Here is a 55,959-nt window from a genome sequence, read left to right on the forward strand (position 1 = left end):
CACCCGCAGCCGGCCGGGCCGCTTGGTCACTGGCGCGCAGCCCTGCCGCGCCCTTGGGAATGCTCGAGGTGCTCATCCGCGCTCCCAGAAACTCGGGCCGACCGGTTCGGCGAACGGCGCGTCGGCCATCAGGTAGCCGTCCTGGTCAACGGTGATCTTCAACTGTGGCAGTGGGTGCCCGGCCGGCCCGAAGATCACCTTGGCGTCCTGCGTCACGTCGAAGGTGGACTGGTGGCACGGGCACAGCAGGTGATGGGTCTGCTGCTCGTAGAGGCCGACCGGGCAGCCGACGTGCGTGCAGATCTGCGAGTAGGCCACGATGCCGTGGTAGCCCCAGTCGAGCTCCTTCTGGCTGAGGATGTCCTTGGGGTCCAGGCGCATCAGCAGCACAGCTGCCTTCGCCTTCTCGTTCATCGGGTAAGCGGTCTTGTCGATCCCCTCGGGCAGGATGTGGAAGACCGAGCCGATGGTGACGTCGGTGGCCTTGACCGGGGTCAGCTCAGGGTCGCGGACCAGCCGGGTGCCCTTCTTCCAGACCGTGGTGTAGAGCTCGTCGCCGGGGGCGGGCCCGAGGCTGCCGACCAGCTGGACGACCAACGGGATCGCGAAGAGGCCGAGAGCGCCGCCGAGGGTGTACTTGATGAGCGGGCGACGGGCGATCTGGGCACCCTGCCCGCCCTCGAGGAGGGTGTCCACCGCGCCATGACGGTCCTCCTCGGCCGAGCGCAGCGTGTGCCGCTCCTCGACGACCTCGGTGTCCGGCATCAGCGTCTTGGCCCAGTGGATGGCTCCCATGCCGATCCCGAGCAGCGAGATCGAGAGGGTGACACCGAGCGTGACGTGGGAGATGTTGGCCTGGCCGACCAGGGGGATGAAGGAGAACTTGTCGCGCGGGATGGCGAAGTAGCAGACGACGAACAGCACCGTCGCGAGCGCGGAGATGCCGAAGAGGGTGGCGACCTGCTTCTCGGCCCGCCGCGCTGCACCTTCGTCGTGGTCGGCCATGCGGTGGACATGCGGCGGCAGACCGGGGTTGGCGAACTGCTCGGGAATGCCGCCGGTCCCGACGATGTGCCCCTGGTCGAGGGGCAGGGCGGTGCTCGTGTCGAACCGCTCGACCTGGCCGTCCGGCTCGTGCGGGCCCTGTGTGGGGTTCCCGTTGTCAGTCATCGTGGTCGATCCTGTCCCTCGGAATCGTTGCGTCGGTGCGGTCGGGTGGCCATCACGCCGCCTTGCGGCCCAGCCAGACGGCGAAGCCGATGAGGAGGCCGATGCCGAACGTCCATGCGAACAGGCCCTCGCTCACCGGACCGATCCGCCCCAGCGTGATGCCGCCGGGGTTCTTGTTCTCGTCGAGCCCCTGCAGGTAGGCGATGATGTCGGCCTTGCCCTGCTTGTCGATGTTGGTGTTGTTGAACACCGGCATCGACTGCGGGCCGGTGACCATTGCCTCGTAGATGTGCTTGCCGGACACGTCGTCCAGTGCCGGAGCGAACTTGCCGCGCGTCAGGGCGCCACCGGCGCCGGTGAAGTTGTGGCACATGGCGCAGTTGACGCGGAACAGCTCGCCGCCCTTGGCCTGGTTGCCGCCGGTCAGCTCGGACTCCTCGGGGATCGCCGGGCCAGGGCCGAGCGAGGCGATGTAGGCAGCGAGGTCGCGGATCTCGCTCTCGGAGTACTTCAGCTTCGGCGACTGGTGCGCCTGGACGTTTGGTCCGGCCAGCGGCATCCGCCCGGTGCCCACCTGGAAGTCGACGGACGCGGCACCGACGCCGACGAGCGAGGGTGCGTCGTTGGTGCCCTGGGCCTTCAGTCCGTGGCAGGTGGCGCAGTTGGCCAGGAAGAGCTTCTTGCCTTGGTTCACGTCGTCCGCGGTGGCCACCGCCGCCTGCGCCGTCTTGGGCGAGAGCAGCACGTACAGCCCACCCGTGGCCAGGAGCCCCAGCATCAGGATGACGACGATCGCCGCCGGGTGGCGGCGGCGGGCAGCGAGGGAGTTCACGATGCGGTCCTGTCGAGGGTGGGATACGGGGCAGGGGTCGTCAGAGGAGGGGGCATGGTCACTGCAGCAGGTAGATGGTCGCGAACAGGGCGATCCAGACGACGTCGACGAAGTGCCAGTAGTACGACGTCACGATGGCACCGGTCGCCTGGGTGTGCGTGTAGCGACGTGTCGTGAAGGTGCGTCCGATGATCATCAGGAAGGCGAGGAGCCCGCCGGTCACGTGCAGGGCGTGGAACCCGGTGGTCATGTAGAAGACCGAGCCGTAGGCGTCCGACGACATGGTGATGCCCTCGTGGACCATGTCGGCGTATTCCTTGACCTGCCCGGAGACGAAGACGGCCCCGAAGATGTAGGTGAGGACGTACCACTCGCGCATTCCCCACTTGCCGATCTCCAACAGCTTGCCGGTCCGCACCGGGTGGCCGTTCTCCGCGCGGAAGACGCCGAGCTGGCACCAGACCGACGAGATCACCAGGATCAGCGTGTTCCCGGCGGCGTAGGGGACGTTCAGTGCCGTCGTCTTGTCGGCCCACAGCTCGGGCGAGACTGAGCGAATCGTGAAGTACATCGCGAAGAGTCCCGCGAAGAACATCAGCTCACTGGAGAGCCACACGATCGTGCCCACCGACGTCATGTCCGGCCGTGTCGCCGGGCCCGGTCGCTGGAGTGGTCCGGGACTGGTTCCCGGCGTGCCTGAGTGAACTGCTGATGCGGTCGCCACGGGCGCCATTATGGCCCTATCCGCGCTGGGATGTCAGAGCGACCCCCCGAATGTCGGCGACCGGCCCACCGGGCCGCACCGGTAGCATCTTGGGCATGACCGCTTCGCACCCCTCGACGCCCGCTGCCGTGCCCCCGGACGGCGGCAGCCGGCCCGGCCCCAAGCAGATCAGCGTCCTGCTCTACAGCGACGACATCGCCACCCGCGACGCGGTGCGGATCGCGGTGGGCAAGCGTCCATCACGCGACATCGAGGTCAAGACCTGGCGTGAGTGCGCGACCTCGGCTGCCGTCCACGAGGCGGTGCGTGGCGCGAGCTTCGACGTGTTGATCCTGGACGGTGAGGCGGCTCCGGTCGGGGGACTGGGCCTGTGCCGCGAGCTGAAGAACGAGATCTTCGACTGTCCCCCGATCCTGGTGCTGACCGGCCGGCCGCAGGACGGCTGGCTGGCCGCGTGGTCGCAGGCCGACCAGGTCGTGCCGCACCCCTTGGACGCCTTGGCGATGTCCTCGGCCGTCGCCGAGCTCGGTCGCTCCGGCGCGGGCTCCCTGGTCAAGCCCTGACCATGGCCGGGTCGCCGGACCGCAGCACCCCCACCTCCACCCAAAGCGCCGCGACGCCCGACTGGCCGACCCTCTACACCTCGCTGCTGCAGGGCCGTGACCTGTCCACCGAGGACGCCGCCTGGGCGATGGACCAGGTGATGAGGGGCGAGGCGAGCCCCGTGCAGGTCGCCGGCTTCCTCATGGCGCTCCGGGCCAAGGGTGAGAGCGTCGCCGAGATGCGCGGCCTCGCGGACATGATGCTGCAGCACGCCACCCGCATGGCCGCGCCCGATGTCGCCCTGGACATCGTCGGCACGGGCGGCGATCGCGCGCACACGGTGAACATCTCGACGATGGCCTCGATCGTCGCCGCCGGCGCTGGGGTGCCGATCATCAAGCACGGCAACCGGGCCGCGTCGTCCTCGTCCGGGTCCGCCGATGTGCTCGAGTCCCTCGGCATCAACTTGAGGTCCACCCCTGAGGCCATCGCCCGGATCTTCGCCGACTGCGGCATCACCTTCTGTTTCGCGCAGACCTTCCACCCGTCCATGCGGCACGCGGCGGCGGCCCGCAGCGGCCTGGGCATCGGCACCGCGTTCAACTTCCTCGGGCCGCTCACCAACCCGGCGCAGCCCCGGTATGCCGCGATCGGCGTCGCCGACGCGCGGATGGCGCCGCTCATCGCCGGCGTCTTCGCCGAGCGGGAAAAGGACGCGGCCGTCTTCCGCGGCGACGATGGCCTGGACGAGCTCACCATCACCACCACCTCCACGCTGTGGTGGGTCCGCAGCGGCAACGTCAGCGAGCACCGTCTCGACCCGCGCAGACTCGGGCTGCAGCTCAACCCGATCGAGACCCTCCGGGGGCAGGACGCCGACTACAACGCCGGCGTCCTGCGCCGGGTCATCGGCGGAGAGGACCGTGGACCGGTGCGTGACGCAGTCGTGCTCAATGCGGGGGTTGCCCTCGCGCTGACCGAGCCCGACGAGACCCCGGGCGGCACGGGCCATGACGGTGACCCGAGCGCCGCGCTGCACCGTCAGGTGCGCGCCGGGATGGACCGCGCCGAGCAGTCCATCGACTCAGGTGCCGCCGGTGAGGTGGTCGCTCGCTGGGTGGCTGCCTCGACCGCCACGGACTGAGCCGTCCGGCCAAGAGCCGCCGTGTGGAGGATCCGTGGGGTGCAGACCCCATCGATCATCCCCGCTCCTGCCTGGCACCCGCGCGGTCGGGTCGTGGTCAGGCGTCGTCGAGGCCGAGGCTGAACGCCGCTTCCAGATCGCGTCCGGAGTAGGTGCGGAAGGCGATGTGCGTCTGGGTGCCGGTGACGCCCTCCACCTTGTTGAGGCGGTCGGCGATCACGTCGGCGAAGTCCTCGTGCCGGGACACCTTGGCGACCGCGATGAGGTCGACGTCCCCGGTCACGGAGTAGACCTCGCTCACGCCGTCGATCTCGGCGATGGCGGCAGCAGCCTCGGGGATGCGGTGGACGTCGCAGTTGATCAGGACGATGGCGGAGATCACGAGGCTCACCCTAGCCGCCCGGGCGCGGCCGCGTCGGCCTGCGCCGGTGCTGGGCGCCCTGGTCCCTCAGCCTGCGGAGGGCACCGCGGCGGGCGGTCGATGCGTGAGCCCGATGGAGGAGGGCTCGTCGAAGCCGACCAGGTCGCGGCGGGCCGCGGCCAGGGGTTCGAGCCGGTCGCGGGCACCACCCGCACCGTGCACCGGACAGGTCCACTCACCCTGGATGGACACCATGCGCACTCCTGGCGCCTCGAGCCAGCGAAGGACCTTCTCGGTCTCCTCGGCAGTGGCCGCGGGCACCGGGGCGGCCGGAGCCGCCACGACCTCGGCGGTCCGCCCCAGGGCCTCGATGAACGGCCGGGGGTCGGCCCCCGGCGGACTCACCGTGGTGCCGGCCAGACGGCCGTAGCGCACGCAGACCAGCTCCCACCCGCCGGGCGCGGCTCGGCGGGCGGCCACCACCTCGGCGCTGCGGGCCAGGGGCGCGATGCGCTGCGCGCGAGCCGCGGCCCGGACCAGGTGCAGCAAGCGGTCGCGCACCGCGCCCGCGTCCTCGTAGCGCTCCTGTCGGGACAGGACGCTCATCCGCTCGCGCAGCGCCCCGACGACCTCGCGGGCGTCGCCCGAGATCATCTCGGCGGCGGTCTGCGCGACGAGCGCGTAGTCCTGCACGGACTGGGCGCCGGTGCACGGCGCGCCGCATCGCCCCATCTCGGCGAGCGCGCAGGCGGGCGTGACGCCCCGAGTGCTCAACCGTGTGGTGCACTGGCGCAGGGGCACCACCTCGTGGACGGCGTCGACGGCGTCCCGCGCGGCCGCCCACGAGGAGAACGGACCGAAGTAGCGGGCGCCGTCGTCCTTGACCTGCCGGACGATGGACAGCCGGGGAAAGGGCTCGACGGTCAGCTTCACCCACGGGGCGCGTTCGGGATAGCGGGAGCGCCGGTTGTAGCGCGGTTGGTGCTCGGCGATGAGGCGCAGCTCGCGCACCTCGGCCTCCAGCGCCGTGGCACACACGATCGGGGTGATGTTCTGCGCGAGTGCGACCATCTCGGCCATCCGGCTGCGTTGCTCGCTGGCGGTGAAGTAGGTGCGCACCCTGCGGCGGATGTCCTTGGAGGTACCGACGTAGAGCGGTCGGCCATCGGCGTCCTTGAAGATGTAGACCCCCGGTGCGGAGGGCAACCCGTCGGCGAGGAACCGCTTGCGGCGCTGCGCCGGGCTCACCCGCGAGGAGTAGCTGGCCAGCTCCTCGAACGTGGTGACGCCGAGGTTGCCGACCCGCGCGAGCAGGCCGTGCAGCACGTCGACGGTTGCGCGGGCATCGTGCAGCGCGCGGTGGTCGGGCGTCGTTGCCGCGCCGAAGAGCCGGGCCAGCGAACTCAGCTTGCGGTTGGGCGCCTCGTCACGGGTGACGAGCTGCCGGGCCAGGTGCACGGTGTCGACCACGCGAAAACCCGGCCAGGGGTGTCCGGTCTGGGCGGCGGCCGCCTTGAGGAAGGAGATGTCGAAACCCGCGTTGTGGGCCACGAGGACGCTGCCTGCGGCGAACTCCAGGAACGCCGGCAGCACAGTGGCCACCCGGGGCGCGTCCGCGACCATCGCGCCCGTGATGCCGGTCAGCACCGAGATGAACGCCGGGATCGGCTCGGCCGGGTTGACCAGGGTCTGGAACTCTCCGAGGACCTCGCCACCGCGCACCTTGACCGCGCCGACCTCGGTGATGTGCGCACCGGAGGGGCTGCCACCCGTGGTCTCCAGGTCGACCACCACGAACGTGACGTCGGCGAGCGGTGTCCCGAGCTCGTCGAGCGTCGTTTGGACGCCGTGGGTGACCTGCATGGGATCGACGGTAGGCCGTGGGTCCGACAGGCCGGGGCAGGCGCGCCCGTGACGAAATCGGCCGGCTCCTGGGCCGCCGGCAGCCGATCACCGTGTGGCACGGTGGTGGTGGTGAGAATCGGGGCGAGGAGGACGCTCATGCAGCTGGTTCGGATCGACTCCGGCAGCGAAGTACCGCCCTACGAGCAGGTGCGGCTCCAGCTGGCGACGCAGATCACGCAGGGCGTCCTGCCTGTCGGCGCCAAGCTGCCCACCGTGCGGAGCCTGGCCAGCTCGCTGGGGGTCGCCGCCAATACGGTTGCGCGCGCCTACCGCGAGCTCGACGAGGCCGGTTTGGTCGAGACTCGTGGTCGCGCCGGCACCTTCGTCGGCAGCGCGGGCGACGAGAGCAGGGCGCGGATCCGCCACGCCGCACAGGAGTTCGCCCGCGTCGCCCACGCCCTCGGGCTGAGCCCCGACGAGGCGCTCGGAGTCGTCGAGGCGGCGGTGCGCGGCCAGCGGCCCCCGCAAACCTGTTGATACGCCGACCAGCCCGAGGACGTTCCCCCGCCGCGGCCAACCCCAACGCGCCACGCCGGTATGCCGTGCGCGGTGGCACAGGCGCTACGTGCCTCCGGTCGCTGCGTGGTTCGTGGCGAGCGAGCCCAGGTGTCGGAACACCGCCTCCTCGATGCAGGCGAGCGGCTCGGCCCACGAACGCTCCTCGCCGAAAACCTGTACGAGGTCGACGCAGGGGACCCGGTCACGCACCTCCGGACGCACCTGCCCGGCCACGACGAAGACCGGTGTGTCGGTCTGCTCGGCGAGGGCGGCGACCCCGCCGACGACCTTGCCGTTGAAGGACTCCGGGTCCATCAGGCCCTCCCCGGTGATGACAAGGTCCGCTTGGGCTACGGCCTCGGCGAGGCCGACTTCGGTCGCCACGGCGTCGAAGCCCGGGGCCAGCCGGGCGCCGAGCGCGGCGAGGCCACCCGCCAGACCCCCGGCGGCGCCGGAGCCGGGGAGGACGCCGACGTCGACGCCGTAGCGTGCCAGGTAGTCCGCGCGCAACGACTCCAGGCGCTGCGTGAGCTGCTCGACCTCGGCCGGCCCGGCCCCCTTCTGCGGCCCGAAGACGGCGGCGGCCTGCGTGAACAGCGTGCGGACGTCGTGGGCGACGACGACCTGCGCGTGGGCACCCGGGCCGCCCAGTGGCTGGCGCTCCTCGAGCACCTCGACGGCGCCGAGCCCACCGTCGGTGGTGGCGGAGCCGCCGACCCCGATGATGACCCGGGTGGCCCCGGCGTCGAGCGCGGCGGCCACCAGCTCGCCCACTCCTCGGGTGGTGGCCGCCAGCGCATCGTTGGCTCCGGCTCCGCCGGCCAGCTGGAGGCCGGCGGCGGTGGCCATCTCGATGACCGCGGTCGTGCCGTCGAGTCGCCAGGCCGCCTCGACGGGTTCCCCGTCCGGGCCGGACACCACGGTCGTGCGGTCAGGGCCGCCCAGTGCCTCGAGCGTGCCCTCGCCGCCGTCGGCCATGGGCAGCAGCCGGCAGTCCCAGCCGGCACGCCGGGCTCCAGCGGCCACGGCGGCGGCCACCTCCGTCGCCGTGGCCGAACCGCGGAACTTGTCCGGCGCCGCCAACACGTGCAGTCGACTCATCACAGCCTCCAGGAAGAGTGGTTGCGCCGATCGTAGGGGGCGGTGTCAGACCTCGGTCCTAGCGTCTGGACCAGCGCCGACACACCGCGAGGTGTCGCGACGCCGAGACGACCGAGGTCCACCGACCCAACCAGAGAAGGAGCCCGACATGCTGGTCGACTGCCAGACCTGCCCCGTGAGGGACGTCCGCTGCGGTGAGTGCATGGTGACGGCGCTGCTGGAGCCCGTGTCGGCGGAGCTGCCGCTCGACTCCGCCGAGCTGGCCGCGGTCTCGACGTTCGTCGACGTGGGGCTCGTGTCCGCCGCCGAGGCGTCCGGGCTGAGCGCCCGCCGCGAGCCGTGGGACCGGTTCCGGGCGGTGGGGTGACTCACCTCCGCCGAGGCGGTCGCGCGCCTGCACGAAGCCGTTCAGCGTCGTCTCCTGCAGCGGACGCCTAGCATGACGCCGTGACTGTGGCCAGGCGTGCTGCGACCGCGCTGGTCGCGCTCTGCCTGGCCCCGATGCTCCTGCTGGTTCCCGGCACAGGGGATGGCACGGCCAGCGGGCCGGCCCAGCACCAGCCCCGACCGGGTCGGTCCGCGCCGAACCCGGTGGCTCCCTCACTCCTGAGCCACGCCGGCTCCATTCCCTCCGTGGCTGCGCCGACTCCGCAGGCAACCGCCGGCCGCGCCGCCTCCACGGTTCGTGGCAGCTGGTCGAGCGCGTTGGTGGAGCTGCCCGTGGCAGGCGGCTCCGCAGAGCTCGAAGGCCGGGTGCGTTCCCTGCTGCAGCGCCGGGAAGCCGCCATCCGGGCGCAGGATCGTGCCGCCTGGCTGGCGGCCGTCGGTCCGACATCGCCCCGGGGCATGCCCGGTGCAGCCCGCCAGGGCATCGCAGACCAGCAGGCCGCAGTCTTCGACCGGATCGTGCAGCTGCCGCTCACCCTCTTCCGTTACGACTCGGCCAGGCTGCTCCCACCCCGTGCCACCGGGCGAGGGTCCGGCCCGGCCGCGTCGACCGGGTCGACGGGATCCACCGGTTCGAGCGGGTCGACCGCCGCCGGGAGGGTCGTCGAGGTGCGAGGGACGTATGCGCTCGGCCGCTTCGGGGGACCGCGCACCTTCCGGGAGCGGTTCGTGCTCGGCCGCCCGGTCGGTGGTGCCGGGGGCCCGGCGCTCCTGCCCCTGCCGGACGGAAGCCGTTCGCCCCGCGTCTCGGTGCCGTGGGACCTGCCCGGCATGCGGGTGGTCCGCGGCCGTTCCAGCCTGGTGGTGGGCAACGCCGCGCTCAGCCGGTTGCGAGGCTACGCGCGGCTCGCGGACCGGGCGGTGCAGCTCGTGGACCGCCAGTGGGGCACCGATTGGAGCCGCGCACCGGTGCTCATCGTCCCGGCCACCGCCGAGGAGTATGCCGGGCTGACCGGGCAGACGACGTCGGCCGCCACGACCAGCCAGGTCGCAGCAGTGACGACCGGTCCGCTCGATGCCGACGGCCGGGCGAGCGCTGACCAGGTCGTGGTGCGTTCGGCCACCTGGTCGGAGCTGACAGCGCAGGGCCGGGCCGCGGTGGTGACCCACGAGGTCACACACGTGGCCACCAGGGCCAGCACCACTGCGCCCGTCCCGCTCTGGTTGTCGGAGGGGCTGGCCGACTACCTCGCCTACCGCGCGGTCGCGTTGCCGCCTGAGGCGATCGCCGCCGACCTGCTGGACAGGGTCCGGTCCGGTGTCGGACCCATCGGAGTGCCACCCGACTCCGCGTTCGGCGCGGGCGTCCGCGACCTCGCCGCGAGCTACCAGGCCGCGTGGCTGCTGTGTCGCCACATCGCGACGACGCACGGCGAGGCGGCACTGCTGCGGCTCTACCGCACCGTCGCGGCCGGCACCCCCGTGCGGCGCGCGGTGCCCGAGATGCTGGGCGTCGACGAGGACCAGCTGACTGCGGCGTGGCTCACCGACCTGCACCGGCTGTCCCACTAATTGCTGGGGTTCGGCGTCGCCGACGACGCCGAACCCCAGCAACTGAGCGCAGCAGTCAGCGTGAGCGCTTGCCCTTCTCCCGCAGCCGGACCGTGGTGGAGCGCCCGTCCGGCAGGGTCTGCCGCTCGACCTCGAAGAGCCCGATCGCCGTCACCAGGTCGACCAGCTTCGAGTAGCGCCAGTTGCGTGGGTCGAAGTCGGGCGCCTGCTTGGCGATGTGCGAACCGACGGAGCCGAGATCGGCCCAGCCCTCGTCGTCCGAGGCCGCCTCGACCCCGGAACGGACGAGCGTGACGAGTCGGGCGTCCGCCTTGAGCTCCTTGCTCGTGGGCTTGGCGCCCGCCGCGTGCTCCTGCGACTCGGGCTCGACGTCGGCGGCGGACGCGGAGCGAAGGACGTCCATGTAGACAAACCGGTCGCAGGCCGACACGAAGGCCTGCGGCGTCTTGCGCTCGCCGAAGCCGTAGACCGTCACCCCCGACTCCCGCAGCCGCGAGGCCAGCCGGGTGAAGTCGCTGTCCGACGACACGAGGCAGAACCCGTCGAAGCGGTCGGTGTAGAGCAGGTCCATCGCGTCGATGATCATCGCGCTGTCGGTCGCGTTCTTGCCCTTGGTGTAGCCGAACTGCTGGATCGGCTGGATCGCGTGGACGTTCGCCGCGTCCTTCCAGCCCTTGAGGTTCGGCGTCGTCCAGTCGCCGTAGACGCGCTTCACCGACGCCACGCCATACTTCGCGATCTCGTCCACCAGGGCACTGGCCACGCTCGGCTGCGCGTTGTCGGCGTCGATCAGCACCGCGAGCTTGGGGGAGTCGCTGGGGGTGGGCACGGTCGCCTCCGGGGAGCTGGGACGCGGTGGCCGGGGGGCACACCGGTGCAGGCAGCGTAGCGATCGCCGATCGCTGGGCCGGAACCGGTCACACGGCAAAACCCGTGGCGGCACTGCCGTCGAGCGCCCTACCGTTGTGGTCATGAAGGTCTTCGTGCACGCTGCCGCGACCGTTCGAGCCGCCCGCTCGTCGGTCGCCGCCTGCTGACCTTCTCCACCTGTCACCTCGGCGAACCGGATCGGATCGCCGAGGTCGCCACGGGATCAGTGGTGTCCGCGAGGTCCGCTCCTCGCCCCAAGCAAAGGCCACCACCATGGACACAGATCAGATCCGTATGACGTTCGTCGACTTCTACCGCGAACGCGGACATCAGCCGCTCCCGGGCAGCACCCTTGTCCCGCCTCCGGGAGACCCGGTGCTGTTCACCACGTCGGGAATGCACCCGCTGACGCCCTACCTGGAGGGCCGCCCGCACCCGCAGGGGCCCAGGCTCGTCAATGTGCAGCGGTGCCTGCGCACCACCGACCTCGAGGAAGTTGGCGACTCCCGCCACCTGACGGTCTTCGAGATGATGGGGTCGTGGTCGCTGGACGACTACTCCGGGCCGCAGAGCGTGCGGTGGGGCCACGAGCTGCTTTGCGAGCGCTTCGGGCTCGACCCCGCTCTGCTGCACGTCACGGTGTTCGGCGGTGACGGGCTGGTCGGCCCCGACACCGAGTCGTGGCGGGTCTGGGAGGAGCTCGGCGTGCCCGTCGAGCCGACCCGTGAGGACAACTGGTGGTCGAGCGGGGCCACCGGACCGTGCGGGCCGGACACGGAGGTGTTCGTCTGGACCGGCAACGGCCCGCCGCGTGGTACCCCGACGACGGACGACCGGTGGGTCGAGGTCTGGAACCACGTCCTGATGCGCTACCGCCGCCGCGGCGACGGACAGCTCGAGTCGCTGGAGCGACCGAGCGTCGACACCGGCATGGGGCTCGAACGGCTCGCGATGGTGCTGCAGGGCCGCGAATCCGTATACGAGACCGACCTGCTCGAGCCGTGGGTCAGCACGGTGCAGGGGCTGTGGCCGGTCGGTTCCTCGTTGCGTCTGGTCTGTGACCACCTGCGCTCGGCGGTCGTGGTGGTCGGCGACGGAGTCAGGCCGTCCTCCTCGGGCCGCGGCTACGTGCTGCGCCGCCTGTTGCGTCGCGTCCTGACCCGGCTGTGGCGGCAGGACCGGTCGCACACCTTGTCGGACTTGCCCGAAACGCTGATCGAGGTGACGCTGCAGCACTTCGGCCAACCGGTCGAGGGCCAGCAGGTCGACGCGCGCGTCGTGCGCCGGCTGCTGATGGACGAGCAGGACCGGTTCGACCGCCTCCTGCGACGCGGTCGGTCGGTGGTGTCGCGATATCGCTCACGCGGTGAGCTGACCGAGCGAGACCTGTTCGAGCTGCACGACACCCACGGGCTGCCGCGCGACCTGGTGCTCGGGGTGCTGTCGGAGTCGGAGGCGGAGCACGAGTCGGGTCGTGAGCAGCTGCCTGGGCAGGACCACCGTCAGGGCTTGGGACCGGCGTAGAGCTGCTCCACGTCCTTCGCGAAGTCCTTCATGACGACCGAGCGCTTGAGCTTCAGCGAGGGCGTGAGGTAGCCGTTCTCCTCGGTGAAGTCGCCGGCGAGGATACGGAAGGTGCGGATCGACTCCGCCCTGCTGACCGCCTTGTTGGCCTCGTCGACCGCCTGCTGGACCTGTTCGTGGACGGCCTCCTGGGTCCGGGCCAGGTCGAACGGGACGTCCTCGAGACCATGGTTCTTCGACCAGGTCGGCCACATCTCCTCGTCCAGCGTGATCAGCGCGGCGATGAACGGCTTCTGGTCGCCCACCACCATGCACTGGGAGATGAGGGGGTGGGCCCGCAGACCGTCCTCGAGGGCGGCGGGCGCGACGTTCTTGCCGCCGGCGGTGACCAGTAGCTCCTTCTTGCGTCCGGTGATCCGCAGGAAGCCGTCCTCGTCGAGGCTTCCGAGGTCACCGGTGTGGAACCAGCCGTCCTGCATCGCGTCCACCGTCGCCTGCTCCTTGCCGCGGTAGGAGGCGAAGACACCCACGCCCTTGAGCAGCACCTCACCGTCGTCGGCGATCCGGACGCCCACACCGGGCAGCGGCGGTCCCACCGTGCCGATCTTGATCAGGTCCGGCGTGTTCACGGTGGCCGGCGCGGTGGTCTCGGTCAGTCCGTAACCCTCGAGGATGGTCAGCCCGATGCCACGGAAGAAGTGACCCAGGCGAGGCCCGAGTGGAGCACCGCCGGACACGGCATACTGCACCTTGCCGCCCATCGCGGCGCGCAGCTTGCCGTAGACGAGCCGGTCGAAGACCGCGTGCCTGGCCCGCAAGGCGACCCCGGGTCCTCCGCGGTCGAGCGCCTCGCTGTAGGCGATCGCGGTGTCGGCCGCGACGGCGAAGATCTTGCCCTTGCCCTCGGCCGTGGTGTTCTGCTCGGCACTGTTGTAGACCTTCTCGAAGACGCGGGGCACCGCGAGGATGAAGGTCGGCCGGAAGCTGGCGAAGTCGGCCATCAGGTTCTTGATGTCGGAGGAGTGCCCCATCCGGGCCCCGGCGGCCACGCAGAGCACCTCGATGAACCGGGCGAACACGTGGGCCAGGGGCAGGAACAGCAGCGTGCTGGCGTCCTGGGCCCGGACCACCTCCGCCAGGCGCTCCACCGTGTTCTCGGTGAGGCCCATGAAGTTCTGGTGGGTCAGCTGGCAGCCCTTCGGGCGCCCGGTCGTCCCAGAGGTGTAGATGATCGTCGCGATCGAGTCGCGGTCGAGCCTCTCGCGGCGCGAGTCCAGCTGCTCGTCGGTGATGTCCGACCCGAGCATCGCCACCTCGTCCAGGCCGCCGGAGTCGACCTGCCAGACGTCGCGCAGGCCGGGCAGGTCCTCCCTCGCCTCGGCGAGGATCGCAGCGTGGGCGGTCGTCTCGAGCACGATCGCCGCCGCCCCGGAGTCCTCCAGGATCCATTTCACCTGCTCGACCGACGACGTCTCGTAGATCGGGACCGGCACGAGGCCGGCGGTCCAGGCGGCGAAGTCGGCGAGCGTCCACTCGTAACGCGTCTTGCTCATGATCGCGACGCGGTCGCCCACCTCGAGGCCGGCCGCCACGAACCCCTTGGCGAGCGCGCGGACCTCACCGTGGAACTGGGCGCTGGTGACATCGCTCCAGCCGGCACCATCGCGGCGGGCGAAGGCGACGCGATCCGGGTGCTCGCGGGCGCCGCGCTCGGCCAGGTCGGACAGCGTGCCCTCGCGGGTGGGGGTCACGAGCGGGGCGACGACTCGTTCCATCGACGTGACCTCCTCGTGCCTGCGGTGGGCGGTGAGCCACCCACATCCTAGGGACCGGTGGCTCGGTCCCGGCCGGGCAGGCATCCAGCGGTGCGGCGGTGTCCGGTGACCGAGACGAGGCTGGGCCGCGGCTGGTCCGGTCGGGGCGCCCGCGAGCCGGGCCGCACGCTACCCTTCGGCGCATGGCCGATCGCACCGAGTCCAGCATCGTCATCGACGCCGCTCCGGGAGTCGTGCTCGACATCATCGCCGACTTCGAGCACTACCCGGAGTGGGCCAGCGAGGTCAAGCAGACGCGGGTGCTCGCCGAGGACGGCGACGGGTGGGCGGACCAGGTCGAGTTCACCCTCGACGCCGGAGCCATCAAGGACACCTACGTCCTCGACTACGACTGGGACGTCGACGAAAGCGGCGAGGGCGCCGTCTCGTGGACCTTGGTGTCGGCCCAGGTGCTCAAGGCGCTCAACGGTTCCTACACGCTCGGCGCCGTCGGTGACGGCACGCACCTGACCTACCGGCTCGCGGTCGATGTGAAGATCCCGATGATCGGGATGCTCAAGCGCAAGGCCGAGAAGGTCATCATCGGCACCGCCCTCCAGGAGCTCAAGAAGCGGGCCGAGGGCTGAGCACGCCCGTGCGGGTCATCCTCTTCACCGGCAAGGGAGGCGTCGGCAAGACCACGACGGCTGCCGCGACCGCAGTGCGTGCGGCACGCGACGGGGTCAAGACGCTGGTGATGTCGACCGACCCGGCGCACTCCATCGGCGACGCCCTCGAGATCGGCCTGGACGGTCCCGAGTCTCCGACACAGGTCGAGCCGGGACTCTTCGCCATGCACGTGGATGCGGAGCGGGTGGCCCGGGAGTCGTGGCGCGGGGTGCAGGCCTACCTGGTGCGCGTCCTGGACGGTCTCGGCATGGACCCCGTGATGGCGGAAGAGGTCGCTTCCCTGCCGGGCGCCCCGGAGGTCGTCGCGCTGCTCGAGCTGCGCGAGCAGGTGGTGTCCGGCCCGTGGGACCTCGTGGTCGTCGACTGTGCCCCGACCGCCGAGACGCTGCGACTGCTCTCCCTGCCGGAGGCGCTCGCCTGGCACCTCGAACGGCTGGCGCCGGCGAGTCGCGGCTTTTGGCGGGCGCTGCGGCCGGCCGCCGCTGCCGCTGCCGGTGTGCCGTTGCCCGACCACCAGCTCGTCGATCTGGTGCGCGACTGGCAGGTGCGGTTGCGGGACGTGCAGGAGCTGCTCACCTCGCCGACCACGTCGGTGCGGCTCGTCCTGACACCCGAGAAAGTCGTGATCGCCGAGGCCCGCCGGATGCTGACGTCGCTGCGGCTGCACGGGCTCGCCGTCGACCAGGTCGTCGTCAACCGGCTCTTCCCGGACCCCGCGGACGACGCGGTGCCGGGGGATCCGTGGCGTTCGGGCTGGCACCGCGCTCAGCGCGAAGGCCTGGCCCGGGTGCACGAGTCCTTCGATCCCATCCCCGTGCTGACCAGTGCCTACCTCGAGGCCGAACCGGTCGGTGTCGAGGCGCTGGCTCGGCTGTCCGCCGCCCACGGGCCCGGCATTGACCTGCTGCAGGTGCCGGACGTGGAGGGTATGACGGTGCGCCCGTCGCAGGGCGGGTTCATCCTGACCCTGCCGCTGCCCTTGGTGACCGCGGAGCGGGTGGACCTGGGACGGCGCCAGGGGGAGCTGCTCATCTCGGTCGACGGTCACCGGCGGGTGTTGTCGCTGCCCAGCGCGTTGCGGCGGTGCGTGGCCACCGGGGCGAAGGTGCGCGACGGCCGGCTGCGCATCCGGTTCGTGCCGGACGAGGAGGTCTGGCCCCGTGGCAGCTGACGAGCAGACCCGCTCGGTGGGCAGCGTCGCGCAGGAGGCGGCACGTCTCGTGGACGCCTTCGCGTCCTGGGCCTCCGAGGAGGCCACCGAACAGGCCTCCCACGCCGCCTCCGACGCCGCGACCGGGAGCGCGACCCACCGAGCCCCCGGTGACGCGGCCCCAACCGGTGGCGGCCACGACGAGGACCAAGGTGGCGGTGGCCGAGTCTGTCCCGAGTGTGGGGCTGCCCGGACCGGCGCAACCGCGCCCGGGGCGGGCACCGCCGGAGCCGAGGGCCGACAGGATCCGTCCACCTGCAGGATCTGTCCGCTGTGCCAGGGCCTGATGCTGCTGCGGGCGGTCCGTCCCGAGACCGTGGACCGTCTCGCCGACTTCGCCACCGCGGTGGCCGACAGCCTGCGAGCGGTGGCCGACACGCGTCGGGCCGGCAGCACATTTCCTCGGGACGGCGCGGCCACGGGTCGGAGCGCGCCCACGACGCAGGGCATCCCGGTGACCGATGATGACGGAGCCGACGACGGACCGGACGACCAGACGATCGACGAGGGAGCGCGGGCATGACCACGACCATCGGCTTGGACATCGGCGGCACCAAGATCGCCGGGGGTCTCGTCGACGTCGAGGGCAACCTCGTGCGACAGGCTCGTCGGGAGACCCCCGCCCAGGACCCTGATGCCATCGCGGGCGCCGCGGCCGACGTGGTGCGGGAACTGGTGAAGGGTGACTCGGAGGTCGTCGGCGTCGGAGTCGCCTGCGCCGGTTTTGTGGACAAGTCAGGCGCCACCGTCCTGTTCGCGCCCAACCTCGCCTGGCGGGACGAACCGCTCAAGCGCCGGCTGGAGTCGGTGCTCGACCTGCCGGTGATCATCGAGAACGACGCCAATGCGGCCGCGTGGGGGGAGTTCCGGTTCGGCGCGGCCCGCGACACCGACGACATGGTCCTGCTCACCATCGGCACCGGCGTCGGGGGAGGCGTGGTCAACGACGGCGTGCTGCTACGCGGCGCCTGGGGTGTGGCCGCGGAAATGGGCCACATGCGCGTGGTCCCCGACGGGATCCTCTGCGGCTGCGGCAACCGCGGGTGCTGGGAGATGTATGCGAGCGGCAGGGCCCTGGTGCGCGAGGCCCGCGAGCTGGTCCGCTCGGGCTCGCCGCACGGCGGGATCCTGCGCGACCGGTGCGGCGGTGACCCGGACCGGCTCAAGGGCAGTGACGTCACCGAGGCGGCCCAGGACGGCGACGCGGCCTCGGTGGAGCTGCTGACGGACCTGGGCCGGTGGGTCGGTGAGGGAGCCGCCTCCATCGCGGCGATCCTCGACCCGGAGCTCATCGTCGTCGGCGGCGGCGTGGGCGAGGCCGGCGACCTGCTGCTCGACTCCGCACGCAGGGCCTTCCGCCGTCAGCTGACCGGCCGTGGTCACCGACCCGAGGCGGAGTTCACGCCGGCCTCCCTGGGCAACGACGCCGGCATCATCGGCGCGGCGGCGATCGCGGCGGAGGGACAGAGCCCTTGAGCGGCGACGAGAGCGTGAGGAAACGAGCGAGGCACGAGCGGGGCAGAAAGGACGAGTGCCGAGGAGCGGCGACCGAGGAGATGGGGAGCGGGCTGGCCATCGGCGTCGACATCGGTGGCACCAAGGTGGCTGCCGGCCTGGTCGACGAGACCGGCCGGATCCTGCGCTCGACGCGGCGCGACACTCCCCACCGCTCGACCTCGCCGTCCGTCGTCGAGGAGACCATCGTCGACGCCGTGTCGGAGCTGCTGGCCACGACCGAGCCCGGCGAGGTCGTGGCCGTCGGCATCGGCGCTGCCGGGTTCGTCGCCGCCGACCGGGCGACCGTCGTGTTCGCGCCACACCTGTCCTGGCGCGACGAACCGCTGCAGGAGTCCCTGAGCCACCGGATCGACCTGCCGATCTTCGTGGACAACGACGCCAACACCGCCGCCTGGGCCGAATGGCGGTTCGGCGACAGCCAGGACGAGACCCACCTGGTCATGGTCACGTTGGGCACCGGCATCGGCGGTGGCCTGCTCATCGACGGGGCGATCGAGCGGGGCCGCTTCGGCATCGCGGGGGAGTTCGGGCACATGCAGGTCGTGCCGGAGGGGCTGCGCTGCGAGTGCGGCAACCGTGGGTGCTGGGAGCAGTACGCCAGCGGCAACGCCCTCGTGCGCGAGGCCCGCTCGCTGGTGCTCGCAGCGTCACCGGTGGCCGTCGACCTGCTCGCGACGGCCGGCGGCACGATCGACGGGCTCACCGGCCCGCTGATCACCGAGGCCGCCAAGCTCGGTGACCCCACGGCACGCGAGCTGTTGGCCGACGTCGGCCGCTGGCTCGGCATCGGCATGGCCAACATCGCGGCGGCTTTCGACCCGGGGACCTTCGTCGTCGGCGGCGGAGTGAGCGCCGCGGGCGACCTGCTGCTGGGTCCGGCCCGAGAGGCGTTCGAGCGGCAGCTCACCGGCCGTGGATACCGCCCGCCGGCCCGGATCGTGGCAGCCAGGCTCGGCAACGACGCCGGGCTGATCGGTGCCGCCGACCTGGCCCGCAACGACCGGAGGTCCTGACGTGCACGGGGGGCTGCGCGTGGCGTCATACAACGTCCGCGGCCTCGGGGACGACGTCGCTGCCGCGGTGCGGGTGGTCCGCGCGCTGGCGCCGGATGTGCTGTGCCTGCAAGAGATCCCACGGCGGTTCCTCTTCGGGCACCGGGTGGCGGACTTCGCCGCGGCCTGCGGCCTCTACTGGCCGGGCGGCAGTCGCGGCAGCGGCGGCACCACGGTCATGACGAGTCTGCGCGTCGAGACGCTGGCGGTCGGGCACGAGGGGCTGCCGGTGGGCTACTTCGACCAGCAGCGCGGCTTCGCGTGGCAGCGGGTGCGGCTGCCGGACCACGGCATCGTCTGCGTGGTCAGCGTCCACCTCAGCCTGCGCGCCCGGGAGCGGAAGGTGCACATCGCCCAGGTGCTCGATCGGGTGCCCCACGACGTGCCACTCGTGCTCGCCGGAGACCTGAACGAGGAGTCCACCGGCCGGGCCTGGCGCACGCTCGCATCGCGGTTGCGGCTCGTCTCACCGGAGGGACCGACGTTTCCCAGCCGTGGGCCGCGCACGCGGATCGACGCCATCTTCGCCGAGCGGGGGCTGGCCGTGGCCGGCGCGGGGTCGACCGCGCCGGTGCAGCTCGACCCCGATGACCTGGTGGCGGCGACCGACCACCTGCCTGTCTGGACCGACTTGGACCTGTCCGCGACGGCGGCCCCGGCGGTGTGAGCGGCCGGCAGGCCCGGCCGCAGACCTGCTCCGACGTGCCCGCGGGGCAACCGTCCCTCAGACGCGCGCCCCGTCGTCGTCGTCATCATCGTCACGGCGATTGGGCAGACGCGCGACCAGCAGGCCGAAGCCGCCGAGGCTCAGGGCGATCGCGAGAGCGATCCACAGGCTGCCGGCGTCCCGATCGAACATGATCAGGTAGAGCAGCAGCCCGGGTCCCCCGACCAGGCCGACGAGGATGCCCCAGAACTGCAGGTCGCCGGCCGGCAACGGCGCGGGCGGCGGCGGCACGAAGTGCTCCTCCTCCTCGGGGGCAGCGTGGCTGCGCCAGCCCTGGCCGGGTGGCCCGGCTGCTGCCGCGTCCGACGACCCGGGGGAGCTCTCCCGTCCCTTCGTCCCCTCGGAGCCGGGTGTGTCGCGTCCGTCCGGTTGCCCCGGTGTTCGAGGCGTCTCGGCGCCCGAACCGGCGACATCGCCTGTCTGTCCACCGGGGCCGCTGCCGTCGGCCTCGGTGCCGGGACGACCGGCTCCGGGCCCGAACCGAATCTGCGGCGGAGGGTTCACGGCCTTGTCGTGGTGCTTCTCCCCGGTGGCCTCGGGGTCGGGGCCGGGCTCGTCCCAGTGCGCGATGATGTCGTCGAACCGGGCGTCGATGTCGCCGTCCCAGCCGTCGTTGCTCATGGTGTCAGCCCCGGGTCACCCGCTCGACGAAGGCGCTGGTTTCCGCGAGGACCCGCGGTGCGTCGTTGTCGAGGGTCATCACGTGGTAGGAGTCAGCGAGCACGATCTCGGTGACGTCGGTGCTGGAGATCCGAGAGAGGAACAACGCGGAGCTGGAGGCCGGGACGACGTGGTCGACCGCCGAGCGCAGCAGCAGGACCGGCTGGGTCACCTCGGGTAGGTCCCGGACCACGGTCGACCACATCTGGGTCTGGGAGTGCAGTGCCCGCAGGGGGATCCGGTCATAGGCCAGCTCGGTCGGTCCACCGGTCTTCTTGATGTCCCCGGCGATGCCCGGCAGCGACGCGAGCAGGTGCTGCAGGACCGGCAGGGCCCGCAGCCGGAAGTCCTCGACCTTGAAGGCCGGGTTCATCAGCACCAGGCCGCTCACCCGCGGCCCGTGCTGCTGGGCGAGCCGGGTGGCCAGGCACCCGCCCATCGACAGCCCGGTGACGACGACCTTGGCGCAACGCTCGCGCAGCTCGAGGAAGCTCGCGTTGACGCTGGCGTACCAGTCCTGCCAGGTGGTGCGGTTCATCTCGCGCCAGGTCGTGCCGTGACCGGGCAGCCGGGGCAGCCGCACGGTGTAGCCGGCGTCCGCGAGGTGCTCGGCCACGGGTCGCACGCCCTGCGGAGTGCCGGTGAAACCGTGGCACACGAGCACCCCGATGTCCGAGCCGTCGTGGCTGAACGGCTCGGCACCAGCCATGATCGCCAAGGGATGCTCCTTCCGGTCGAGGGCTCCGCGCGGCGGGTCCTCGGACAGATCTTCGCACGTGGATCTCGGGCCCGGACAGTGCCGTAGAGTCGGCGGGTCTAACGAGGAGGACCGATTGTTCTACTGGGTGCTGAAGAGGATTGTGCTCGGTCCCGTCCTGCGCTTGCTCTTCCGGCCCTGGGTGGAGGGTGAGGAGAACGTCCCGGAGCAGGGAGCGGCGATCTTCGCGAGCAACCACCTGTCCTTCTCGGACTCCATCTTCCTGCCGCTCGTGCTGCCGCGCCGGATGACCTTCCTGGCCAAGTCGGACTACTTCACCGGCCGCGGACCGCGGGGCCGCCTGACCGCGGCCTTCTTCCGCGGTGTGGGCCAGGTGCCGGTCGACCGCTCCGGCGGCAGGGCCGGCGAGGCCGCCCTGCGCAGTGGCCTGAAGGTGCTGCGGCGCGGTGAGTTCCTCGGCATCTATCCCGAGGGCACGAGGTCACCCGACGGTCGGCTCTACCGTGGCAAGACCGGCGTGGCCCGCATGGCACTGGAGGCGCGTGTACCCGTCCTACCCGTGGCGATGATCGGCACGGACAAGGCCCAGCCCACCGGCAAGCTCGTGCCGAAGATCATGCGGATCGGGGTGCGGATCGGCAAGCCGATGGACTTCTCCCGCTACGAGGGCCTCGAGGACGACCGCTTCGTGCTGCGCTCCATCACCGACGAGGTGATGTACGAGCTGATGCTGCTGTCGCGTCAGGAGTACGTCGACGTCTACGCAGCCTCCATGAAGGACCGCCTCGTCGCCGCCGCCCGTGCCACCGCCGCACGCGCCCGCGAGCTGCAGCAGGACGCCGCCGACCGGCTCGAGAAGGGCGTCAAGGGCGACGGCGCGACGCTCGAGGACTCCAGCACCCTCGAGCGTGAGCCAGAGCGCGCGCAGCCGGCGGAGCCCGAGGCGCCGGACGAGGGCGGCTCGCGCGCCGCCAGCTGACTCGGTCGTGCTCCCTCAGCCAGCGGTGGTCTCGCGCAGCGCCTGCAGCACGCGCGAGTCGATGCCGTCGGGAGACAGCCGCATCTCGTAGTTCTCGACGCTCGCCCAGGCGGTCAGCGCGGTCAGCAGGTCCGGCTCCTCGCCGTGGCCGAGCGCCTCGAGCCGGACGCGGACCTCCTCGGCGAGCGGGCCTTCCAGGGGAAGCACATTGGTGGCCGTGCCGAAGTAGAGCTCGGACAGGTCGACCAGGCGGGCGAGTTCCTGCGGGGCCTCCGGGTTGTCGTCGACGCGCAGGTCGACGAGCACGCCGGCGTGGTCGTAGCCGGCTCCCGGCGCCACCGCGTAGACGGCTGCGGACTGACGGCCCCGCCGGTCGCCGCCGGCGCGGTCGCCGGCCAACAGGGCGTAGGTGAGGCGGTTCTCCAGGGGCAGGTGGGCGCCAGCGAGCCACGCCTGCTCGGCCTCGCGGATGACCTCCTCGCCGACCAGGATGTTGCCCTGGATCGCATAGCCGCCGCTGTCGTCGCGGCCCGCGACCCCACCGGCCCAGTCCACGCAGTCGGTGCCGGTGAAGGTCGCCTGGCCGGTCGAGGTGACCAGGCCGAGCTGTCGCGCCGGGGCGTTGCTGTTGTCGGCCACGAGTGCGGCCACGGTCTCGTCCGGGGTCGCGCCGTCGGTGACCATATCCAGGCCACGCTTCTTCCACGACACGTCGGCCATGGCCTGCGTCGCGAGGGCGCCCACCCCCAGCCGGGCAGCCGGCACCACGGACCCGACGGCCAGGAACTTGCTGGCCACGGCGACCCCGAAGGCCTCGCCGACGTTCGCCACGATGGAGAAAGTCATGCCGTGACCCTAGCGAGGGTCGGGGCGATGGGCATCCGGACGGCCGCGGGTCGCTCTCCCACCCGAGCCGCTAGCGTGGTCGCCATGCGAATCGGACTGCTCACCGGTGGCGGCGACTGCCCCGGACTCAACGCCGTGATCCGTGCCGTCGTCACCAAGGGTGTGACCGTCCACGGCCACGAGTTCGTCGGTTTCCGGGACGGGTGGAAGGGCCCGCTCGAGGGGCTGACGAGACCCCTCGGACTGGAGGACGTCGCCGGCATCCTCTCGCTCGGCGGCACGATCCTCGGCTCGTCGCGCACCAACCCCTACTCCACCGACGGCGGGGTGGACCTGATCCGCGAGAACGTCCAGCGAGCCGGCATCGACGCCCTCGTCGCACTCGGCGGGGAGGACACGCTGGGCGTCGCCAAACGCCTCACCGACGACGGCCTGGGTGTGGTGGGTGTGCCCAAGACGATCGACAACGACCTGGCCGCCACCGACTACACCTTCGGCTTCGACACGGCGGTCGGCATCGCGACCGAGGCGATCGACCGGCTGCGCACGACGGCCCAGTCCCACCACCGGGCCATGGTGGTCGAGGTGATGGGCCGCCACGCCGGCTGGATCGCACTGCACGCCGGGACCGCCGGCGGTGCCAACGGCATCCTCATCCCCGAGCAGCAGTTCGAGGTCGCCGAGGTCTGCGGGTGGGTCGAGTCCTGTATGGCGCGTGGCGTCGCGCCGATCATTGTGACCGCCGAGGGCGCCCTGCCCTCCGGCGGCGAGGAGCAGCTGCTGGCCCACGGCGTCGACGAGTTCGGCCACGTCCGGCTCGGGGGCATCGCGGAGTGGCTGGCCGAGGAGATCGAGCAGGCCACCGGCAGCGAGACCCGCTCGGCGGTGCTCGGGCACCTGCAGCGCGGTGGCACGCCCACGGCATACGACCGGGTCCTGTCGACCCGGTTGGGGCTCAACGCGATCGACGCCGTGCACGAACGTGACTTCGGGATGATGGTCGCGCTGCGCGGCACCGACATCGTGCGGGTCTCGTTGGCCGAGGCGACCGACGAGCTGAAGACCGTGCCGCCGGAGCGCTACGCCGAGGTCGCCGCCTTCTTCGGCTGACGCGACGACCAGCGGCGACGATAGAGCCGCGGCGACGACGCGCAGCGACAAAGGAGCGGAGCGACTCTGCCGCGCAGGAGCTGCGGCCAAGGGTTCGGTGAGGTCCGCATGGCGGACCCCGCGCTGTCCACCAGATGGGCGCACCTACCCTAGTCGGGTGAGCATCGACGCAACCCCCGACGTGCTCGCCGGGCTCGACGCCTGGCGGGACCTGCCGGCTGCCCAGCAGCCCGAGTGGCCGGACCACGGCGCGCTCGACCAGGCCGTCTCGACGCTCGCCAGCTATCCGCCACTGGTCTTCGCCGGCGAGTGCGACAACCTGCGCCGACAGCTCGGCGAGGCCGCGCGCGGTGAGGCGTTCGTGCTGCAGGGGGGCGACTGCGCCGAGACGTTCGCCGACGCGACCGCCGACAACATCCGTGACCGGATCAAGACCGTGCTGCAGATGGCGGCGGTCCTGACCTACGGCGCCAGCACACCGGTGGTGAAGGTCGGCAGGATGGCGGGGCAGTACGCCAAACCACGCAGCAGCACCACCGAGACCCGGGGCGACGTCACGCTGCCCGCCTTCCGGGGTGACATGGTCAACGGCTTCCCGTTCACGCACGAGGCGCGCCAACCTGACCCCGACCGGCTGGTGCGGGCCTACAACGCCAGCTCGGCCACCCTCAACCTCGTCCGCGCGTTCACCCAGGGCGGTTTCGCCGACCTGCGGCGGGTGCACGACTGGAACCGCGGGTTCGTCGCCAACCACGCCAACATGCGCTACGAGCGCCTGGCCGCTGACATCGACAAGGCGATGAAGTTCATGCTGGCCTGCGGCGCCGACTTCGACGCGATGCGGACCACCGAGTTCTTCGCCGCCCACGAGGCGTTGCTGCTCGACTACGAGCGGCCCATGACCCGCATCGACTCCCGGACCGGCCTGCCGTATGACGTGTCCGGTCACTTCGTGTGGGTGGGTGAGCGCACCCGCGACCTCGGCGGCGCGCACGTCGACTTCGTCTCGCGGATCCGCAACCCGATCGGCGTCAAGCTCGGACCGACCGTCGACCCGAGCGAGGTGCTGCGGCTCATCGACCGGCTCGACCCGGAGCGCGAGGACGGCCGGCTCACCTTCATCACCAGGATGGGCGCGGGGCAGGTGCGCGAGGCTTTGCCTCCGATCGTGGAGAAGGTCACGGCGGCCGGCGCCACCGTCTTGTGGATCTGTGATCCCATGCACGGCAACACGTTCGAGTCCTCGACCGGTTACAAGACCCGACGCTTCGACGACGTCGTCGACGAGGTGCGCGGCTTCTTCGAGGTGCACAAGCAGCTCGGCACCGTGCCGGGCGGCATCCACGTGGAGCTGACCGGCAGCGACGTCACCGAGTGCCTCGGTGGGTCCGGTGCCATCGACGACCTGGATCTCGAGAAGCGCTACGAGACCCTGTGCGATCCTCGGCTGAACCACCAGCAGAGCCTCGAGCTGGCCTTCCTCGTCGCAGAGATGCTGCAGGAGAGGTGACCGCCCGGTGACCGACGGAAGGGCCCCGCACACTTCGGCCGAGCTGGCCGAACCGCGGGTCATGCCGCCCGGTCAGCGCCGGTCGCCGCAGCTGCGGCCGGTCCACTACGGTCGGGTGCCGCGGGTCAACCTGTCCACCTGGCGGCTGTCCATCGGTGGGCTGACCGCGTCCGGCGAGGTCACCGCCCTGGACTGGGACCAGGTCACGGCACTGCCTCGCCTGGAGGTGCTGGCCGACCACCACTGCGTCGCGCGCTACACCACCCAGGACGTGCGTTGGTCGGGCGTGTCGGCACGGGCGTTGGTGGACCTCTGCCCTCCCGCGGACGGCGCCGAGTTCGTGCAGCTCTGGGCGACCTACGGCTACAGCAGCACCGTGCGGCTCGAGGACCTGCTCTCGGCGCGCGCCGTCTTCGCCACCCACCTGGACGGCGAGCCCCTGACTCCCGAGCACGGTTGGCCGATGCGCGTCGTGCTGCCCCACCTCTACGGCTTCAAGGGCCCCAAGTGGGTCGCGGCGATGGACTACCACCGGGAGCCGGTGCGCGGATTCTGGGAACAGCGGGGCTACCACGTCACCGGTGACGTCTGGCGCGAGGAGCGCTACGCCCACCAGGAGTGAGCCCGCGGTGAGACGAGGTCAGACGATGGTCAGGGTGATGGTGCTGCCCTTCGGCGCCATCGAGCCGGCCTCCGGCTTCTGCATCCGGACGGTCTGGAAGACGCCACCGAGGATCTTGGTGTAGCTCACCTTGAAGCCGGCGGCTGTGAGGATCTGCTCGGCCTCTCCAGTCTGCTTGCCGCCCACGTCCGGGACCTCGACCATCTCCGGCCCCTTGGAGATGGTCAGCTGCACCGTGTCGCCGCGGTGCAGGGTGCCGTTGGCAGGGGACTGGGCCATGACGGTGCCCTGGTCGTATTTCGTGCTGTAGTCCTCGTGGCCGGCGTCCACAGTCAGCCCGGCGCCCTCCAGCCGGCTGGTGGCGTCCTGCTTGGACTGCCCCACGACGTCGGCCACGGGGATCGGCTGCGGCCCCCTGCTCAGGGTGAGGGAGACCTTCGCGTCGCGCTTGAGCGGCTTGCCCTGCTCCGGAGAGGTGGCGACGACTGCGCCCTTGGCGATGTTCTCGTCATACGCGCCCTCGACCCTGCCGACCCGCAGGTGGTGCTTCGCCAGCAGGGCCTTCGCCTCGGACCTGGTCGCGCCGACCAGGCGTGGCACGTCGTGGCGCTCGGGGCCCTTGGAGACGGCGAGCTGCACGTCGCTGCCGCGGGCGACGCTCGCGCCGGCCGACGGCTCCGCGCTGATCACCCGACCGGCCCTGACGTGCTCGGAGTACTGCGGCTGGGTGACGGGATCGAGGTGCTGCCCGGTGAGCGTGTCCACGGCGTCCTGCTGGCTCATGCCGGCGAGGCGGGGCACCTCGACCCGGGCGCCCGGACCGAGGGTGAACCACCAGGTGCCGGCGCCGGCGAGGAGCAGCAGGACGAGCACCGCGGCCAGCAGGGCGGGCCAGCGGCGACGGCGGCGCGCCGCTCCCGGCTCGTCCGGAACGGGCGCGCGGGGTACCGCACGGGTGGTGGTGCGGCCGAGGGGCATGGTGGGGTTGCCGCTGCGCCCGGGGTCACCGGTGCTGGGCCGGTGGTCGAGCTCGTCGGTGCTCAGGGTGTCGCGGGACCGGCGCGCCTGGGCGAGCAGGTCTCCGGCATCGGTCGGGCGGTCGTCGGGGTCGCGCGCCGTGGCCAGCGCCACCAAGGCGTCGAGCTCGCCCGGCACCGATGCGATCCGGGCGGACGGCACCGGGACCGTGCCGTGGACGTGCTGGTAGGCCACCTGGATCGGGCTGTCGCCCGGGAACGCCTTGACGCCGGTCAGCATCTCGTAGAGCAGCAGCCCGGCGGAGTAGACGTCGCTGCGCGGATCGGCGATGCCGCGCTCGACCTGCTCGGGGGACAGGTAGGCGGCCGTCCCGAGCAGCACGTCGGTGTGGGCGGTGACGGTGTCGGTCGTCACCGCTCGGGCCAGCCCGAAGTCGGCGACCTTGACCACGCCGTCCTCGCGCAGGATGACGTTCTCCGGCTTGATGTCTCGGTGCACGATGCCGGCCCGGTGCGCCGCGTCGAGCGCTTCCAGGACCGGTTCGATGATGTCCAGCGCCGCGCGGGGAGTGAGCGGCCCCTCGTCGCGGACGACGTCCCGGAGCGTTTTGCCGGTCACCAGCTCCATCGCGAGGAAGACGTGGCCGTTGTCGCTGCCCTGGTCGAACACGCCCACCACATTGGGGTGGGACAGGCGGGCCGCCGAGCGCGCCTCGCGCCGGAACCGGCTGACGAAGTTCTCGTCCCTGGCCAGGTCCGGCCGCATGATCTTGAGTGCCACGTCGCGCTCGAGGCGCAGGTCGACCGCGACGTAGACGGACGCCATACCGCCGTCGGCGAGGTGCGACTGCACGCGGTAGCGCCCGTCGACCACTTGGCCGACGAGGGACACGGGAGGGGCGGACGACACGCGCCAAGTGTAGGTTCGCGGGCCGCGACACCCCGGTAGGCGGGGCCGGGGCTAGAGGTGCGACTTGTGGTAGAGCACGTTGGCCACGTAGCGCTTGGTGTCGGCGTACATGCCGTGCCGCTGGACCCCCGCAAGCCCCTGGTAGTAGCCGGCGATGGCCTGCCTCTCGTTGGCGGCACTGCGCAGCAGCGCACGCAGGACCACGACGCCCGCGGTGACGTTGTCCTCGGGGTCGAGCAGGTTGAGCTTGCGGCCGACCATCTGCGAGGCCCACTCGCCGGTGCTCGGAATGATCTGCATGGCCCCGATCGCGTTGGCCACCGACACCTGGCGCTGGCTCCAGCCGGACTCCTGGTAGGAGACCGCGAGGGCGAGTCGGGGGTCGACGCCGTGGCGGCGGGCGGTGCGCGCGATCAGCGCCTTGGTCTGGCTGCGGGTCGGCAGGCTCCGCGAAGCCAGCACGTGACGGTTGCGGGCAGCCGACCCGACGATGCTGTCGGCATAGGTGCGGCCCTCGAAGGTGTTGTGGCTGAACCGCGGCTTCGCCTTCTTCTTGCCGTGCGCCTTGGTGGCGTGACCCGACTTCCTGGCCGGTGCCGCCCCGCGCACGCGCAGGGTCTGGCCGGCCTGCAGGCGGCGGGGGTCGGAGATGCCCGCGGCGCGCATCACGGCGGCCTGGGAGACGCGCAGCCGCAGGGCCAGGCCGCTGACCGTCTCGCCGGGGCGCACGGTGAGGGTCCTGGTGGCGGCGCGGCGGGCCGCGGCCCTCTTCGCGCGCTTCTTCTTGGCGGCGTGCGCCTTGGCGGCATGGCTCTGCTGGGAATGGGCGGCCCCGCGCAGGCGGAGGGTCTGGCCGGCCTGCAGGCGGCGGGGGTCGGAGATGCCCGCGGCGCGCATCACGGCGGCCTGGGAGACGCGCAGCCGCAGGGCCAAGCCGCTGACCGTCTCGCCGGGGCGCACGGTGAGGGTCCTGGTGGCGGCGCGGCGGGCCGCGGCCCTCTTCGCGCGCTTCTTGGCGGCGTGCGCCTTCTTCGCGGCATGCGCCTTCTTGGCGTGGCTCGCCTTCCGGTGGGTCTTGGTGGTCCCCCTTCGTGCCGGATGGGACGAGGCCCCCGGCACGCGCAGCCGCTGCCCGGCCCAGAGCTGCCGGCCGTCGGTCATCCCGTTGGCCTTCAGGATCGCGGCCACCGAGACGTGCAGGCGTAGCGAGATACCGCTGACCGTCTCACCCGGACGCACCACCAGGATGCGCACCGTGCGGGCCGGTCGCTTGGCGCGGTGACGCGCCTTCCTGGCGTGCTTGGCCTTGGCGGCGGCGTGGCGCGACTTCTTCGGTTTCGCGTGGTGCTTCGCGGATCGGTGCTTCGGTGCGCGAGAGGTCCGCGGCACGTCGATCCTGGTCCCGGCCCTGATCAGGCGGGTCGAGGGCAGGTGGTTGCGCCGGACCAGAACTCCCGTGGAGGTGCGGTGCGCCAGGGCGATCCCGAGCAACGTCTCACCGGGCCGGATGACATGGGTCTGCCAGCCGTGTGGCGCCACGCGGTCGCCCGTCGCCAGCTCGTGCAGCGCTGCCGGGGCGGCGGGGGGTGAGAGGTCGACGATGGGGCTCATGACGTGCGAGTCCTTCCGGAGCGGCTCAAAGCGGCCCTTGGGGCTGCTGGGGCCCTGGTGGCATTCGATGCTGCTGGGTTGAATGTGACGATTGTGAAACGTACACGACATCACCACGGAGTGGGAGATTGCGTCTCACCCGATCGAGGTGTATGGCGTCCCGCCCCGTCGACCGCGCCCGGAGCCGATCCGTGCATCGTCTCCGGGCGACTCGGCGAGAATCTCCGAGGACCTGTCGTGTCCGGAGGACCTGGTTCGTGGAGAGAGTAAGAGGCACCAACCCGGATGCCCTCGAGCAAGGAGAGATCGAGATGACGCAGTACCTGATGGCCGTGCACGGTCCCGAGGAGATCTACACCACGGGTCACGGTGGCTACGCCGACGAGGCGGAGATGGAGAGGGCGTTCGCCCAGACGGGTGCGTTCAACAAGAAGCTGCAGGACGAGGGCTACTGGGTCTTCGCGGGCGGCCTCGAGGCGCCGTCGACGGCGACCGTCGTCGACGGGCAGGGCGACCAGCCGGTCTACACCGACGGCCCCTACCTGGAGACCAAGGAGCACATCGGGGGCTTCTGGGTGATCGAGGCGCCCGACGCCGACGTGGCCCTCGCGCTCGCCGCGGAGGCATCGAGGGCCTGCATGGGCACGGTCGAGGTGCGACCGTTCCAAGGCGACCCGGCCGAGTGACGGACTCCCCGACCCACGAGGCGATCACCCGCGCCCACCACGAGGAGTGGGCGCGGGTGGTGGCCTCGCTGGCGTGGCGCTTCGGCGACCTCGACGTCGCCGAGGACGCGGCGGCCGACGCCTTCGTGGCCGCGGTCGAGGCCTGGCCGAGGACCGGCACACCCCCCAACCCCGGTGGCTGGCTGACCACCACCGCGACCCGCAAGGCGCTCGACCGGATCCGCCGCGAGGGCAAACGGGACGCCAAGCACAGGGCGGCCGAGATGATCCGAGACGACACCCCTCACACGCCCACCGGACCGCTCACCGACGACCGGCTCCGGCTGCTGTTCACCTGCTGCCATCCAGCGCTCGCGACCGAGGCCCGGGTGGCGCTCACACTGCGCCTGGTCGGTGGCCTGACCGTCCCCGAGATCGCCCGCGCCTTCCTGGTGCAGGAGACGACCATGGCCCAGCGCATCACGCGGGCCAAGGCCAAGATCAAGAAGGCGCGGATCCCCTACCGCGTGCCGGGTCCCGACGACATCGAGGCCCGGTTGGCCGGGGTCCTGGCGGTGGTCTACCTGGTCTTCAACGAGGGCTACCTGTCCGGCGCCGGCGACGAGCCCGTGCGCCGCGACCTCACGCTGGAGGCAATCCGGCTCGGGCGGCTGCTGCGCGCGCTCCTGCCCGACGATGGCGAGGTGGCCGGACTCCTCGCGCTCATGCTCCTGACCGAGGCCCGCAGCGCGGCCCGGTTCAGCGCCACCGGCGAACTGGTCACGCTGGACGAACAGGACCGCGGCGGCTGGGACCGCGCCCTGATCGCCGAGGGACATCGGCTGGTCAGGGAACGCCTGGCCAGCGGGATCCGCCCCGGGCGCTACCAGATCCTCGCCGCGATCAACGCCGTGCACACCGACGCAGGCAGTGCCCGCGACACCGACTGGAGCCAGATCGCGACCCTCTACGAGCAGCTGTATGCCGTGAGCCCGTCTCCGGTGGTCGCGCTCAACCGTGCCGTCGCCCGAGCCGAGCTGGACGGCGCCGACGTCGGGCTCGCCGAGGTCGACCGGCTCGTCGGGACGTTGGACCGTTACCACGCGTTCCACGCCACACGCGCCGATCTGTTGCGGCGCCTCGGCCGCTCCGCTCAGGCACGCGAGGCGTACGACAGGGCGATCGAGCTGACGCGGAACCCTGGCGAGCGTGCCTATCTCACCCGCCGTCGCGACCAGCTCGCCTGAGCGGATCGATCAGGGGGCGGTGCTTCGCGTGGGAGGGTGAGCCATGGTCATCACCGACGAGGACGAGCTGGACGCCTTCTGGGACATCGCCCGGGAGCACGCGAGTCTTGCCGGGGTGCCGGTGTACACCGGTGAGAACCCGTTCAGAACGCTCCGGCCACCCTCGTGGGCGTTCGGCGCGACCCCCGAGCACGCCGACGAGTTGCTCGGCCTTGTCCTGGACGGGACCAAGACGGCGACCGCGAGCTCCTACACCGATTACGCCGAGGAGGGCGAGCAGCTGCCCGCGCCCGGGACGCTCAGCATCGTCCTCGACGGCTCCGGTCACCCACGCGCCCTTGTGGTGACGACCGACGTGCGGGTCGTCCCGTTCGACCAGGTTGACGCCGACCACGCCAGAGGCGAGGGGGAGGGCGACCGCAGCCTCGACCACTGGCGGGCGGTGCACGAACGCTTCTTCGACGAACACGCCGACGGCGGCTTCCTGCCGGACATGCCGGTCGTCCTCGAGCGGTTCCGGCTCCTCTACCCGACGACGTGACCGCATGCTCACCGGGCCTGACGGGAGGTAGTGCCGACGTGGGTCGCGATCCACCCACCCGTCCCCGCTCTTGGCTGCCCCGCGACGCCGACGCTTCGCACGAGCTTCGGCGGCGCGCCCGCCTCGGCAGACCCGAGCAGCCCGTGGCAGGCTTGGTGCGTGAACTCCTTCGACGCGGCGTCCACGGCGCCGGGCCCCATCGAGCAGGACCGGACCGATTCCACCGGACCCACGCAGGTGCCCCCACCGACCGGTGTCGAGGCGCAGGTCGGCAACTGGCTGACCGTGCCGGACATCGCGGATCGCATGGGCGTCAGGCTCTCCGAGGTCCGCAGGATGATCGAGGATCGCGAGCTGCTTGCGGCACGGATCGGTCCGCGGTCGGTGGTGGCGGTGCCCGCCAAGTTCGTGACCGGCGAGGGGCCGCTGCCGACGCTGCGCGGCACCTTCACCGTGCTGGCCGACGGCGGCATGGACGACGAGCAGATCATCGGCTGGCTCTTCACACCGGATGAGACGCTCTCCGTGGAGGGCGCCCCCATCGACGCCCTCCTCGCCGGCCGCAAGAAGGAGGTGCGCCGGCGCGCACAGGAGCTGGCCTTCTAGGTGGGTCTGCGCCACTGGTCCTACGTGGCCGTGCTCGTGTTCTGCCTGATCGGCACGCTCCCGCTCGTGCGCGCCTACCGGTTGACCGTCTTCCGCCGGCCGCTGCGCCTGCTCGCTGCGATCGTGCTCGCCGGCGCGCCCTTCCTGGTCTGGGACCTGTGGGCGACTCGGGCGGGGCACTGGCACTTCGACGCCGCCCAGACGTTGCCGCCGCGGATCGCCGGACTGCCGCTCGAGGAGATCGCCTTCTTCGTGGTGGTCCCGCTGGCCTCGATCCTGGCCTTCGAAGCGGTCCGGGTGGTGCGCGGCGAACGCGACGGCCTGGCGGGGAGGGGGCGTGCCACGGCGCACGGCCCCTCGCGCGGCCCGTGGGCGCGACGGCGGTCTCGGGAACCGGGCTCGCGGGACCCGCGGTGACCTACACGATTCTGGCGGCCCTCGCCATACCCGCTGCGGTGATCCTGGACCGCTGGCTGCTGCGCACCCGGCTCACGAGCAGCCGGACGTGGTGGCTGGCCTATGCGATCATCACCTTCTTCCAGCTGCTCACCAACGGGTGGCTCACCGGCCGCGGGATCGTGCGTTACGCGTCCGACACGATCATCGGCAGCAGCCGGGTCACCATGTTCGGTGACGGCCGGCTCTTCTACGCACCGGTCGAGGACCTCGGCTTCGGCTTCGCGCTCGTGCTGCTGTCGTGCGCGGTCTGGACGCGGTTGCGGGACGTTCCCACTCGAGGCCGGCCGGCGGCCGCGCCACCCGGGCCGAGACGGCGCACCGACCGGCTCGGGCGGGAACGGACGGGCTAGGGCCGGCGCTGCACCACGTCGCGGAAGGCGCGCCGGCCCACCAGCGAGGCGGCGGTGGCGAGCCGCCGCCGGGTCGGCACGTGCACGCGGCCGGCGAACACGTTGTGGTCGTGCCGCTCCACCTCGTCGAGGATCCCGCCGTAGAGGCGGTAGGCCGCCTCCAGGCAGGGCCGGCTCGTGTCGGCCACCATGGCCAGACCCGGGGCCGCCTCGAGGTAGAGCTGCCTGGCGCGGTCCACCTCGAACGCCACCAGGGCCCGCACCCGTGCGTCCGGCCGGGTGCTGCGGATGGCCGCCTCGAGCAGGGCCTCCGAGACGTCGTGCGCCCGAAGGTCCTCCAGCGGCAGGTAGATGCGGCCGCGGTGGAAGTCCTCTGAGACATCCCGGATGAAGTTGGTCAGCTGGAACGCCTCGCCGAGGGCTCCCGCCCGCTGCAGCGCCTCCGGGCCGCTCGCGCCCAGGATCGGCGCCATCAGCTCGCCGATCACCGCTGCACTGCCACGCATGTAGGAGAGCAGGTCACCCCAGGTCTGGTAGCGCGAGACGGTGAGGTCCATGCTCATCGAGGCCAGGAACTCCTCGACCAGGGTCGGGTCGAGGGCGTAGGTGCGCATCGTGGACCAGGTCGCGGCCAGCAGCGGGTCGACCAGCGGATGCGGCGGCTCGGCCGCGCGCAGGGTCCGCATCGCGGTGCGTGCCCAGTCGGGTAGCGCCTGGGGATCGTGACCCGACGGGCTGTCCACGATCTCGTCCGCGGTCCGGGCGAACGCGTAGAGCGCCCAGACGTGCGGACGCACGGGTGCCGGCAGCAACCGGGTGGCCAGGTAGTAGGTGCGGCCGTGCGCTGCGTGGATCCTGCGGCAGTGCTCGTAGGCCGCGGCCAGCGCGGGGTCGTCCGGCACGGGTGTCACCGCCATGCCCGCGACCGGTAGGCCGGATCGACCCCGACGAGCCGTTCGGCGGCGAGCCGGCCGCTGATCAGCACCATCGGCACGCCGACCCCAGGCACTGTGCCGGACCCGGCGAGCACCACGTTGGCGCCGACGTGGTTGGGCAGCCGGAACGGGCCGGTCTGGCCGAAGGTGTGCGCCGCGGCGAAGGGGGTGCCGGCGGCCATCCCGCGCTCGTCCCAGTCTGCCGGAGTGATCAGCTCCTCGACCTCGATGGCGTCCGAGAACCCCGAGAAGCCTGCCCTCTCAACGGTGCTCAGCATGTGCTCACGGTAGGGGACACGCAGCCTGCCCCAGTCGAGCTGGCCCGCCGCGAGATTGGGCGCGGGGAAGAGCACGTATGCCGAGCTGTGCCCCGGGGGAGCGAGCGACGGGTCGGTGGTCGACGGCAGCGAGACGAGGAACGACGGATCACGCATGAGCCGACCGTGCTCGAGGTCCTCGAAGACACCGGACCAGGTGCGGCCGAAGGTCATCGTGTGGTGTGCCTGCGCCGGCCAGCCCGTCCGCAGCCCCGCGGCGAGCACCACGCAGGAGGGGGAGTAGCGGGTCGTCGACTCCCGAGCGGCGGGCCGCCCGAGCAGCCGGCGGGCGAGGGGGGCGTCCGGTGTCATGACCACGGCGTCCGCGCTCCACGAGCGCCCGTCGGCGGCGACGAGGCGGGAGACCCGGTTGCCCTGCCACCGCACCTGCGAGACCTCGGTGTCGTAGACGAGCTCGACACCGGCCCGCGACGCCGCCCCGGTCATGGCCGTGGGTATGGCGTGCATCCCGCCGTCGGGGTAGGAGACTCCGGCGACCAGGTCCATGTAGGAGATCACGGCGTAGAGGGCGAGGGCCCGCTGCGGCGACAGGCCGGCATACAGCGACTGGAAGGTGAAGACGCGCTGCAGCCGCTCGTCACGGAAGTAGCGCGCGACGGTGGGCGCGAGGCGCGAGAAGGCGCGCAGACCGGCGAGTCTGGCCAGGGAGGGTCTCGCGAGCCCGAGCACCGAGTCGAAGTTGCGGTCGATGAAGTCGCGGACCTCGAGTCGGTAGAGCGTGGTGACGAAGTCGACGTAGCGCTCGTAGCCACGGGCCTCGGCCGCGCCGGCGAACTCGCTGATGCGCTGCACCATCTTGTCGCGGTCGGAGGTCAGGTCCAGGGTCGTGCCGTCGGCGAACCTGGCCCGGTAGGCGGGGTCGAGACGGCGCAGCGTGACGTGGTCGCCGAGTGACTCGCCGACGGCGGCGAAGCAGTCCTCGAGCAACTCGGGCATCGTCAGCACGGTGGGGCCGCTGTCGAGGTGGTAGGTGCCGCCGCCGCCCTTGCGGACCACCCGCGCGGCTCGCCCCCCGGGGAAGGACTCTCGTTCCAGCACGGTCACCCGTCGACCCGCACCGGCCAGGTGCAGGGCGGCCGAGAGCCCGGCCAGACCCGCGCCCACGACGACGACGTGGTCGGTGGGGCCGGCGTTCACGCCGAGCGGGCGGTGGACAGGCCGATCAGCGACTCGAGGGTCGCCACACCCTCGGCGGTGAGCCCCTGGGCCGAGTGCAGGTGGTCGTGGGCCGCCTGCGCCTGCTCGGTGATCATCTGCTCCACCCGGTCGAGGGCGCCGGTCGAGCTGATCACCGCGCGCAGCTGCGCCACCTGCTCGTCATCGAGGTCGGCGACGCCGAGCAGCTTGTCGAACAAGGCGATCTCGTCGGGCTCCGCGGACGCGAGCGACTGGGCGACGAGCACCGTGCGCTTGCCTTCGCGCAGGTCGTCGCCCGCCGGTTTGCCGGTTGCCTCCGGGTCGCCGAACACGCCCAGCACGTCGTCGCGCAGCTGGAAGGCCTCACCGAGCGCGAGGCCGTAGCGCGACAGCGCTGCCAGGTCGCCCTCCTGCGCCCCGGCCGCGGTGGCGCCGATCAGCAGCGGATGCTCGACGGTGTACTTCGCGCTCTTGTAGCGGATCACGTGGCGAGCGCGCTCGACCCGTTCCTGCGCGGACAGCCCGTCCCACCCGCGGACCGACTCCAGGACGTCGAGGAACTGCCCGCCCATGAGCTGGGTGCGCATCCGGTCGAACAGCTCACGTCCGCGCGCGGTCTCGTGCGCCGGCAGCCCACTGGTGGCATACATCTCGTCGGTCCAGGTCAGGCAGAGGTCGCCGGCGAGGATGGCCCCCGCCTCGCCGTACCGCGCGGCGTTGCCCGACCAGCCCTGGGCGGCGTGGTGGGCGGCGAGGCGGCGGTGGGCGGACGGCATACCGCGACGGGTGTCGCTGCCATCCATGACGTCGTCGTGCAGCAGCGCGGCGGCCTGGAAGAACTCCATCGACGCGGCGGCCCGGATCGCCGCGTCGCTGTCCGGCCCGCCGCCGGCGCGGTAGCCCCAGTAGAAGAAAGCGGCGCGCAACCGTTTGCCGCCACGCACCAGGGACGCCACCAGGTCGACGAACGGCGTCATGTCAGCGCCGATCTCGGCCAGGACCGCCTCCTGCGTCGCGATCTCGGCGTCGACCACCGCCTGCACGCGTGCGCGCAGGCGGTAGGCGTCGAGTGGGTTCGACAACGGACCTCCCGGAGGGTGACTACCTCGAGCCTACGGTGCCCGGTGTCGCCTAGGCTGACGGGTATGGCCCACGGAACCGCATCGACCATGCCGAAGGCAGCGAACGCGATGCGGTCCATCCCGCAGATGCTCGCGGGGGAGGGCACGTCCTACAGTTTCGAGTTCTTCCCTCCCAAGACCGACGACGCCGAGGTGGCGCTGTGGGAGTCGATCCGCCGGCTCGAGCGGCTGCACCCGACTTTCGTGTCGGTAACCTATGGCGCCGGTGGCACGACCCGCGACCGCACCGTGCGCATCACCGGGCGGATCGCCCGCGAGACGACCCTCACCGCGATGGCGCACCTGACCTGCGTGGGCAGTTCCGTGGCAGAGCTGCGGCAGGTCGTCGGCGAGTATGCCGGGGCCGGCATCCGTAACATCCTCGCCCTGCGCGGGGACCCGGCGGGCGGTCTGGGCACCCCGTGGACGCCGCACCCGGGGGGCCTCGACCACGCCGACGGGCTGGTCTCCCTGGTGCGCGGCCTCGGCACGTTCACCGTCGGGGTGGCGGCGTTCCCCGACCGGCACCCCGAGTCGCCGAGCCTCGAGCACGACGCCGAGGTGCTGGTGCGCAAGGCTGATGCGGGAGCCGAGTTCGCCGTGACGCAGTTCGTCTTCGACCCCGACACCTACCTGCGGTTGCGCGATCGGGTCGACGCGAGCGGCCGCACCATGCCGATCATCCCGGGGCTCATGCCGGTGACGAACTTCAGCCAGATCACCCGGATGGCCGAGCTGTCCGGGACCCCGTTGCCCGAGAACGTCATCCGCCGACTCGAGCCCGTGGCGGAGGACCGGGTGGCCCTGCGCGCGGTCGGCGTCGATATCGCGACCGAGCTCGCCTCCCGGTTGCGTGACGAGGGCGCGCCCGGCCTGCACTTCTACACGATGAACCGCTCCACCGCGACGCTCGAGGTCTACACCAACCTGGTCCCGGAAGCCGCGGGGCCGCATCACGCCTGACCGTCGTCGCGCCACGCTGGCAAAGGTGGGATGAGCGGCCGGCGCACCGGGTTCTCGGCGATGTTTGCCAGCACGGCTCGACGGGCTCGGCGGGAGCGCGCCCGGATCACTCGAACGGCGCAGGGTCGCCGGCACCGAGCCGGACGATCTCCGGGAAACCACCCGAGAAGTCCACCACCGTGGTCGGCTCGGCCCCGGTGTCGCCGGAGTCGAGCACCGCGTCGACCTGGTGGTCCAGGGTCTCCTTGATCTCCCACCCCTGCGTCATCGGCTCGTCCTCTCCCGGCAGCAGCAGCGTGCTGGACAGCAGCGGTTCGCCGAGCCCGGCCAGCAGCGCGAGGACGACGCGGTGCGAAGGGATCCGCACTCCGACCGTCTTCTTCTTCGGGTGGAGCATCCGCCGGGGGACCTCCTTGAGGGCGGGCAGGATGAAGGTGTACTGCCCTGGCGTCGTCGCCTTGATCTTGCGGAAGACCTGGTTGTCGATCTGGACGAACTGACCGAGCTGGCTGAAGTCGCGGCACATGAGGGTGAAGTGGTGCTTGCTGTCGAGCTTGCGGATCGTCCGGATGCGCTCCAGCCCGTCGCGGTTGCCGAGGGCACAGCCCAGCGCGAAGCAGGAGTCGGTGGGGTAGGCGATCAGCCCACCGGACCGGATCAGGTCCACGGTCTTGGCGATGACCCGTGGCTGGGGGTTGTCCGGGTGCACGTCGAAGTAGCGGGCCATGGGGGTCACCATAGGTGACGGTGTGCGCTCAACGCTGGCCGATACGGTGGGTCGGGTGACCGCACCGATCGACGTCCCCGCCGCCCGCTCCCGCGTTGCCGGACACGTCCGACGCACCCCGGTGATCGAGGTGGAGGGCGGCGCCTTCGGCGTCGGCGAACCGGTGGTGCTCAAGCTCGAGCTGCTGCAGCACACCGGCTCGTTCAAGGCGCGCGGTGCCTTCAACCGCATCCTGGCGGCGCAGGAGCAGGGGGAGCTGCCGGGGAGCGGCGTGATCGCGGCCTCCGGCGGCAACCACGGACTGGCCGTCGCGCACGCGGCGCGACAGCTCGGCATACCGGCCGAGGTCTTCGTCCCCGACGCCGCCAGCCGGGTCAAGGTCGAGGGCATCCGGGCCACCGGTGCCGAGGTGACCGTCACCGGAGCCCTGTATGCCGATGCGTATGCCGCGTGCGCGGCTCGCGCACGGCAGTCGGGCGCCCTCTTCGTGCACGCCTACGACCAGCCGGATGTCGTGGCAGGACAAGGCACGGTCGGGTCCGAGCTGCTCGAGCAGGTGCCGGACCTCGACACCGTGCTGGTGGCGGTCGGCGGTGGTGGGTTGTCGGCCGGTGTGGCGGCGGCGCTCGGTGGCCGGGCCCGGGTGGTGGCGGTCGAGCCTGAGTCCATCCCGACGCTGCACGCGGCCCTCGAGGCCGGCGAGCCCGTGGACGTCGAGGTCTCGGGCGTCGCCTCGGATTCGTTGGGGGCAAAGCGGATCGGCGAGATCGCGTTTGGCATCCTGTCGGGGGCCGGCGTGACGAGCGTCCTCGTGAGCGACACGGCGATCATCGAAGCGCGCCAACGCCTGTGGGACCGGTTGCGTCTCGCGGCCGAGCACGGCGGCGCGACGGCCGTGGCTGCGCTGTCGGGCGGTGCCTACGCGCCACAGCCGGGGGAGCGGGTGGGTGTCGTGGTCTGCGGCGGCAACACCGACCCGTCGGACCTGTCGGTCCCTTCGTGACCGCTGTCCGAGCATGTCGGCATCCGGCTCAGCGCGGTGGCCGGGGCGCGGCTCCCGCCCGCGGGCCGGGGGCCTCGGACCGCATCTCTTGACTGGCCCCAGGACGGGTGGTGCGGTGGAGGTGTTCCGGTCTCCACCTGAGGAGCGACATGTCCGACAACTACACCACCACCGATGCCGGGATCCCGGTCGAGAGCGACGAGCACTCGCTGACCGTCGGTCCCGACGGGCCGATCCTGCTGCAGGACGCCTACCTGATCGAGCAGATGGCCCAGTTCAACCGGGAGCGGGTGCCCGAGCGGCAGCCCCACGCGAAGGGTGGGGGCGCCTTCGGCCACTTCGAGGTGACCGGCGACGTCAGCGCCTACACGAAGGCCGACGTCTTCCAGCAGGGCAGAAGGACGGAGATGGTCGCCCGGTTCTCCACCGTGGCCGGCGAGAGAGGGAGCCCTGACACGTGGCGCGACCCGCGCGGGTTCGCCCTGAAGTTCTACACCGAGCAGGGCAACTACGACATGGTCGGCAACAACACGCCGGTCTTCTTCATACGGGACCCGCTCAAGTTCCAGCACTTCATCCGGTCCCAGAAGCGACGGGCGGACACCAACCTGCGCGACCACGACATGCAGTGGGACTTCTGGACCCTCTCGCCCGAGTCGGCCCACCAGGTCACCTGGTTGATGGGGGACCGTGGCATCCCTCGCAGCTGGCGGCACATGAACGGCTACTCGAGCCACACCTACATGTGGGTCAACGCCGAGGGTGAGCGGTTCTGGGTGCGCTACCACTTCAAGACCGACCAGGGCGTCGACTTCCTGACGCAGGAGGAGGCGGACCGGCTCGCCGGCGAGGACGGCGACTACCACACGCGTGACCTCTACCAGGCGATCGAACGCGGCGAGCACCCGAGCTGGACGCTGCACATGCAGATCATGCCGTTCGAGGAGGCGGCGACCTACCGGTTCAACCCGTTCGACCTGACCAAGACGATCTCGCACCAGGACTACCCGCTGATCGAGGTGGGCCGGATGACGTTGGACGAGAACCCGACCGACTACCACGCGCAGATCGAGCAGGCCGCGTTCGAGCCGAACAACATGGTGCCCGGGATCGGCCCCAGCCCGGACAAGATGCTGCTCGGCCGACTGTTCTCGTATGCCGATGCGCACCGTTACCGGATCGGTCCCAACTACCGTGAGCTGCCGGTGAACTACCCGCGGCACGCCCCGGTCCGGTCCTACTCCAAGGACGGGGCGATGCGCTACCACCCCGTGTCCGACCCGGTCTACGCGCCCAACTCCAAGGGCGGTCCGAGCGCCGACACCGCGCGCTTCGGTGAGCCGGCCGGATGGCGCACCGACGGGGACCTGGTGCGGTCGGCATACACGCTGCACGCCGAGGACGACGACTTCGGCCAACCGGGCACGCTGGTCCGCGAGGTGCTGGACGACGCGGCGCGCGAACGGCTCGTCGGCAACATCGTCGGGCACCTGTTGGACGGGGTCAGCGAGCCGGTGCTGGTTCGGGCCTTCGAGTACTGGCGCAACGTGGACCAGGACCTCGGCGACCGCGTGGAGTCGGGAGTCCGCGAGAAGCAGTAGCCGGTCCACACCGGCAGGCCTGGCTGGCCTGGCTGGCGTGACGTCGGCACGGCACGGCACGGCGCGGGACCGGCACGGGTCCTCCCCTCCCAGGACCCCTGCCGTTCCCGTGCCGGCGCACACACGCCACCCCACCGTGTGGTGCGGTGCGGTCCCATGGTGGCGGATTTCGGCCGCGTCGGCATCCGCAGAGTCTCAGCCGGCGGACCGAGGTGCCCAGTCGGACCCGTTGCCCGGGCTGCGGACCGGTGACCAGGCGGCGGCTCGGGTGCTCAGGCGACCTCTGCCGACTGCCCACCGGTGAGGCGGAGCAGCTCGTTGTACGACGTGGGGAACACGGCCCGGGGATGACCTGCGGCCGCCCACACCTGGCGGTAGCGGCTCAGGGCGATGTCGACGACCGTGAGCGGTGGCGTGCGGTGTGCGATGGGCGGCACCCCGCCGATGGCGAACCCGGTGTGCTCGCGGACGAAGGCGGCGTCCGCCTTGCTGATCTCGTCGAGACCGAGCGTGTCGGCGACCTGGACGATGTCGACCCGGTGGGCGCCCGAGGCGAGGACGAGCAGGGGAGCGACCTCGCCGTCCTCGAGGTGCGCCCGGAAGATCAGCGAGTTGGCGATCTGGCCGATGTCGATGCCGAGCTGGTCGGCGGCCAGGCGCGCGGTGCGGGCGTGCTCGTCGAGGATGGTCACCGCACCCCGGACCCGTTGCTCCTGCAGGACCTGGACGACGCGGAGCACGGAGGGGCTGTCACGCACCTCGAACCCTGAGGCTTCGGTCATGACGAAACGGTAGCCATGACCCGGTCCGTTTGCCCCCGAGACTCGCCATCTGGACGGCGCTGGGCCGGTCCGGGACGTGCGGGCGTCGCGGTGTGACGGCCGCGTCCGAGGTTCTCCACAGGGACTTGACGGGCTGTCGGCGCAGTGGGGTACATTCGTCCGTATCGAACAAACGTTCGAGATAGTTGGTTCGTCCGGTGTGGCGGCGGGCGCCTCGACCCCGTCCGCCGCCCTGCCGGGCGGCGAGGCCCGCGGAGGAGTGGTCATGGTGCGTCGTTACCACGAGCCGGTCGAGGTGCAGTCCCGGTCAGACGTCAGCAGCACTGGCAGCACGGGCAGTACTGGCAGCACGGGCAGCACTGTTCTGGCCGCCGCTCCCTCGGCCTTCCTCTGGCGGGGACGGCTCTACGTCGTCCGGGAGGTGCTCGACCACTGGCGTGAGCGCCGGGCGTGGTGGCGGGACGCGCTGGACCGGTCCGGGTTCGACGCCGGCTCCAGTGAGGACACGACCGGCGATGGCGTGCCCGGGCCGGACGACCTCGAGCAGGAGATCTGGCGGGTCGTGGCCAGTGCCGGACGCCACCGAGGCAGCGGGGTCTACGACCTGGCCGGAGGTGACCGAGACCAGGCCTGGCGCCTGGTCCGCGTCGCGGACTGACCGGTCTGCACCGCACCGGCCCCGCCGAGACCGCACCGACCACGCGCACGCGGTCCGTCGGCGACCAACCGTCCGCAACCGACCGACCGCAACCAGCCGACCGCACCAGCCATCGCCACAGACCAAGGGAGACGACGTGACCACCATCCACTCCACCGCCGCGGCACCGCAGGCCCCGGTCGCGGACACCGTGCTCGAACTGCTGGAACGCTCGCGGACGACGTTGCTGGCGGCCTGTGGGGCCGGCAGCGCGGGTGAGCGCTACGTCGATGCGCACCTGGCTGCGTTGCGGGCCGCCGCGGCCCTGCTCGCGGCCCGGAGCAAGCCGGTCGCCCGCTCCAGGCCGCGCAGTGTGTGGGAGGTGTTGCCCACCGTCGCCTCCGACCTGGGGGAGTGGGCAGCCTTCTTTGCCGGGTCCGGCCGGCGGCGAGCGGCCCTCGAGCGGGGCTCGGCCACCGCGAGCAGCCGCGAGGCCGACGACCTGCTGCGGCAGGCCGAGATCTTCCTCGAGCTCGTCCAGGCGCACCTCGGTCTGCCGATCAGTGCGCCGCTGCCGCAGTTCATGACCCCCACGGCGTCCGAGCACGCCGCTGCGACAACCTGGCAGGAGCCCGGTGAGTGAGTCCTTCGCCCACCTGCACGTCGCGTCCGGGTTCTCTCTGCGTTACGGCGCCTCGACCCCCGCCGCGCTGGTGCAGCGGGCCGCCGATCTCGGTCAGCCCGCCCTCGGCCTGACCGACCGCGACGGGCTCTACGGTGCAGTGCGGTTCGTCCAGGCCTGCACGCAGGCGGGGATCGACCCGGTCCTCGGGGTCGACCTCGCCGTGGAAGATCCCACAGCGGGTGCCGGGCTGCTGAGCGTTTCTTCGTCCGGGCGGCGGGTGCGGGTCCACCCGGTCAAGGGCGGTGCGGTGGTCGACGACCGGCATCCCCGGGTGACCGTGCTCGCCCGGGGGCAGGCGGCGGGGGTGGCGCCCGGTCTCGGCTGGGCCCGGTTGTGCCGGCTGGTGACCGAGACGCACCTGCGCGGCGAGCGCGGCACTCCGGTCAGCACCCCCGAGCTGATCGCGACCTGGTCGCGGGTCGACCGGTCCGGCGATCCCCAGAACCCCTCCGTCGGCGACGACCCCGGCGCCGCTCTCGTGGTCCTGCTCGGCCCCGGCTCCGACGTGGGACGAGCCGTCCTGCGCCGCGACCTCGTGCGGGCCCGGGAGCTGCTGCGGCGCTGGCAGGAGCGCCTGCCCCGCGACGGGTTGGCCATCGAGGTCGTCTGCCACGGCGGGCCGCCGGGAAGCCCGGGAAGCCGCGGTCACGCCGCCCGGCTGTGGGGGCTCGCCCTCGAGTCGGGGGTCCCGGCGGTGCTCACCGCCGCCGTCCGGCACGTCGAACCGGCCGACGCGATGACCGTGGACGTGCTCGACGCCGCGCGGCGGATGGTGCCCCTGGACACGCGACACCTCGACCGGGTCACCACCGCCGGCCACCTGGCGGAGACCGCCCGGATGCTGGAGGTGGCGAAGGAGGTGGCGGAGGCTTTGGGCCCGTCCAGCGGGACGGGAGGTTGCGGTGATGCCGTGGCTCGTGCCTCGGCTCTGGTGGAGGCGACGGTGGCCCTGGCCGGCGAGTGCCGGCAGGACGCCCGCACCGACCTCGGCATCGGGTCGGTGCACCTGCCCGAGGGCTCGGTGCTCGGGTTGACGCCGGGCGACGACGCCCAGGCGGTGCTGGCCGCTCGCTGCCGCGCCGCGATCGCCGGCCGTTACGCCGGGGCGGGTGAGCGCGAGCGGCGGGCCGTGGAGAGCCGGCTCGAGGACGAGCTGCGCACGATCGCCGCGTTGGGCTACCCGACATACTTCATGACGGTGGCCGCCGTGTGCGACCTGATCCGCGACATGGGGGTCCGGGTGGCCGCGCGGGGCTCGGGAGCCGGCAGCCTGGTCAACTACCTGCTCGGCATCAGTGGGGTCGAACCGCTGCGCCACGACCTGCTGATGGAGCGGTTCTGCACCCCCATGCGCGCCCAGCTGCCGGACATCGACGTCGATGTCGAGTCGGCTCGCCGCACCGAGGTCTACGAACGCATCCTCGAGCGGTTCGGGGGCGATCGGGTCACCTGTGTCTCGATGATGGACACCTACCGGGTCCGGCACGCCATCCGCGACGTGGCGGCGACGCTGGGGTTGCCGCCCGCCGAGACCGACGCGCTCGCCAAGGCCTTTCCCCACATCCGCGCCCGGGACGCCCGCGCGGCCGTCCGCGAGCTGCCCGAGCTGCGCTCCAGGGGCCTGGACGCGCCCCGGCTGAAGCTGCTCTTCGAGCTGGTCGAGCGTCTGGACGGGCTGCCCCGGCACGTGGCCCTGCACCCGTGCGGCGTGGTCCTGTCCAATCGAGGGCTGCTCGACCGGACGCCGGTGGAGGCCAGCTGGCTGGGCTTCCCCATGAGCCAGTTCGACAAGGACGACGTGGAGACGCTCGGCCTGCTCAAGCTGGACGTGCTCGGCATCCGGATGCAGTCGTCGATGGCGCACGCGGTCGACGAGGTCGCCCGGGTCGACGGCATCACCATCGACCTCGACGACCGTGAGCAGGTGCCGCTCGACGACGAGCAGACCTTCGAGCTGATCCGGTCCACCCGCACGCTCGGCTGCTTCCAGATCGAGTCGCCGGGGCAGCGGGAGCTGATCGGCAAGTTCGCGCCGGAGACCTTCGAGGACCTCATCATCGACATCTCGCTGTTCCGGCCGGGGCCGGTCAAGTCCGACATGGTCACGCCCTTCCTGCTCGCCCGGCAGGGCTGGCGACCGCCCGAGTACCTCCACCCGACCCTGGAGCCCGCGCTGCGCAGCACCTGCGGCGTCGTGGTCTTCCACGAGCAGGTGCTGCAGCTGGTGGCCGAGACCACCGGAGTCAGCCTGGCCGAGGCCGACGAGGTGCGCCGTGCCCTCGGGTCCCCGGCCGGGCAGGAGGAGGTCGAGGCCTGGTGGCGACCCGCCGCGGCGGCGCGCGGCTACGAACCGGCCGACGTCGACCGGATCTGGGAGGTGCTGGCCGCCTTCGCCTCGTTCGGCTTCTGCAAGGCCCACGCGGCGGCCTTCGCGCTGCCGACCTACCAGTCGGCCTGGCTCAAGGCGCACCACCCGGCGGCGTTCCTCGCCGGGGTGCTCACCCACGACCCGGGCATGTACCCCAAGCGGCTCATCCTCGACGACGCGCGAAACACCGGGGTCGCGGTGCTGGGGCTGGACGTCAACCGGTCCGGCGCCACCTACCGGGTGGAGCCGGTGGGGCGGGACGGACGGACGGACGGCGACGCGGAGGGGGCCGAGGCGAAGGCGCCCACACGCAGGGGTATGACGGGCCACGCAGGTCACGCGCGGGGCTACGGCATCCGGCTGTCCCTGTCCGACGTCAAGGGGATCCACGAGGACGAGGTGACGCGCATCGTGGCCGGGGCGCCCTACGCCTCCCTGGCCGATTTCTGGCAGCGGGCCCGGGTGTCGCGTCCCGTGGTCGAGCGGCTGGTGCTCGCCGGGGGGTTCGACTCGGTCTACGGGCTCGGGGGCGACGGGGGCGCGGCGCTCGGTCGCCGCGGGCGGATCACCCGACGCGACCTGCTGCTGCACGTCACCGAGCTCGACCGGTGGTCCCGATCGATGGCGCGTCGCGGCAGTGCCGCGGGGGTGGCCGCGACGAGCAGCCGCCCGATGACCGGAGGCGGGGGCCCCGGTCAGGCAGGACAAAGGGTGGCCGAGCGCGCGGCCGGGCAGGCGCGGGGGCGGCGCCCGAGCGCACGCCGCCAGGCCGGACCGGCCCAGCTGATGCTCGACCTCGGCGATGCCCCCGAGCTCGTCGCCGGTTCGGGACTGCCGGAGATGACCGCAGCCGAACGGGTCCGCGCCGAGCTGGACGTCCTCGGCCTCGACGTCAGTGCCCACGTGATCGACTGCTACGCGCCCCTGCTCGACGCGTTGGGGGCGACCTCTTCGTCACGGTTGCTGCAACAGCGCAACAGGGCCGAGCTGCTGGTCGCCGGCGTCAAGGTCGCCACCCAGACCCCACCGATCCGCTCAGGCCGCCGGGTGGTCTTCCTGACCCTCGATGACGGCACCGGCCCGATCGACGCCACCTTCTTCGAGGACGCGCAGGGCCCCTATGCCGCCACGGTCTTCCACTCCTGGATGCTCCTCGTGCGCGGCGTCCTGCGCCGGACCGGGCCGAAGGGGGTCTCGCTGCGGGCCACCGGGGCCTGGGAGCTGTCGGGGCTCTGGGATGCCTGGTGCCGGGGCGGGCTCGAGGCGGCGCAGGCGGCGCTGGCCGAGGCCGATGCCCGGGCGCGGGGCCTGGCCGAAGCGCAGGAGAGGGCGATGACCGAGCCCTCCGGACACCGGGTGCTGGTCCACGCCTCCGGTTTCAAGCAGTCGCCCTACGCGGATGTCCGGCCCGCCGGGCCGGAGACCAGGAACGGCCGGCTGGTGCAGGACCGACCCGGGGCGACAGGCAATGGCAATGGTGCGCCGCCACGCAAGCTGTGGCACTCCAGCCCGGGCAGCGCGGGGGGCTGATTGAGCGGCGACGACAGCGTGAGGAAACGAGCGGAGCGAGGCCCGGAGCGCCGAGGAGCGCGACCATGAGCATGAGCGACGAGCGAGGTAGATCACCAGCATGAGCAGGCGAGCGTTCGACGCACCGGAGCGCACGGCATACGGGGGACGTGCGGCACCCGACGACAGCCGCTGCCCGATCCTGCACGTCGACATGGACGCCTTCTACGCCTCGGCCTCCCTGCTGCACCGGCCGGAGCTGCGAGGGACTCCGGTCATCATCGGCGGAGGCAACCGGGGCGTCGTCCTGTCCGCCACCTACGAGGCCAGGAGCTTCGGGGTGCACGCGGCGATGCCGATGACGCGAGCCCGGCGGCTGTGCCCGCAGGCCACCGTGCTCGCCCCGGACCACCGGCTCTACCAGCGCATCTCCGACGCGGTGATGGCCTACTTCACCAGCATCACCCCTGTCGTCGAGCCACTCTCGGCGGACGAGGCGTTCCTCGACGTCTCGGGCTCTCGCCGTCGGCTCGGGCGGCCGGGCGAGATCGCGGCCAGGATCCGCGACACGGTCGCCGACGAGCAGGGGATCACCTGCTCGGTCGGCGTGGCACCGACCAAGTTCCTCGCCAAGCTGGCCTCCGGCCTCGCCAAGCCCGACGGGCTGCTCATCGTCCCCGAGGACGAGGCGGTCGACCTGCTGCACCAGCTCCCGGTCGGAGCGATCTGGGGCGTGGGCGACCGCACCGAGGAAACGCTGGCTCGGCTCGGGCTGCACACCGTCGCCGATCTCGCCCACACCCCGGTGGAGACCCTGCGCCGCGCGCTGGGTGACGCGGCCGGGCCGCACCTGCACGAGCTTGCCTGGGGCCGGGATCCACGCCCGGTGGTCCCGGCCCGGCGCGAACGCAGTATCGGCTCGGACGAGACGTTCGACCACGACGTGGACGACCCCGCGGTGATCCACCGCCAGCTACTGCGGCTCAGCGACCGGACGGCGGCGCGGGTCAGGGCCGCCGGCCTGGTCGGGCGCACCATCCAGCTCAAGGTGCGCTTCTCGGACTTCACGACGATCACCCGCTCGCGCACCGTGCGGGAGGCGACCGACGTCAGCCGGGAGGTCTACGCGGTTGCCCGTGACCTCTACGACGCGCTCGGTCTCCGGCGGGCCCGGATCCGCCTGGTCGGGGTGCGCATGGAGGGGCTACGGGAAGCCGCGGGCTCACCGATCCAGGGGCTGCTGGACGAGCCGGAACACGGCTGGAGGGAGGCCGATCGCGCCGTCGACCGGGCCAGCGCGCGCTTCGGCGCAGGGAGCGTGCGGCCGGCCGCGTTGATGGACCGATAGCGCTCGCGGCGACTCCCGGCTACCGTATCCGTCCCGGGCGACATATCCTTAGGAGGAGAACGGAGAGCGAAGGAGAAGCCACAACTCCATTTGGCCAGTCCACCGCTCGCCGGTACCAAGGTGCCGCCCGCGCACAGGAGGTCGAGATGCCGCTCTCTGAGCACGAGCAACATCTGCTGGAGCAGATGGAGCAAGCGCTGTATGCCGAAGACCCCAAGTTCGCGTCCCACATGGTGGGTTCGAGCGCCAAGGCTCGGCAGCGACGTCGGATCATCATCGGCGTGGTGATCGCGGTCGTCGGCCTGGTCCTCGTCGTCCTCGGAGTCATGGGCCAGCAGACCTGGCTCGGTGGCATCGGCTTCGCCGTCATGGTGGGCGGTGCCGGCTTGGCGATCACGCCGGCACGCGTCCGCACCAAGGGGGAGAAGCATCCGGGGATCGGGGCGGTCGGTGAGGACGGCAAGGTCGAGAGCGTGCGCAAGCCGGGCAGTGCCGGACGTCGCAAGAAGGGTGCGCCGCCCTCGCGCGGGAGTTTCATGCAGCGGCTCGAGGCCCGCTGGGACCGCCGCCGCGACGAGGGCTGGCACTGAGGGGACGAGGACTGGCACTGAGGGGACGAGAGCTGGCGCCGAGACGTGCCGCCTGACCCGAAGGGGACGCTGGACGCAGCCAGCTCCAGTCAGCGGGTGACGAAGACCGTGACGCCCCATCCGGCGGCGACCACCAGACCGGTGAGCAGTTCGATTCCGACGCTCAGCGCGATCGCGCGCAGTGCCTGTTTGGTGGAACCCCACGCAATCGGATGCGACCGCTGGCGGGCGCTCTCGGCGAGGTAGACCCCCAGCACAAAGCCGAGCGGGAGGCCGACGACCGGGAGCACGAAGAACCCGACCACGCCCAGCACGACGCCGGCGAGTGTGGTGGTGGTGCGCACGCCGGCGCGGCGCATCCGTCGCCCCGGAACGAGGTACTTGACCAGCGTGCCGACCGCGATCAGGAGGGTGGCGCACCCGAGGACCACCCATCCGAGGGTGATGCGGGCCTCCGTCGCCCACAGGGCCACGCCGGCCCAGACCAGCAACAGGCCGGGTAGCAGGGGGACGGCGATGCCGACCAGCCCGACCAGCATCATGGCCCCGGCGACCAGGGTCACCGGAGCCGGCACAGATCAGCTCTCGTCGACGGCGGCGGTGGGAGAGGGATCCTCGTGGAGTCGGTCGCTCTCGTCCTGGATCTCGAGGGCGAGATCGCGCAGCTTGGGAAGGTGCTCGCGGCCGTGGTGCGCGCAGAACAGCAGCTCGCCGCCTGCGGTGAGGCGGGCGCGCACGTAGGCCTGGGCGCCACAGCGGTCGCAGCGGTCCGCTGCGCTCAGGGTCGGTGCCAGTGCAGTTGTCACGTCAGCCATCCTTATGTCGTCGTGGGCGCCTGGGCGCCACCGGCGGGGGTATCACCCGATTGCTCGGGCACGTCATACTGGGACGCACACGAGGTGGTCACGGTTGCCCTGTGCTGGCCACCGTCTCGCACCCGTCCGTCCCTTCTCCAGTTGTGCTTGTCGTGGTGCTCGTCGATCGTGCTTGACGCTGATTTCAACAGTGAAGCACGCTCTTTCGTTCCCGCGAGCCAACGGCACGGCATGTGGACACAATCACGGCCGATTTCGCTCAGCGCGCAACTGCCTCCGGCCGTCGCCGCCGCGTGCCTGCCGGGCCCGCGAACGCGGGCGAGTTAACCTGCCCCCAACCGAAACCGTCACTTCCGCACGCCCGCTCGAAGGAGTCCTGTCTCCGTGGCCGCCACTCGCACCGTCAAGACCGCCCCCAGCAACTACACCGCTCGCCACCTGCAGGTGCTCGAGGGGCTGGAGGCGGTGCGCAAGCGACCCGGCATGTATGTCGGGTCCACCGACTCGCGTGGCCTGATGCACTGCCTGTGGGAGATCATCGACAACAGCGTCGACGAGGCGCTCGGCGGTTACTGCGACCGGATCGAGGTCGTGCTCCTGGCGGACGGCTCGGTCGAGGTTCGCGACAACGGCCGCGGCATCCCGATCGACATCGAGCCGAGGACCGGACTCACGGGTGTCGAGGTGGTCTTCACCAAGCTGCACGCCGGTGGGAAGTTCGGGGGTGGCTCCTACACGGCGTCCGGTGGCCTGCACGGCGTCGGCGCCTCGGTGGTCAACGCCCTGTCGGCGCGGCTGGACGTGGAGGTCGACCGGGGCGGCAAGACCTACGGCATGAGCTTCCGCCGGGGTGAGCCGGGTGTCTTCGACGACCCCAGGTCGGGCAAAAGCCCGGAGGCGACCTTCACGGCCTACGTCAAGAACAGTGAGCTGCGGGTCGTCGGCAAGGCGCGGCGTGGCGTCACCGGGTGCCGGGTCCGCTACTGGGCCGACGGCCAGATCTTCCTCAAGCAGGCCGCCTTCAACTACGACGAGCTGGTCGCGCGTGCCCGCCAGACGTCATACCTCATCCCGGGGCTCACCCTGGTCATCCGGGACGAGCGGGGGCTGGCAGGGACTCCCGGCGAGGAGGGTCCGACCGAGGAGGTCTTCCAGCACGACGGGGGCATCAGTGAGTTCGCCGAGTTCCTCGCCCCGGACCCGGCCGTCACCGAGGTCTGGCGGCTGCAGGGCTCCGGCACCTTCACCGAGACGGTGCCCGTGCTCGACGACAAGGGACACATGTCGCCGAAGGAGGTCGAGCGCGACTGCGAGGTCGACATCGCGGTGCGGTGGGGCACCGGCTACGAGACCAAGACGGTGTCCTTCGTCAACATCATCGCCACCCCCAAGGGCGGCACCCACCTGGCCGGGTTCGACCAGGCGTTGCTGAAGGTCTTCCGCAAGCAGCTCGAGGTCAACTCGCGGCGCCTCAAGGTCGGGAACGACAAGGTCGACAAGGACGACATCCTCGCTGGCCTCACCGCGGTCGTGACCGTGCGGCTGGCGGAGCCGCAGTTCGAGGGCCAGACCAAGGAGGTCCTCGGGACCTCGGCGGTGCGCTCGATCGTGGCCAAGGTGGTCGAGAAGGAGCTGGGTGCCCACCTGACCGCGACCAAGCGGGGGGCGAAGGCGCAGGCCAGCCTGTTGCTCGAGAAGGTCGTCGCCGAGATGAAGTCGCGCATCAGCGCCCGGCTGCACAAGGAGACCCAGCGGCGCAAGAACGCCCTCGAGTCCTCGTCACTGCCCGCCAAGCTGGCCGACTGCCGCAGCAGCGACGTCGACCGCTCCGAGCTGTTCATCGTCGAGGGGGACAGCGCGCTCGGCACGGCCAAGCTGGCCCGGTCGTCGGACTTCCAGGCGCTGCTGCCCATCCGCGGCAAGATCCTCAACGTCCAGAAGGCCTCGGTGGGGGACATGCTCAAGAACGCCGAGTGCGCCGCCATCATCCAGGTCGTCGGAGCCGGGTCGGGCCGGTCCTTCGACCTGGACATGGCGCGCTACGGCAAGGTCATCATCATGACCGACGCCGACGTCGACGGCGCCCACATCCGCACCCTGCTGCTGACGTTGTTCTTCCGCTACATGCGGCCACTGGTCGAGGCCGGCCGGGTTTATGCGGCCGTGCCGCCGCTGCACCGCATCGAGGTGATGAATGGTGGCGGGAAGAAGAACGAGCTGATCTACACCTACAGCGAGGCGCAGATGCGCAAGACGGTGTCCGCCCTCACCAAACGCGGGAAGAAGACCAAGCAGCCGCTGCAGCGCTACAAGGGCCTCGGCGAGATGGACGCCGACCAGCTGGCCGAGACGACGATGGACCCGCGCCAGAGGACCCTGCGCCGGGTGACCCTCAAGGACGCGGAGCTGGCCGAGAAGGTCTTCGAGCTGCTCATGGGCAGCGACGTGGCGCCGCGCAAGGACTTCATCGTGGACTCGGCCAGTGCGTTGGACCGAGAGCGCATCGACGCCTGACGCGAGTCCGGGCACGCCAAGCCGGCCGCGCTCCCAGGGGCCGAATGCCGAGAATTTACAAGACTTCAGGCCCTAGGCGGTGGACAAGGCACCGCCGATCGGGTCACCGTGTGCGCCATGAACCAACCAGCGCGCACTGCCATCGCGGACGAGCACGAGGGTCAACCCGAGCTCAAGCGGGCGATCGGACCCGGTCTGCTGCTGCTGTTCATCGTCGGTGACATCCTCGGCACCGGCGTCTACGCCCTGACCGGCAAGGTGGCGCAGGAGGTCGGAGGTGCCGTCTGGCTGCCCTTCCTGTGTGCCTTCATCGTCGCCATGCTCACCGCGTTCAGCTACCTCGAGCTGGTGACCAAGTACCCGAGGGCCGGTGGCGCCGCGGTCTATACGCACAAGGCGTTCGGCATCCACTTCATCACCTTCATCGTCTGCTTCACCGTGATGTGCTCCGGCCTCACCTCGGCCTCGAGCGCGTCCAAGGCGTTCGCCGGCAACTTCGGCAAGGCGACCCACATCGAGCTGCCGGAGGGCGGGTTCGGGCTCCTGCTCGTCGCGTTGGCGTTCATGGCCCTCGTGGCGGCGGTGAACTTCCGCGGGGTCGGGGAGAGCGTGAAGGCCAACGTGGTCCTCACCCTGGTGGAGCTGTCCGGCCTGCTGATGATCATCGGGATCGGCGTGTGGGCCATCGCCGGCGGCAAGGGCGACCCCGCCCCGCTCACCGACTTCAGCACACCCGGTGGCCAGTCCGGCTTCCACGCCGTCACGGCCGCCACGGCGCTCGCGTTCTTCGCGATGGTCGGCTTCGAGGACTCGGTCAACATGGCGGAGGAGACCAGGGAGCCCTCGCGGATCTTCCCCAAGATCATGATCATCGGACTGTCCATCACCGGAGTCATCTACGTCCTGGTGTCGATCTCCTCCGTGATGCTCGTACCGGTCAAGGAGCTCGGGGAGGGCAACGCGCCGCTGCTCAAGGTCGTGCAGGCCGGTGCACCCGCCTTCCCTGTCGGGATCTTCGCGTTCATCACGATGTTCGCGGTGGCCAACTCGGCGTTGATCAACATGCTGATGGCCTCCCGGCTGCTCTACGGCATGGCCCACGAGAACGTCCTGCCGAAGCCGCTCGGCAAGGTGCACGCCGGTCGGCGGACCCCGTGGGTTGCCATCATCTTCACGACGCTACTGGCCTTCGGGCTGATCTACTTCGCCGACCTCGAGGCGCTCGGCGGCACGACGTCCCTGCTGCTGCTGTGCGTCTTCACGGTCGTCAACATCGCCGTGCTGGTGCTGCGCAAGGACACGGTGGAGCACCAGCACTTCAGGGCACCGACCGCCATACCGGTCATCGGCGCGATCCTGTGCGCCTACCTGGTGACGCCGTTCTCGGGACGGGACACCGCCGACTACCAGATCGCGGGATGGCTCTTCGTGATCGGCGTCGCACTGTGGGCGCTCACCTGGCTCGCCAACCGGGCCCTCCACGGGCGGCCCACCTACATCAAGGACCCGGACAAGATCGGCCGCGACGACCGCCGGTGAGCCCTCAGGGCGGCCCTGTCCGTGCGTTGTCCGCGGTTCCGCGGATCGTGCCCGGCTGAGCAGTGATGACGCGTGCGTTTTCCGCGGTTCCGCGGATCGTGCCCGGCTGAGCGTTGAGGCTGCGTGCGTCGCCGGGTCGAACCGCTCACGTGGGCGCAGTGGTCCGGTCAGGGGCGAGCAGGGTGGTGTGCCAGGTCGTCACGGGAGCGGCGCCCTTGCCACACGAAGCGGGCAGCTCGGCGGGCCCGACCTCGCGCCGGACCTCGACGTTCCAGTGCCGGCCGTCCGCGTGGGTCACGCCGGCGAGCCAGCGCCCGCCGGCCGAGGGGGCGCTGACGGTCGCCAGGGCAGTGAGGTCGGTCTCGCCGATCTCGGCGCGCACGAACGACTCCGCCGCCTGGGCCTGCGGCGGCAGCGCACTGCGTCCTCGGTCATGGACGGTGCCGAGCAGGAGCCGGGGGAGCTGCCCGTCGGCCGCCGCGTCCACGGTCTGCGCCGCGAGGTCGGTGTCGAGCCTGGCCAGCGTCTGACCGTGGGGGAGCAGGATGCCCGTGGGCGCGAACCGGTGACCGCCGGTGTGCGAGCACTCCCAGACCCGACCCGGCTGCCGCTCGGCGGCACCAGCGGCGACGGGTCGGCCGCGCACCGCGCAGCAGACGTCCCGCTTGGCGTTGGTGCAGACCAGCAGGACCGGCTCGGCGGGTGCGAGTTCCGGCCACCGACGCATGGCAGCCTCCCGGTCACCGGTGCCGAGCAACTCGGGATCGATCCGGTGCAGCAGCTCGGCCGGGTCCGCGACGGTGCCCGACAACAACCAGGGCGCCTCGCCCGACCAGGCGACGAAGACCCGGTGCGACTGCGGCGTATGGCGATCCGGGTGCACGCCCGGGCGCCGAACCAAGATCAACCGGCCCCCGGCGTCGGCACAGGCACGGGTGAGCTGGTCACCGACGTCCGGCGCGAGGTGAGACTCGCGGGCGGCGTCGCGCCCCCACGGTCCCTCCTGCTCGAGGGCCACCCAGAACCGGGCCACCGAGGCGGTCCCGTAGGCCGGGGCCTCGAGGTTGTCCCAGAGCACCGAGCACGCGTCCGGGGCGCTGCGGCCGTGGGCCAGCGAGGTCACTCGCGCCCCGCGGGGAACTCCGGCAGGGGCAGCTCGGCGGCGGTGGGTTCGGTGCTGGTGTTGCCGGAGACCTCCGGCAGCGCGCCGGCGATGGCGGCGATCGGCGCGGGCGCCGGCACCCCGGACCCGTCACGCCGGCCGTTCGCCTTCGGCAGCTCGATCGACACCCCGCTCGCCCCGGCTGCTCGCGCGGGTGTCGCGCCGGCCCAGGCCAGGATGAGGGTGTCCTCGCCGCGCAGGAACCGGTGGCACCGCACACCTCCCGTGGCCCTGCCCTTGGCCGGGTACTCGTCAAAGGGCGTGACCTTCAGCGAGCCCGCCTCGGTCCCTGGCAGGGATCCCTCCGAACCGCTCACGGTGGCGAGCACGTTGTCGACGGAGAGGTCCACCGCCCCGAAGAAGACGACCCGGTCCTTGGCGCCGAGCTTGATGCCCGCGACGCCGCCACCCCCGCGACCCTGCGGCCGGACCGCGGAGGCCGCGAAATGCAGCAGCTGCGCGTGCGCAGTGGCGAAGACCAGGTGCTCGTCGCCCGTGGCCAGCTCGACCGCACCGACCACCGAGTCCTGGTCCTTCAGCGAGATGACCTCCCAACTGTCCCTGTTGGCAGGGTGATCCACGGTGACCCGCTTGACCACGCCGTGCGCCGTGCCCAGCGCCAGCCCCGGGGAGTCAGGCGAGAGGGAGGTCAGCGTCAGCGGCTGCTCACCGTGCGGCAGGTCGACGAAGGCCGCCAGCGGCGCGCCGCCGGACAACGACGGCGCGCCGTTCGTGGGCGGGAGGGTCGGCAGGTCCAGTGCCGACAGCCGCACGACGCGGCCCAGGGAGGTG

54 protein-coding genes (1 of these 54 only partly in view) are annotated in these 55,959 nt (G+C 71.6%); 32 read left to right on the forward strand and 22 right to left on the reverse strand.

Annotation, left to right across the window (positions count from 1 at the left end; translation table 11 throughout):
* Nucleotides 1-72: 72 nt before the first annotated feature.
* From qcrA to ctaE, 3 genes are read right to left on the reverse strand one after another with little or no spacing between them, the layout of a single operon-like run.
* Nucleotides 73-1,170 (reverse strand): cytochrome bc1 complex Rieske iron-sulfur subunit, encoded by a 1,098-nt coding sequence (qcrA, locus tag FCN22_RS07950; protein WP_137121019.1) that lies wholly within the window; start codon nucleotides 1,168-1,170, stop codon nucleotides 73-75.
* Nucleotides 1,171-1,222: 52 nt separating this feature from the next.
* Nucleotides 1,223-2,002: a cytochrome bc1 complex diheme cytochrome c subunit gene (gene qcrC, locus FCN22_RS07955; RefSeq protein WP_137121020.1), complete on the reverse strand. Its 780-nt coding sequence runs from the start codon at nucleotides 2,000-2,002 to the stop codon at nucleotides 1,223-1,225.
* Between the two features lie 58 nt (nucleotides 2,003-2,060).
* On the reverse strand, nucleotides 2,061-2,735 hold the full coding sequence (ctaE, locus tag FCN22_RS07960; protein ID WP_202911465.1) for an aa3-type cytochrome oxidase subunit III: 675 nt from the start codon (nucleotides 2,733-2,735) through the stop codon (nucleotides 2,061-2,063).
* Between the two features lie 86 nt (nucleotides 2,736-2,821).
* On the opposite strand from ctaE, the gene FCN22_RS07965 reads away from it, so the two are divergent.
* Together FCN22_RS07965 and trpD are read left to right on the forward strand one after the other, a co-directional pair.
* A complete protein-coding gene (locus tag FCN22_RS07965) occupies nucleotides 2,822-3,289 on the forward strand; it encodes a response regulator transcription factor (protein ID WP_238384594.1) in 468 nt (155 codons plus the stop codon).
* A gap of 2 nt (nucleotides 3,290-3,291) precedes the next feature.
* Nucleotides 3,292-4,413, forward strand: a complete 1,122-nt coding sequence (gene trpD, locus FCN22_RS07970) for an anthranilate phosphoribosyltransferase (RefSeq protein ID WP_137121022.1) — start codon at nucleotides 3,292-3,294, stop codon at nucleotides 4,411-4,413.
* Nucleotides 4,414-4,510: 97 nt separating this feature from the next.
* On the opposite strand, the gene FCN22_RS07975 is transcribed toward trpD, so the two are convergent.
* Both FCN22_RS07975 and FCN22_RS07980 read right to left on the reverse strand, forming a co-directional pair.
* Nucleotides 4,511-4,795 carry an Lrp/AsnC family transcriptional regulator gene (locus tag FCN22_RS07975; protein WP_137121023.1) on the reverse strand — a complete coding sequence of 95 codons (285 nt, stop codon included), beginning with the start codon at nucleotides 4,793-4,795 and terminating at the stop codon, nucleotides 4,511-4,513.
* 66 nt (nucleotides 4,796-4,861) lie between these two features.
* Nucleotides 4,862-6,637 (reverse strand): DEDD exonuclease domain-containing protein, encoded by a 1,776-nt coding sequence (locus tag FCN22_RS07980; protein WP_137121024.1) that lies wholly within the window; start codon nucleotides 6,635-6,637, stop codon nucleotides 4,862-4,864.
* Between the two features lie 138 nt (nucleotides 6,638-6,775).
* On the opposite strand from FCN22_RS07980, the gene FCN22_RS07985 reads away from it, so the two are divergent.
* Nucleotides 6,776-7,156: a GntR family transcriptional regulator gene (locus FCN22_RS07985; RefSeq protein ID WP_137121025.1), complete on the forward strand. Its 381-nt coding sequence runs from the start codon at nucleotides 6,776-6,778 to the stop codon at nucleotides 7,154-7,156.
* An 84-nt stretch (nucleotides 7,157-7,240) separates the two neighbouring features.
* Here FCN22_RS07985 and FCN22_RS07990 read toward each other — a convergent pair whose 3' ends face one another.
* On the reverse strand, nucleotides 7,241-8,278 hold the full coding sequence (locus tag FCN22_RS07990) for a glycerate kinase (RefSeq protein ID WP_137121026.1): 1,038 nt from the start codon (nucleotides 8,276-8,278) through the stop codon (nucleotides 7,241-7,243).
* A 148-nt stretch (nucleotides 8,279-8,426) separates the two neighbouring features.
* Here FCN22_RS07990 and FCN22_RS07995 point away from each other — a divergent pair, with 148 nt between their 5' ends.
* Together FCN22_RS07995 and FCN22_RS08000 are read left to right on the forward strand one after the other, a co-directional pair.
* Nucleotides 8,427-8,645: a hypothetical protein gene (locus FCN22_RS07995; protein ID WP_137121027.1), complete on the forward strand. Its 219-nt coding sequence runs from the start codon at nucleotides 8,427-8,429 to the stop codon at nucleotides 8,643-8,645.
* 80 nt (nucleotides 8,646-8,725) lie between these two features.
* Entirely contained in the window at nucleotides 8,726-10,237 is a 1,512-nt protein-coding gene (locus tag FCN22_RS08000; protein WP_137121028.1) for a gluzincin family metallopeptidase, read from the forward strand.
* 55 nt (nucleotides 10,238-10,292) lie between these two features.
* Here the strand turns inward: FCN22_RS08000 and FCN22_RS08005 are convergent, their stop codons facing one another.
* Entirely contained in the window at nucleotides 10,293-11,066 is a 774-nt protein-coding gene (locus FCN22_RS08005) for an NYN domain-containing protein (RefSeq protein WP_238384595.1), read from the reverse strand.
* Between the two features lie 314 nt (nucleotides 11,067-11,380).
* Between FCN22_RS08005 and FCN22_RS08010 the strand changes: the two genes are divergently transcribed.
* A complete protein-coding gene (locus FCN22_RS08010; RefSeq protein ID WP_137121030.1) occupies nucleotides 11,381-12,631 on the forward strand; it encodes an alanine--tRNA ligase-related protein in 1,251 nt (416 codons plus the stop codon).
* Here FCN22_RS08010 and FCN22_RS08015 read toward each other — a convergent pair.
* Nucleotides 12,610-14,406, reverse strand: coding sequence for an AMP-dependent synthetase/ligase (locus tag FCN22_RS08015; RefSeq protein WP_137121031.1), 1,797 nt, complete (start codon nucleotides 14,404-14,406; stop codon nucleotides 12,610-12,612). The two genes, FCN22_RS08010 and FCN22_RS08015, sit on opposite strands and share 22 nt — an antisense overlap.
* A 182-nt stretch (nucleotides 14,407-14,588) precedes the next feature.
* Between FCN22_RS08015 and FCN22_RS08020 the strand changes: the two genes are divergently transcribed.
* From FCN22_RS08020 to FCN22_RS08045, 6 genes are all read left to right on the forward strand, one after another.
* A complete protein-coding gene (locus tag FCN22_RS08020; RefSeq protein WP_137121032.1) occupies nucleotides 14,589-15,032 on the forward strand; it encodes an SRPBCC family protein in 444 nt (147 codons plus the stop codon).
* 8 nt (nucleotides 15,033-15,040) lie between these two features.
* Nucleotides 15,041-16,246 carry an ArsA family ATPase gene (locus FCN22_RS08025; protein ID WP_137121033.1) on the forward strand — a complete coding sequence of 402 codons (1,206 nt, stop codon included), beginning with the start codon at nucleotides 15,041-15,043 and terminating at the stop codon, nucleotides 16,244-16,246.
* Nucleotides 16,236-16,808 (forward strand): hypothetical protein, encoded by a 573-nt coding sequence (locus FCN22_RS08030; protein WP_137121034.1) that lies wholly within the window; start codon nucleotides 16,236-16,238, stop codon nucleotides 16,806-16,808. Before FCN22_RS08025 ends, FCN22_RS08030 begins: the two co-directional genes overlap by 11 nt.
* Nucleotides 16,805-17,761: an ROK family glucokinase gene (locus FCN22_RS08035; RefSeq protein ID WP_137121035.1), complete on the forward strand. Its 957-nt coding sequence runs from the start codon at nucleotides 16,805-16,807 to the stop codon at nucleotides 17,759-17,761. The genes FCN22_RS08030 and FCN22_RS08035 overlap by 4 nt, the downstream gene beginning before the upstream one ends.
* Nucleotides 17,762-17,841: 80 nt before the next feature.
* Nucleotides 17,842-18,816 carry an ROK family glucokinase gene (locus FCN22_RS08040; protein WP_137121036.1) on the forward strand — a complete coding sequence of 325 codons (975 nt, stop codon included), beginning with the start codon at nucleotides 17,842-17,844 and terminating at the stop codon, nucleotides 18,814-18,816.
* Nucleotide 18,817: 1 nt separating this feature from the next.
* Nucleotides 18,818-19,522, forward strand: a complete 705-nt coding sequence (locus tag FCN22_RS08045; protein WP_137121037.1) for an endonuclease/exonuclease/phosphatase family protein — start codon at nucleotides 18,818-18,820, stop codon at nucleotides 19,520-19,522.
* 57 nt (nucleotides 19,523-19,579) lie between these two features.
* Here FCN22_RS08045 and FCN22_RS08050 read toward each other — a convergent pair whose 3' ends face one another.
* A complete protein-coding gene (locus FCN22_RS08050; protein WP_137121038.1) occupies nucleotides 19,580-20,203 on the reverse strand; it encodes a hypothetical protein in 624 nt (207 codons plus the stop codon).
* Between the two features lie 4 nt (nucleotides 20,204-20,207).
* Nucleotides 20,208-20,951 carry an alpha/beta hydrolase gene (locus tag FCN22_RS08055; protein WP_137121116.1) on the reverse strand — a complete coding sequence of 248 codons (744 nt, stop codon included), beginning with the start codon at nucleotides 20,949-20,951 and terminating at the stop codon, nucleotides 20,208-20,210.
* Between the two features lie 124 nt (nucleotides 20,952-21,075).
* Between FCN22_RS08055 and FCN22_RS08060 the strand changes: the two genes are divergently transcribed.
* Nucleotides 21,076-21,939, forward strand: a complete 864-nt coding sequence (locus FCN22_RS08060; protein ID WP_137121039.1) for a lysophospholipid acyltransferase family protein — start codon at nucleotides 21,076-21,078, stop codon at nucleotides 21,937-21,939.
* A 15-nt stretch (nucleotides 21,940-21,954) separates the two neighbouring features.
* On the opposite strand, the gene FCN22_RS08065 is transcribed toward FCN22_RS08060, so the two are convergent.
* Nucleotides 21,955-22,785 carry a DUF1028 domain-containing protein gene (locus FCN22_RS08065; RefSeq protein WP_137121040.1) on the reverse strand — a complete coding sequence of 277 codons (831 nt, stop codon included), beginning with the start codon at nucleotides 22,783-22,785 and terminating at the stop codon, nucleotides 21,955-21,957.
* Between the two features lie 84 nt (nucleotides 22,786-22,869).
* Between FCN22_RS08065 and FCN22_RS08070 the strand changes: the two genes are divergently transcribed.
* The 3 genes from FCN22_RS08070 (at nucleotide 22,870) to FCN22_RS08080 (ending at nucleotide 26,027) form a co-directional block, all read left to right on the forward strand.
* Nucleotides 22,870-23,895, forward strand: coding sequence for a 6-phosphofructokinase (locus tag FCN22_RS08070; RefSeq protein ID WP_137121041.1), 1,026 nt, complete (start codon nucleotides 22,870-22,872; stop codon nucleotides 23,893-23,895).
* Nucleotides 23,896-24,052: 157 nt separating this feature from the next.
* Entirely contained in the window at nucleotides 24,053-25,405 is a 1,353-nt protein-coding gene (locus tag FCN22_RS08075; RefSeq protein WP_137121042.1) for a class II 3-deoxy-7-phosphoheptulonate synthase, read from the forward strand.
* Nucleotides 25,406-25,412: 7 nt separating this feature from the next.
* Nucleotides 25,413-26,027: a molybdopterin-dependent oxidoreductase gene (locus FCN22_RS08080; protein ID WP_238384596.1), complete on the forward strand. Its 615-nt coding sequence runs from the start codon at nucleotides 25,413-25,415 to the stop codon at nucleotides 26,025-26,027.
* 18 nt (nucleotides 26,028-26,045) lie between these two features.
* Here FCN22_RS08080 and pknB read toward each other — a convergent pair whose 3' ends face one another.
* Together pknB and FCN22_RS08090 are read right to left on the reverse strand one after the other, a co-directional pair.
* The gene (gene pknB, locus FCN22_RS08085) at nucleotides 26,046-27,914 is read right to left on the reverse strand and encodes a Stk1 family PASTA domain-containing Ser/Thr kinase (RefSeq protein ID WP_137121043.1); all 1,869 of its coding nucleotides are present in this window, start codon (nucleotides 27,912-27,914) and stop codon (nucleotides 26,046-26,048) included.
* Nucleotides 27,915-27,965: 51 nt separating this feature from the next.
* Entirely contained in the window at nucleotides 27,966-29,525 is a 1,560-nt protein-coding gene (locus FCN22_RS08090; RefSeq protein ID WP_162308159.1) for a LysM peptidoglycan-binding domain-containing protein, read from the reverse strand.
* Nucleotides 29,526-29,917: 392 nt separating this feature from the next.
* Between FCN22_RS08090 and FCN22_RS08095 the strand changes: the two genes are divergently transcribed.
* The 6 genes from FCN22_RS08095 (at nucleotide 29,918) to FCN22_RS08120 (ending at nucleotide 33,393) form a co-directional block, all read left to right on the forward strand.
* Nucleotides 29,918-30,211 carry a YciI family protein gene (locus tag FCN22_RS08095; RefSeq protein WP_202911475.1) on the forward strand — a complete coding sequence of 98 codons (294 nt, stop codon included), beginning with the start codon at nucleotides 29,918-29,920 and terminating at the stop codon, nucleotides 30,209-30,211.
* On the forward strand, nucleotides 30,208-31,437 hold the full coding sequence (locus FCN22_RS08100) for an RNA polymerase sigma factor (protein WP_137121046.1): 1,230 nt from the start codon (nucleotides 30,208-30,210) through the stop codon (nucleotides 31,435-31,437). The genes FCN22_RS08095 and FCN22_RS08100 overlap by 4 nt, the downstream gene beginning before the upstream one ends.
* Nucleotides 31,438-31,480: 43 nt before the next feature.
* Nucleotides 31,481-31,978, forward strand: a complete 498-nt coding sequence (locus FCN22_RS08105; RefSeq protein WP_137121047.1) for an ASCH domain-containing protein — start codon at nucleotides 31,481-31,483, stop codon at nucleotides 31,976-31,978.
* A gap of 159 nt (nucleotides 31,979-32,137) precedes the next feature.
* Nucleotides 32,138-32,584 carry an Rv2175c family DNA-binding protein gene (locus FCN22_RS08110; RefSeq protein ID WP_338016638.1) on the forward strand — a complete coding sequence of 149 codons (447 nt, stop codon included), beginning with the start codon at nucleotides 32,138-32,140 and terminating at the stop codon, nucleotides 32,582-32,584.
* Nucleotides 32,585-33,001: a lycopene cyclase domain-containing protein gene (locus tag FCN22_RS08115; protein WP_202911467.1), complete on the forward strand. Its 417-nt coding sequence runs from the start codon at nucleotides 32,585-32,587 to the stop codon at nucleotides 32,999-33,001. It abuts the gene before it with no gap.
* Nucleotides 32,998-33,393 carry a lycopene cyclase domain-containing protein gene (locus FCN22_RS08120; protein ID WP_137121048.1) on the forward strand — a complete coding sequence of 132 codons (396 nt, stop codon included), beginning with the start codon at nucleotides 32,998-33,000 and terminating at the stop codon, nucleotides 33,391-33,393. The genes FCN22_RS08115 and FCN22_RS08120 overlap by 4 nt, the downstream gene beginning before the upstream one ends.
* On the opposite strand, the gene FCN22_RS08125 is transcribed toward FCN22_RS08120, so the two are convergent.
* The 3 genes from FCN22_RS08125 to FCN22_RS08135 are packed head-to-tail and all read right to left on the reverse strand — an operon-like array spanning nucleotide 33,390 to nucleotide 36,885.
* On the reverse strand, nucleotides 33,390-34,310 hold the full coding sequence (locus FCN22_RS08125; protein WP_137121049.1) for a phytoene/squalene synthase family protein: 921 nt from the start codon (nucleotides 34,308-34,310) through the stop codon (nucleotides 33,390-33,392). The two genes, FCN22_RS08120 and FCN22_RS08125, sit on opposite strands and share 4 nt — an antisense overlap.
* Nucleotides 34,301-35,803, reverse strand: a complete 1,503-nt coding sequence (gene crtI, locus FCN22_RS08130) for a phytoene desaturase family protein (protein ID WP_137121050.1) — start codon at nucleotides 35,801-35,803, stop codon at nucleotides 34,301-34,303. The genes FCN22_RS08125 and crtI overlap by 10 nt, the downstream gene beginning before the upstream one ends.
* Complete coding sequence (locus tag FCN22_RS08135; RefSeq protein WP_137121051.1) at nucleotides 35,800-36,885, reverse strand: polyprenyl synthetase family protein; 1,086 nt, start codon at nucleotides 36,883-36,885, stop codon at nucleotides 35,800-35,802. The genes crtI and FCN22_RS08135 overlap by 4 nt, the downstream gene beginning before the upstream one ends.
* A gap of 63 nt (nucleotides 36,886-36,948) precedes the next feature.
* Here FCN22_RS08135 and metF point away from each other — a divergent pair, with 63 nt between their 5' ends.
* Nucleotides 36,949-37,887, forward strand: a complete 939-nt coding sequence (gene metF / locus FCN22_RS08140; protein WP_137121052.1) for a methylenetetrahydrofolate reductase [NAD(P)H] — start codon at nucleotides 36,949-36,951, stop codon at nucleotides 37,885-37,887.
* Between the two features lie 106 nt (nucleotides 37,888-37,993).
* Here metF and FCN22_RS08145 read toward each other — a convergent pair whose 3' ends face one another.
* A complete protein-coding gene (locus FCN22_RS08145; RefSeq protein ID WP_137121053.1) occupies nucleotides 37,994-38,614 on the reverse strand; it encodes an L-threonylcarbamoyladenylate synthase in 621 nt (206 codons plus the stop codon).
* 55 nt (nucleotides 38,615-38,669) lie between these two features.
* Here FCN22_RS08145 and FCN22_RS08150 point away from each other — a divergent pair, with 55 nt between their 5' ends.
* Entirely contained in the window at nucleotides 38,670-39,617 is a 948-nt protein-coding gene (locus tag FCN22_RS08150; RefSeq protein ID WP_238384597.1) for a threonine/serine dehydratase, read from the forward strand.
* A gap of 149 nt (nucleotides 39,618-39,766) precedes the next feature.
* A complete protein-coding gene (locus FCN22_RS08155; protein ID WP_137121055.1) occupies nucleotides 39,767-41,218 on the forward strand; it encodes a catalase in 1,452 nt (483 codons plus the stop codon).
* A gap of 272 nt (nucleotides 41,219-41,490) precedes the next feature.
* Here FCN22_RS08155 and FCN22_RS08160 read toward each other — a convergent pair whose 3' ends face one another.
* On the reverse strand, nucleotides 41,491-42,000 hold the full coding sequence (locus tag FCN22_RS08160; RefSeq protein WP_137121056.1) for a YbaK/EbsC family protein: 510 nt from the start codon (nucleotides 41,998-42,000) through the stop codon (nucleotides 41,491-41,493).
* 265 nt (nucleotides 42,001-42,265) lie between these two features.
* On the opposite strand from FCN22_RS08160, the gene FCN22_RS08165 reads away from it, so the two are divergent.
* The 5 genes from FCN22_RS08165 to FCN22_RS08185 all read left to right on the forward strand — a co-directional run bounded on the left by FCN22_RS08165 (nucleotide 42,266) and on the right by FCN22_RS08185 (nucleotide 49,137).
* On the forward strand, nucleotides 42,266-42,658 hold the full coding sequence (locus FCN22_RS08165) for a DUF6504 family protein (protein ID WP_238384598.1): 393 nt from the start codon (nucleotides 42,266-42,268) through the stop codon (nucleotides 42,656-42,658).
* A gap of 136 nt (nucleotides 42,659-42,794) precedes the next feature.
* The gene (locus tag FCN22_RS08170) at nucleotides 42,795-43,280 is read left to right on the forward strand and encodes an SAV_6107 family HEPN domain-containing protein (RefSeq protein WP_238384599.1); all 486 of its coding nucleotides are present in this window, start codon (nucleotides 42,795-42,797) and stop codon (nucleotides 43,278-43,280) included.
* Nucleotides 43,273-47,220, forward strand: coding sequence for a DNA polymerase III subunit alpha (locus FCN22_RS08175; RefSeq protein ID WP_137121057.1), 3,948 nt, complete (start codon nucleotides 43,273-43,275; stop codon nucleotides 47,218-47,220). Before FCN22_RS08170 ends, FCN22_RS08175 begins: the two co-directional genes overlap by 8 nt.
* Nucleotides 47,221-47,320: 100 nt before the next feature.
* On the forward strand, nucleotides 47,321-48,547 hold the full coding sequence (dinB, locus tag FCN22_RS08180) for a DNA polymerase IV (protein ID WP_137121058.1): 1,227 nt from the start codon (nucleotides 47,321-47,323) through the stop codon (nucleotides 48,545-48,547).
* Between the two features lie 146 nt (nucleotides 48,548-48,693).
* Entirely contained in the window at nucleotides 48,694-49,137 is a 444-nt protein-coding gene (locus FCN22_RS08185) for an SCO2097 family morphological protein (RefSeq protein WP_137121059.1), read from the forward strand.
* Between the two features lie 89 nt (nucleotides 49,138-49,226).
* Here FCN22_RS08185 and FCN22_RS08190 read toward each other — a convergent pair whose 3' ends face one another.
* Both FCN22_RS08190 and FCN22_RS08195 read right to left on the reverse strand, forming a co-directional pair.
* Nucleotides 49,227-49,712 carry a DUF456 domain-containing protein gene (locus FCN22_RS08190; RefSeq protein WP_238384600.1) on the reverse strand — a complete coding sequence of 162 codons (486 nt, stop codon included), beginning with the start codon at nucleotides 49,710-49,712 and terminating at the stop codon, nucleotides 49,227-49,229.
* A gap of 3 nt (nucleotides 49,713-49,715) precedes the next feature.
* Nucleotides 49,716-49,943 carry a DUF7455 domain-containing protein gene (locus FCN22_RS08195; protein WP_137121060.1) on the reverse strand — a complete coding sequence of 76 codons (228 nt, stop codon included), beginning with the start codon at nucleotides 49,941-49,943 and terminating at the stop codon, nucleotides 49,716-49,718.
* 393 nt (nucleotides 49,944-50,336) lie between these two features.
* Here FCN22_RS08195 and FCN22_RS08200 point away from each other — a divergent pair, with 393 nt between their 5' ends.
* Complete coding sequence (locus FCN22_RS08200; RefSeq protein ID WP_137121061.1) at nucleotides 50,337-52,466, forward strand: DNA gyrase/topoisomerase IV subunit B; 2,130 nt, start codon at nucleotides 50,337-50,339, stop codon at nucleotides 52,464-52,466.
* Nucleotides 52,467-52,583: 117 nt separating this feature from the next.
* Nucleotides 52,584-54,005 carry an APC family permease gene (locus FCN22_RS08205; RefSeq protein WP_137121062.1) on the forward strand — a complete coding sequence of 474 codons (1,422 nt, stop codon included), beginning with the start codon at nucleotides 52,584-52,586 and terminating at the stop codon, nucleotides 54,003-54,005.
* 145 nt (nucleotides 54,006-54,150) lie between these two features.
* Here the strand turns inward: FCN22_RS08205 and FCN22_RS08210 are convergent, their stop codons facing one another.
* Nucleotides 54,151-55,128, reverse strand: coding sequence for a ferredoxin family protein (locus FCN22_RS08210; protein WP_137121063.1), 978 nt, complete (start codon nucleotides 55,126-55,128; stop codon nucleotides 54,151-54,153).
* On the reverse strand, nucleotides 55,125-55,959 hold the end of the coding sequence (locus FCN22_RS08215) for a DNA gyrase/topoisomerase IV subunit A (protein ID WP_137121064.1). Its footprint extends 1,691 nt past the window's final position; the window shows 835 of its 2,526 coding nt (coding positions 1,692-2,526); its start codon lies beyond the right edge, outside the window — the gene reads right to left on this strand; it ends in the stop codon at nucleotides 55,125-55,127. The genes FCN22_RS08210 and FCN22_RS08215 overlap by 4 nt, the downstream gene beginning before the upstream one ends.

This window comes from Segeticoccus rhizosphaerae (genome assembly GCF_005222685.1).
Classification (GTDB): domain Bacteria; phylum Actinomycetota; class Actinomycetes; order Actinomycetales; family Dermatophilaceae; genus Segeticoccus; species Segeticoccus rhizosphaerae.

Excerpts from the sequence above, each read along its gene's own strand:
- FCN22_RS08145 (WP_137121053.1), bottom strand. The coding sequence starts at position 38,614 with ATGGCCCGCTACTTCGACGTGCACCCGGACAACCCCCAGCCACGGGTC.
- FCN22_RS07985 (WP_137121025.1), top strand. The coding sequence starts at position 6,776 with ATGCAGCTGGTTCGGATCGACTCCGGCAGCGAAGTACCGCCCTACGAG.
- FCN22_RS08050 (WP_137121038.1), bottom strand. The coding sequence starts at position 20,203 with ATGAGCAACGACGGCTGGGACGGCGACATCGACGCCCGGTTCGACGAC.
- qcrA (WP_137121019.1), bottom strand. The coding sequence starts at position 1,170 with ATGACTGACAACGGGAACCCCACACAGGGCCCGCACGAGCCGGACGGC.
- FCN22_RS08125 (WP_137121049.1), bottom strand. The coding sequence starts at position 34,310 with ATGGCGGTGACACCCGTGCCGGACGACCCCGCGCTGGCCGCGGCCTAC.
- FCN22_RS08020 (WP_137121032.1), top strand. The coding sequence starts at position 14,589 with ATGGCCGATCGCACCGAGTCCAGCATCGTCATCGACGCCGCTCCGGGA.
- FCN22_RS08035 (WP_137121035.1), top strand. The coding sequence starts at position 16,805 with ATGACCACGACCATCGGCTTGGACATCGGCGGCACCAAGATCGCCGGG.
- FCN22_RS08105 (WP_137121047.1), top strand. The coding sequence starts at position 31,481 with ATGGTCATCACCGACGAGGACGAGCTGGACGCCTTCTGGGACATCGCC.
- FCN22_RS08095 (WP_202911475.1), top strand. The coding sequence starts at position 29,918 with ATGGAGAGGGCGTTCGCCCAGACGGGTGCGTTCAACAAGAAGCTGCAG.
- FCN22_RS07980 (WP_137121024.1), bottom strand. The coding sequence starts at position 6,637 with ATGCAGGTCACCCACGGCGTCCAAACGACGCTCGACGAGCTCGGGACA.
- FCN22_RS07995 (WP_137121027.1), top strand. The coding sequence starts at position 8,427 with ATGCTGGTCGACTGCCAGACCTGCCCCGTGAGGGACGTCCGCTGCGGT.
- FCN22_RS07965 (WP_238384594.1), top strand. The coding sequence starts at position 2,822 with ATGACCGCTTCGCACCCCTCGACGCCCGCTGCCGTGCCCCCGGACGGC.
- FCN22_RS08070 (WP_137121041.1), top strand. The coding sequence starts at position 22,870 with ATGCGAATCGGACTGCTCACCGGTGGCGGCGACTGCCCCGGACTCAAC.
- FCN22_RS08040 (WP_137121036.1), top strand. The coding sequence starts at position 17,842 with ATGGGGAGCGGGCTGGCCATCGGCGTCGACATCGGTGGCACCAAGGTG.
- FCN22_RS08165 (WP_238384598.1), top strand. The coding sequence starts at position 42,266 with ATGGTGCGTCGTTACCACGAGCCGGTCGAGGTGCAGTCCCGGTCAGAC.
- FCN22_RS08155 (WP_137121055.1), top strand. The coding sequence starts at position 39,767 with ATGTCCGACAACTACACCACCACCGATGCCGGGATCCCGGTCGAGAGC.
- metF (WP_137121052.1), top strand. The coding sequence starts at position 36,949 with ATGGCCCACGGAACCGCATCGACCATGCCGAAGGCAGCGAACGCGATG.
- dinB (WP_137121058.1), top strand. The coding sequence starts at position 47,321 with ATGAGCAGGCGAGCGTTCGACGCACCGGAGCGCACGGCATACGGGGGA.
- FCN22_RS08160 (WP_137121056.1), bottom strand. The coding sequence starts at position 42,000 with ATGACCGAAGCCTCAGGGTTCGAGGTGCGTGACAGCCCCTCCGTGCTC.
- FCN22_RS08015 (WP_137121031.1), bottom strand. The coding sequence starts at position 14,406 with ATGGAACGAGTCGTCGCCCCGCTCGTGACCCCCACCCGCGAGGGCACG.
- FCN22_RS07990 (WP_137121026.1), bottom strand. The coding sequence starts at position 8,278 with ATGAGTCGACTGCACGTGTTGGCGGCGCCGGACAAGTTCCGCGGTTCG.
- FCN22_RS08090 (WP_162308159.1), bottom strand. The coding sequence starts at position 29,525 with ATGAGCCCCATCGTCGACCTCTCACCCCCCGCCGCCCCGGCAGCGCTG.
- FCN22_RS08065 (WP_137121040.1), bottom strand. The coding sequence starts at position 22,785 with ATGACTTTCTCCATCGTGGCGAACGTCGGCGAGGCCTTCGGGGTCGCC.
- FCN22_RS08205 (WP_137121062.1), top strand. The coding sequence starts at position 52,584 with ATGAACCAACCAGCGCGCACTGCCATCGCGGACGAGCACGAGGGTCAA.
- trpD (WP_137121022.1), top strand. The coding sequence starts at position 3,292 with ATGGCCGGGTCGCCGGACCGCAGCACCCCCACCTCCACCCAAAGCGCC.
- FCN22_RS08055 (WP_137121116.1), bottom strand. The coding sequence starts at position 20,951 with ATGGCTGGTGCCGAGCCGTTCAGCCACGACGGCTCGGACATCGGGGTG.
- FCN22_RS08010 (WP_137121030.1), top strand. The coding sequence starts at position 11,381 with ATGGACACAGATCAGATCCGTATGACGTTCGTCGACTTCTACCGCGAA.
- FCN22_RS08185 (WP_137121059.1), top strand. The coding sequence starts at position 48,694 with ATGCCGCTCTCTGAGCACGAGCAACATCTGCTGGAGCAGATGGAGCAA.
- ctaE (WP_202911465.1), bottom strand. The coding sequence starts at position 2,735 with ATGGCGCCCGTGGCGACCGCATCAGCAGTTCACTCAGGCACGCCGGGA.